This window comes from Nonomuraea sp. NPDC050556 (assembly GCF_044457355.1).
Lineage (GTDB): Bacteria > Actinomycetota > Actinomycetes > Streptosporangiales > Streptosporangiaceae > Nonomuraea.
The window spans coordinates 3,281,216-3,335,598 of record NZ_JBITGU010000001.1 but is presented as its reverse complement, the minus strand read 5'-3'; the positions used below and the strand labels follow the sequence as shown (position 1 = coordinate 3,335,598).

General features: G+C 71.2%; 55 protein-coding genes (2 of these 55 running past the window's edge). 28 read left to right on the top strand and 27 right to left on the bottom strand.

The genetic code is table 11. The features are described from left to right. The 4 genes in view from ACIBG8_RS15820 to ACIBG8_RS15805 are tightly spaced (at most 13 nt apart) and all read left to right on the top strand, a layout consistent with a single transcriptional unit that may run on beyond the window. Nucleotides 1–679, top strand: the 3' portion of a protein-coding gene (locus ACIBG8_RS15820) for an ABC transporter substrate-binding protein (protein WP_397343436.1). 575 nt of this gene lie to the left of the window's left edge; only the last 679 of its 1,254 coding nucleotides appear in the window; its start codon lies off the left edge, out of view; its stop codon occupies nucleotides 677–679. Further along, nucleotides 676–1,536, top strand: a complete 861-nt coding sequence (locus ACIBG8_RS15815; RefSeq protein WP_397343435.1) for a carbohydrate ABC transporter permease — start codon at nucleotides 676–678, stop codon at nucleotides 1,534–1,536. The genes ACIBG8_RS15820 and ACIBG8_RS15815 overlap by 4 nt, the downstream gene beginning before the upstream one ends. Further along, the gene (locus tag ACIBG8_RS15810) at nucleotides 1,533–2,345 is read left to right on the top strand and encodes a carbohydrate ABC transporter permease (protein ID WP_397343434.1); all 813 of its coding nucleotides are present in this window, start codon (nucleotides 1,533–1,535) and stop codon (nucleotides 2,343–2,345) included. The genes ACIBG8_RS15815 and ACIBG8_RS15810 overlap by 4 nt, the downstream gene beginning before the upstream one ends. Nucleotides 2,346–2,358: 13 nt before the next feature. Then, entirely contained in the window at nucleotides 2,359–2,886 is a 528-nt protein-coding gene (locus ACIBG8_RS15805; protein ID WP_397343433.1) for an RNA polymerase sigma factor, read from the top strand. Here ACIBG8_RS15805 and ACIBG8_RS15800 read toward each other — a convergent pair. Then, the gene (locus tag ACIBG8_RS15800) at nucleotides 2,840–4,333 is read right to left on the bottom strand and encodes an NAD(P)-binding domain-containing protein (protein ID WP_397343432.1); all 1,494 of its coding nucleotides are present in this window, start codon (nucleotides 4,331–4,333) and stop codon (nucleotides 2,840–2,842) included. The two genes, ACIBG8_RS15805 and ACIBG8_RS15800, sit on opposite strands and share 47 nt — an antisense overlap. 68 nt (nucleotides 4,334–4,401) lie before the next feature. Between ACIBG8_RS15800 and ACIBG8_RS15795 the strand changes: the two genes are divergently transcribed. Together ACIBG8_RS15795 and ACIBG8_RS15790 are read left to right on the top strand one after the other, a co-directional pair. After that, nucleotides 4,402–5,175, top strand: coding sequence for a cyclase family protein (locus ACIBG8_RS15795; RefSeq protein WP_397343431.1), 774 nt, complete (start codon nucleotides 4,402–4,404; stop codon nucleotides 5,173–5,175). Further along, on the top strand, nucleotides 5,172–7,073 hold the full coding sequence (locus tag ACIBG8_RS15790; protein ID WP_397343430.1) for a thiamine pyrophosphate-binding protein: 1,902 nt from the start codon (nucleotides 5,172–5,174) through the stop codon (nucleotides 7,071–7,073). Before ACIBG8_RS15795 ends, ACIBG8_RS15790 begins: the two co-directional genes overlap by 4 nt. Nucleotides 7,074–7,276: 203 nt before the next feature. On the opposite strand, the gene ACIBG8_RS15785 is transcribed toward ACIBG8_RS15790, so the two are convergent. The 3 genes from ACIBG8_RS15785 to dhaK are packed head-to-tail and all read right to left on the bottom strand — an operon-like array spanning nucleotide 7,277 to nucleotide 9,245. Then, on the bottom strand, nucleotides 7,277–7,651 hold the full coding sequence (locus tag ACIBG8_RS15785; RefSeq protein ID WP_397343429.1) for a PTS-dependent dihydroxyacetone kinase phosphotransferase subunit DhaM: 375 nt from the start codon (nucleotides 7,649–7,651) through the stop codon (nucleotides 7,277–7,279). Further along, nucleotides 7,648–8,265, bottom strand: coding sequence for a dihydroxyacetone kinase subunit DhaL (gene dhaL, locus ACIBG8_RS15780; RefSeq protein WP_397343428.1), 618 nt, complete (start codon nucleotides 8,263–8,265; stop codon nucleotides 7,648–7,650). Before dhaL ends, ACIBG8_RS15785 begins: the two co-directional genes overlap by 4 nt. Then, on the bottom strand, nucleotides 8,265–9,245 hold the full coding sequence (gene dhaK, locus ACIBG8_RS15775; RefSeq protein WP_397343427.1) for a dihydroxyacetone kinase subunit DhaK: 981 nt from the start codon (nucleotides 9,243–9,245) through the stop codon (nucleotides 8,265–8,267). The genes dhaL and dhaK overlap by 1 nt, the downstream gene beginning before the upstream one ends. A gap of 54 nt (nucleotides 9,246–9,299) precedes the next feature. On the opposite strand from dhaK, the gene ACIBG8_RS15770 reads away from it, so the two are divergent. Then, on the top strand, nucleotides 9,300–10,454 hold the full coding sequence (locus ACIBG8_RS15770) for a cytochrome P450 (protein WP_397343426.1): 1,155 nt from the start codon (nucleotides 9,300–9,302) through the stop codon (nucleotides 10,452–10,454). A gap of 18 nt (nucleotides 10,455–10,472) precedes the next feature. Continuing rightward, a complete protein-coding gene (locus ACIBG8_RS15765; RefSeq protein WP_397343425.1) occupies nucleotides 10,473–11,231 on the top strand; it encodes a lysophospholipid acyltransferase family protein in 759 nt (252 codons plus the stop codon). A gap of 175 nt (nucleotides 11,232–11,406) precedes the next feature. Here the strand turns inward: ACIBG8_RS15765 and ACIBG8_RS15760 are convergent, their stop codons facing one another. Further along, nucleotides 11,407–12,213, bottom strand: coding sequence for a serine/threonine-protein kinase (locus tag ACIBG8_RS15760; RefSeq protein ID WP_397343424.1), 807 nt, complete (start codon nucleotides 12,211–12,213; stop codon nucleotides 11,407–11,409). A 173-nt stretch (nucleotides 12,214–12,386) separates the two neighbouring features. On the opposite strand from ACIBG8_RS15760, the gene ACIBG8_RS15755 reads away from it, so the two are divergent. Further along, entirely contained in the window at nucleotides 12,387–12,974 is a 588-nt protein-coding gene (locus tag ACIBG8_RS15755) for a winged helix-turn-helix domain-containing protein (protein ID WP_397343423.1), read from the top strand. On the opposite strand, the gene ACIBG8_RS15750 is transcribed toward ACIBG8_RS15755, so the two are convergent. Together ACIBG8_RS15750 and ACIBG8_RS15745 are read right to left on the bottom strand one after the other, a co-directional pair. Further along, nucleotides 12,964–13,299, bottom strand: a complete 336-nt coding sequence (locus tag ACIBG8_RS15750) for a YybH family protein (RefSeq protein ID WP_397343422.1) — start codon at nucleotides 13,297–13,299, stop codon at nucleotides 12,964–12,966. The genes ACIBG8_RS15755 and ACIBG8_RS15750 overlap by 11 nt on opposite strands. A 9-nt stretch (nucleotides 13,300–13,308) precedes the next feature. Continuing rightward, a complete protein-coding gene (locus tag ACIBG8_RS15745; RefSeq protein WP_397343421.1) occupies nucleotides 13,309–14,040 on the bottom strand; it encodes a helix-turn-helix domain-containing protein in 732 nt (243 codons plus the stop codon). A gap of 42 nt (nucleotides 14,041–14,082) precedes the next feature. On the opposite strand from ACIBG8_RS15745, the gene ACIBG8_RS15740 reads away from it, so the two are divergent. After that, nucleotides 14,083–14,973, top strand: coding sequence for a siderophore-interacting protein (locus ACIBG8_RS15740; RefSeq protein ID WP_397343420.1), 891 nt, complete (start codon nucleotides 14,083–14,085; stop codon nucleotides 14,971–14,973). Here the strand turns inward: ACIBG8_RS15740 and ACIBG8_RS15735 are convergent. After that, complete coding sequence (locus tag ACIBG8_RS15735; protein ID WP_397343419.1) at nucleotides 14,937–15,839, bottom strand: TIGR01777 family oxidoreductase; 903 nt, start codon at nucleotides 15,837–15,839, stop codon at nucleotides 14,937–14,939. The two genes, ACIBG8_RS15740 and ACIBG8_RS15735, sit on opposite strands and share 37 nt — an antisense overlap. Before the next feature lie 137 nt (nucleotides 15,840–15,976). Here ACIBG8_RS15735 and kstD point away from each other — a divergent pair, with 137 nt between their 5' ends. Further along, nucleotides 15,977–17,710 carry a 3-oxosteroid 1-dehydrogenase gene (kstD, locus tag ACIBG8_RS15730; RefSeq protein ID WP_397343418.1) on the top strand — a complete coding sequence of 578 codons (1,734 nt, stop codon included), beginning with the start codon at nucleotides 15,977–15,979 and terminating at the stop codon, nucleotides 17,708–17,710. On the opposite strand, the gene ACIBG8_RS15725 is transcribed toward kstD, so the two are convergent. Both ACIBG8_RS15725 and ACIBG8_RS15720 read right to left on the bottom strand, forming a co-directional pair. Beyond that, on the bottom strand, nucleotides 17,711–20,605 hold the full coding sequence (locus ACIBG8_RS15725; protein ID WP_397343417.1) for an AAA family ATPase: 2,895 nt from the start codon (nucleotides 20,603–20,605) through the stop codon (nucleotides 17,711–17,713). A 17-nt stretch (nucleotides 20,606–20,622) separates the two neighbouring features. After that, nucleotides 20,623–24,609, bottom strand: coding sequence for a CHAT domain-containing protein (locus ACIBG8_RS15720; protein WP_397343416.1), 3,987 nt, complete (start codon nucleotides 24,607–24,609; stop codon nucleotides 20,623–20,625). A 125-nt stretch (nucleotides 24,610–24,734) separates the two neighbouring features. Between ACIBG8_RS15720 and ACIBG8_RS15715 the strand changes: the two genes are divergently transcribed. Next, nucleotides 24,735–25,100: a hypothetical protein gene (locus ACIBG8_RS15715; protein WP_397343415.1), complete on the top strand. Its 366-nt coding sequence runs from the start codon at nucleotides 24,735–24,737 to the stop codon at nucleotides 25,098–25,100. After that, nucleotides 25,097–25,978 carry a hypothetical protein gene (locus tag ACIBG8_RS15710; RefSeq protein WP_397343414.1) on the top strand — a complete coding sequence of 294 codons (882 nt, stop codon included), beginning with the start codon at nucleotides 25,097–25,099 and terminating at the stop codon, nucleotides 25,976–25,978. The genes ACIBG8_RS15715 and ACIBG8_RS15710 overlap by 4 nt, the downstream gene beginning before the upstream one ends. Nucleotides 25,979–26,036: 58 nt before the next feature. Here ACIBG8_RS15710 and pruA read toward each other — a convergent pair whose 3' ends face one another. Next, complete coding sequence (pruA, locus tag ACIBG8_RS15705; RefSeq protein ID WP_397343413.1) at nucleotides 26,037–27,662, bottom strand: L-glutamate gamma-semialdehyde dehydrogenase; 1,626 nt, start codon at nucleotides 27,660–27,662, stop codon at nucleotides 26,037–26,039. 2 nt (nucleotides 27,663–27,664) lie between these two features. Further along, nucleotides 27,665–28,582, bottom strand: coding sequence for a proline dehydrogenase family protein (locus ACIBG8_RS15700; protein ID WP_397343412.1), 918 nt, complete (start codon nucleotides 28,580–28,582; stop codon nucleotides 27,665–27,667). Nucleotides 28,583–28,658: 76 nt separating this feature from the next. Between ACIBG8_RS15700 and ACIBG8_RS15695 the strand changes: the two genes are divergently transcribed. After that, nucleotides 28,659–29,717, top strand: a complete 1,059-nt coding sequence (locus ACIBG8_RS15695) for a PucR family transcriptional regulator (protein ID WP_397343411.1) — start codon at nucleotides 28,659–28,661, stop codon at nucleotides 29,715–29,717. Between the two features lie 460 nt (nucleotides 29,718–30,177). Here the strand turns inward: ACIBG8_RS15695 and ACIBG8_RS15690 are convergent, their stop codons facing one another. After that, nucleotides 30,178–30,894, bottom strand: coding sequence for a glycoside hydrolase family 16 protein (locus tag ACIBG8_RS15690; protein ID WP_397343410.1), 717 nt, complete (start codon nucleotides 30,892–30,894; stop codon nucleotides 30,178–30,180). Between the two features lie 76 nt (nucleotides 30,895–30,970). Between ACIBG8_RS15690 and ACIBG8_RS15685 the strand changes: the two genes are divergently transcribed. Beyond that, entirely contained in the window at nucleotides 30,971–31,885 is a 915-nt protein-coding gene (locus ACIBG8_RS15685; RefSeq protein ID WP_397343409.1) for a hypothetical protein, read from the top strand. On the opposite strand, the gene ACIBG8_RS15680 is transcribed toward ACIBG8_RS15685, so the two are convergent. The 3 genes from ACIBG8_RS15680 to ACIBG8_RS15670 form a co-directional block, all read right to left on the bottom strand. Then, nucleotides 31,853–32,431, bottom strand: coding sequence for an FMN-binding negative transcriptional regulator (locus ACIBG8_RS15680; RefSeq protein ID WP_397343408.1), 579 nt, complete (start codon nucleotides 32,429–32,431; stop codon nucleotides 31,853–31,855). The genes ACIBG8_RS15685 and ACIBG8_RS15680 overlap by 33 nt on opposite strands. 10 nt (nucleotides 32,432–32,441) lie before the next feature. After that, nucleotides 32,442–33,548, bottom strand: coding sequence for a glycosyltransferase (locus ACIBG8_RS15675; RefSeq protein WP_397343407.1), 1,107 nt, complete (start codon nucleotides 33,546–33,548; stop codon nucleotides 32,442–32,444). 111 nt (nucleotides 33,549–33,659) lie between these two features. Continuing rightward, the gene (locus ACIBG8_RS15670) at nucleotides 33,660–35,507 is read right to left on the bottom strand and encodes a SpoIIE family protein phosphatase (RefSeq protein ID WP_397343406.1); all 1,848 of its coding nucleotides are present in this window, start codon (nucleotides 35,505–35,507) and stop codon (nucleotides 33,660–33,662) included. Between the two features lie 85 nt (nucleotides 35,508–35,592). On the opposite strand from ACIBG8_RS15670, the gene ACIBG8_RS15665 reads away from it, so the two are divergent. Beyond that, nucleotides 35,593–36,309 carry an ANTAR domain-containing protein gene (locus ACIBG8_RS15665; protein ID WP_397343405.1) on the top strand — a complete coding sequence of 239 codons (717 nt, stop codon included), beginning with the start codon at nucleotides 35,593–35,595 and terminating at the stop codon, nucleotides 36,307–36,309. Here the strand turns inward: ACIBG8_RS15665 and ACIBG8_RS15660 are convergent. Continuing rightward, nucleotides 36,302–36,664: an STAS domain-containing protein gene (locus ACIBG8_RS15660; protein ID WP_397343404.1), complete on the bottom strand. Its 363-nt coding sequence runs from the start codon at nucleotides 36,662–36,664 to the stop codon at nucleotides 36,302–36,304. The two genes, ACIBG8_RS15665 and ACIBG8_RS15660, sit on opposite strands and share 8 nt — an antisense overlap. A gap of 170 nt (nucleotides 36,665–36,834) precedes the next feature. On the opposite strand from ACIBG8_RS15660, the gene ACIBG8_RS15655 reads away from it, so the two are divergent. From ACIBG8_RS15655 to ACIBG8_RS15645, 3 genes are all read left to right on the top strand, one after another. After that, nucleotides 36,835–37,596, top strand: a complete 762-nt coding sequence (locus ACIBG8_RS15655) for a SigB/SigF/SigG family RNA polymerase sigma factor (protein ID WP_397343403.1) — start codon at nucleotides 36,835–36,837, stop codon at nucleotides 37,594–37,596. A 67-nt stretch (nucleotides 37,597–37,663) separates the two neighbouring features. Continuing rightward, nucleotides 37,664–38,062 carry an ATP-binding protein gene (locus tag ACIBG8_RS15650; protein WP_397343402.1) on the top strand — a complete coding sequence of 133 codons (399 nt, stop codon included), beginning with the start codon at nucleotides 37,664–37,666 and terminating at the stop codon, nucleotides 38,060–38,062. Between the two features lie 167 nt (nucleotides 38,063–38,229). After that, nucleotides 38,230–40,443: a hypothetical protein gene (locus tag ACIBG8_RS15645; protein ID WP_397343401.1), complete on the top strand. Its 2,214-nt coding sequence runs from the start codon at nucleotides 38,230–38,232 to the stop codon at nucleotides 40,441–40,443. A 56-nt stretch (nucleotides 40,444–40,499) separates the two neighbouring features. Here the strand turns inward: ACIBG8_RS15645 and ACIBG8_RS15640 are convergent, their stop codons facing one another. Then, on the bottom strand, nucleotides 40,500–41,561 hold the full coding sequence (locus ACIBG8_RS15640) for a hypothetical protein (RefSeq protein ID WP_397343400.1): 1,062 nt from the start codon (nucleotides 41,559–41,561) through the stop codon (nucleotides 40,500–40,502). 19 nt (nucleotides 41,562–41,580) lie between these two features. Here ACIBG8_RS15640 and ACIBG8_RS15635 point away from each other — a divergent pair, with 19 nt between their 5' ends. Continuing rightward, nucleotides 41,581–42,351: a DinB family protein gene (locus tag ACIBG8_RS15635; protein ID WP_397343399.1), complete on the top strand. Its 771-nt coding sequence runs from the start codon at nucleotides 41,581–41,583 to the stop codon at nucleotides 42,349–42,351. A 23-nt stretch (nucleotides 42,352–42,374) separates the two neighbouring features. Next, a complete protein-coding gene (locus ACIBG8_RS15630; RefSeq protein ID WP_397343398.1) occupies nucleotides 42,375–42,692 on the top strand; it encodes a PadR family transcriptional regulator in 318 nt (105 codons plus the stop codon). 106 nt (nucleotides 42,693–42,798) lie between these two features. On the opposite strand, the gene sigJ is transcribed toward ACIBG8_RS15630, so the two are convergent. Beyond that, nucleotides 42,799–43,671 carry an RNA polymerase sigma factor SigJ gene (gene sigJ / locus ACIBG8_RS15625; protein WP_397343397.1) on the bottom strand — a complete coding sequence of 291 codons (873 nt, stop codon included), beginning with the start codon at nucleotides 43,669–43,671 and terminating at the stop codon, nucleotides 42,799–42,801. 63 nt (nucleotides 43,672–43,734) lie between these two features. On the opposite strand from sigJ, the gene ACIBG8_RS15620 reads away from it, so the two are divergent. Continuing rightward, complete coding sequence (locus ACIBG8_RS15620) at nucleotides 43,735–44,280, top strand: YceI family protein (protein WP_397343396.1); 546 nt, start codon at nucleotides 43,735–43,737, stop codon at nucleotides 44,278–44,280. Between the two features lie 496 nt (nucleotides 44,281–44,776). Then, a complete protein-coding gene (locus ACIBG8_RS15615) occupies nucleotides 44,777–44,986 on the top strand; it encodes a hypothetical protein (RefSeq protein ID WP_397343395.1) in 210 nt (69 codons plus the stop codon). A gap of 42 nt (nucleotides 44,987–45,028) precedes the next feature. Here ACIBG8_RS15615 and ACIBG8_RS15610 read toward each other — a convergent pair whose 3' ends face one another. Continuing rightward, nucleotides 45,029–45,769 carry a GDSL-type esterase/lipase family protein gene (locus tag ACIBG8_RS15610; protein ID WP_397343394.1) on the bottom strand — a complete coding sequence of 247 codons (741 nt, stop codon included), beginning with the start codon at nucleotides 45,767–45,769 and terminating at the stop codon, nucleotides 45,029–45,031. Between the two features lie 50 nt (nucleotides 45,770–45,819). After that, entirely contained in the window at nucleotides 45,820–46,773 is a 954-nt protein-coding gene (locus tag ACIBG8_RS15605; protein ID WP_397343393.1) for a methyltransferase, read from the bottom strand. 76 nt (nucleotides 46,774–46,849) lie between these two features. On the opposite strand from ACIBG8_RS15605, the gene ppk2 reads away from it, so the two are divergent. From ppk2 to ACIBG8_RS15590, 3 genes are all read left to right on the top strand, one after another. Next, a complete protein-coding gene (gene ppk2 / locus ACIBG8_RS15600) occupies nucleotides 46,850–47,656 on the top strand; it encodes a polyphosphate kinase 2 (RefSeq protein WP_397343392.1) in 807 nt (268 codons plus the stop codon). A 110-nt stretch (nucleotides 47,657–47,766) separates the two neighbouring features. After that, on the top strand, nucleotides 47,767–48,201 hold the full coding sequence (locus tag ACIBG8_RS15595; protein ID WP_397343391.1) for a universal stress protein: 435 nt from the start codon (nucleotides 47,767–47,769) through the stop codon (nucleotides 48,199–48,201). Between the two features lie 11 nt (nucleotides 48,202–48,212). Continuing rightward, complete coding sequence (locus ACIBG8_RS15590) at nucleotides 48,213–48,908, top strand: response regulator (protein WP_397343390.1); 696 nt, start codon at nucleotides 48,213–48,215, stop codon at nucleotides 48,906–48,908. Here ACIBG8_RS15590 and ACIBG8_RS15585 read toward each other — a convergent pair. Further along, on the bottom strand, nucleotides 48,861–50,537 hold the full coding sequence (locus ACIBG8_RS15585) for a GAF domain-containing protein (protein WP_397343389.1): 1,677 nt from the start codon (nucleotides 50,535–50,537) through the stop codon (nucleotides 48,861–48,863). The two genes, ACIBG8_RS15590 and ACIBG8_RS15585, sit on opposite strands and share 48 nt — an antisense overlap. Nucleotides 50,538–50,639: 102 nt before the next feature. Continuing rightward, nucleotides 50,640–50,816, bottom strand: coding sequence for a hypothetical protein (locus tag ACIBG8_RS15580; RefSeq protein WP_397343388.1), 177 nt, complete (start codon nucleotides 50,814–50,816; stop codon nucleotides 50,640–50,642). 171 nt (nucleotides 50,817–50,987) lie between these two features. On the opposite strand from ACIBG8_RS15580, the gene ACIBG8_RS15575 reads away from it, so the two are divergent. Further along, the gene (locus ACIBG8_RS15575; RefSeq protein WP_397343387.1) at nucleotides 50,988–51,377 is read left to right on the top strand and encodes an ATP-binding protein; all 390 of its coding nucleotides are present in this window, start codon (nucleotides 50,988–50,990) and stop codon (nucleotides 51,375–51,377) included. Here the strand turns inward: ACIBG8_RS15575 and ACIBG8_RS15570 are convergent. Together ACIBG8_RS15570 and ACIBG8_RS15565 are read right to left on the bottom strand one after the other, a co-directional pair. After that, nucleotides 51,340–51,672 (bottom strand): pyridoxamine 5'-phosphate oxidase family protein, encoded by a 333-nt coding sequence (locus ACIBG8_RS15570; protein ID WP_397343386.1) that lies wholly within the window; start codon nucleotides 51,670–51,672, stop codon nucleotides 51,340–51,342. The two genes, ACIBG8_RS15575 and ACIBG8_RS15570, sit on opposite strands and share 38 nt — an antisense overlap. A 59-nt stretch (nucleotides 51,673–51,731) precedes the next feature. Beyond that, nucleotides 51,732–53,399, bottom strand: a complete 1,668-nt coding sequence (locus ACIBG8_RS15565; RefSeq protein WP_397343385.1) for a VanW family protein — start codon at nucleotides 53,397–53,399, stop codon at nucleotides 51,732–51,734. An 85-nt stretch (nucleotides 53,400–53,484) separates the two neighbouring features. Between ACIBG8_RS15565 and ACIBG8_RS15560 the strand changes: the two genes are divergently transcribed. Then, nucleotides 53,485–53,853 (top strand): BlaI/MecI/CopY family transcriptional regulator, encoded by a 369-nt coding sequence (locus ACIBG8_RS15560; protein WP_397343384.1) that lies wholly within the window; start codon nucleotides 53,485–53,487, stop codon nucleotides 53,851–53,853. A gap of 23 nt (nucleotides 53,854–53,876) precedes the next feature. Here ACIBG8_RS15560 and ACIBG8_RS15555 read toward each other — a convergent pair whose 3' ends face one another. Beyond that, entirely contained in the window at nucleotides 53,877–54,158 is a 282-nt protein-coding gene (locus ACIBG8_RS15555) for a metal-sensitive transcriptional regulator (protein ID WP_397343383.1), read from the bottom strand. Nucleotides 54,159–54,226: 68 nt separating this feature from the next. Then, nucleotides 54,227–54,383, bottom strand: partial view of an ABC transporter ATP-binding protein gene (locus ACIBG8_RS15550; protein ID WP_397343382.1) — the final stretch only. Its footprint extends 617 nt past the window's final position; 157 of the gene's 774 nt are visible here — the last part of the coding sequence; its start codon lies beyond the right edge, outside the window — the gene reads right to left on this strand; it ends in the stop codon at nucleotides 54,227–54,229.

Here is a 54,383-nt window from a genome sequence, read left to right as displayed (position 1 = left end):
CGAGGACACGGTGTGGCGCTTCTGGCCCATGCTGTGGCAGCAGGGCGGGAAGATCGTCAGCGACGACGGCAAGAAGTCGGCCTTCAACACCCCGCAGGCCGCCCAGGCCCTGGACCTGTGGGGTGCGATGGCGCGCCAGGACAAGTCCGTCTACCTCGACCAGAACGGCGAGAAGTTCCTGCCGCTGTTCCAGAGCGGCAAGATCGGCATGGTGATCGCCGGGCCGTGGGCGCTGCTCGACGTCATCGACCATAAGATCTCGTACGGCGTGCAGCTCCTGCCCGGCTACGACGGCAACCACGAGACCGTCGCCGGGCCGGACAACTGGGTGGTGTTCGACAACGGCGCCCGGCGGACCAAGGCGGCGACCGACTTCCTGACCTGGCTCACCCGGCCGGAGCAGGACGCCAGGTGGAGCGTCGCGCTGGGCAACCTGCCGCTGCGCGAGGCGACCACGGCGCTTCCGGCGTATACGCAGTTCACCAAGGACTTCCCTGACGTGGAGGTCTTCACGGCCAACCTCGACAACGCCAGACAGGCCAGGCCAGCCGTACGGGCCTATCCGGAGTTTTCGGAGAAGGTCGGCAATGCGATCACGCAGACCCTCGTCGGCGGCACCCCAGCGGCCGAGACCCTGGCCAAGGCCGCCACCGAGGCCGACGCCGTACTGACCCGATGACCCGCAGGAAGTGGTTGCCCGACCTGACCGGGTGGGGGTTCGTGCTGCCCGCCACCCTGGTCATCGTCGGCCTGTCGCTCTTCCCCGCCGTGTGGGCGCTGCTGCTGTCGCTCAGGGACGGCGACCTGATCAGCGGCGGCGACTTCGTCGGCCTGCGGAACTACCGGTCGATGCTCGACGACACCGACCTGCGCGCCGCCGCCTGGCACACCCTCGTCTACGCGGCCCTGTTCGTGCCCGGCTCCGTGCTGCTCGGCCTGGCGATGGCGATGGCGCTCAACCTGCGCATCAGGCTCATCGGGTTCTACCGCACCGCCATCTTCGTCCCCTACGTCGTCTCGGCCGCCGCCACCGGCATCCTGGCCAACTTCGTCTTCGACCCCGACTTCGGCATCGTCAACGCCGCGCTCAAGGCGGTCGGCCTGCCCGGCATGGGCTTCCTCACCGACCCCGACCAGGCGATGATCACGCTGGTTGTGGTGTCGCTGTGGGGCGGCGTCGGCCTGCCGGCCGTCGTCTACCTGGCCGCGCTCCAGGACATCCCGCGCGAACTGGTCGAGGCCGCGCGGGTGGACGGCGCGACGGGGCGGCACGTCTTCCGCCACGTGATCCTGCCGCAACTGCGCCCGGCGACGGTGTTCCTGCTCATCTGGCAGACCATCACCGCGCTGCAGCTGTTCGACCTCGTCTACACCACCACCAAGGGCCAGCCGCTCGACTCCACCACCGTGATCGTCTTCTACCTGTACCGGCAGGCGTTCCAGCTGTTCCACTCCGGGTACGGCGCGGCCGTCGCCTACGCCCTGTTCGCCGTCACCCTGGCCGTGTCGGCCCTGGCCCTGTGGAGGACGCGATGAAGCGCCGCTGGCTGGCCCACCTGGTCCTCATGCCGACGGCGCTGCTGTTCGCCGCGCCGCTGGTCTGGATGGTCCTGACCGCGTTCATGCCGGACGCGGAGATCAACCGCTACCCGCCGAGGCTCTGGCCGTCGCAGTTCTCGCTCGACGGCTTCCACCGCATCTTCACCGAGGACGCCTACCCGCGCTGGCTGCTCAACACCACCCTGGTCGCCGCGGCCGCCGTGGCGGGTCACGTGGTCCTCTGCGCGCTGGCCGGGTACGGCTTCGCCCGCATCCCGTTCCGCGGCAGGGGAGTGGCGTTCACCGCGGTGATGGCGACCATCATGATCCCCACCCAGGTGCTGATGATCCCCACGTTCCTGCTGTTCAGGAACCTCGGGCTGATCGACACGCTCGGCGCGGCCATCGTGCCGTGGCTGGCCTCGGCGTTCGGCGTGTTCCTCATGCGGCAGTTCTTCCTGTCGCTGCCGAAGGAGCTGGAGGAGGCGGCGGTGATCGACGGCTGCACCAGGCTCGGCGTGCTGTTCCGCGTCGTGCTGCCGCTGGCCAGGCCCGCACTGGCGACGCTGGTGGTGTTCACGCTGCTGGGCGCGTGGAACGACCTCATCTGGCCGCTGATCGCGATCAGCACCGAGGAGAACTACACGCTGCAGATGGGCCTGGCCACCTTCGCCGGGGCCAGGCACACCGAGTGGTCGGCGCTCATGGCGGGCAACGTGGTGGCGGTGCTGCCGCTCGTGCTGGCGTTCGTCCTGGCGCAACGTCATTTCGTGGCCACGATGAGTTTCAGCGGGCTCAAAGGATGAAACCCTGTGTTGTGTGGGCCCCACCGACGACTCGCTCATCGACGGCATGGCTTCCGGCGACGCCGACGCGACGGCGGCGTTCGTGCGGCGTTTCCACGACCGGGTCTTCGGGCTCGCGCTGAGCGTGGTGGGCGACGCCGGTCTGGCCGAGGAGGTGGCCCAGGACGCGTTCGTCCGCGCGTGGCGGCACGCGGCCGCGTTCGACGCCGCGCGGGGCCGCGCGTCGACCTGGCTGCTGACGATCGCCCGCAACCTGGCCGTCGACGCGGTACGGCGGCGCCGCGACCACCCGGTCGAGCCGTCCATGCTGCCCGCCCTGCTCGCCGCCGAGCACCCGGGGCACGAACCCGCGTCGGCCGGGCTGCTGCACGCCTCGCTGAGCGCCTTACCCGCCGCCCAGAGCAGGCCGGTGGTGCTGGCGGCCTGCTTCGGGCTGACGGCCAGGGAGATCGCCGCGCGCGAGGGCATCCCCCTGGGGACCGCGAAGACGCGGATCAGGCGGGGTCAGGCCCGCCTGCGCCAGGCGCTGGAGCGGGGCTGAAGAAGGCGCGCAGCGGCTGGTCGTCGGTCCACTCGTTGAACAGGTCCTCGGGCAGGTGGAGGGTGGCGACGGTCTTCCCGCCCCGGCGGTGCCGTACGACGGGGTGGAGGTAGCGGTCCTCGTGGGACGGGTCGTCCTCCCACGCCCGCCCGGCCGGCACGTCGAACGGGTCGATCGCGTCGTGACCCGCGCCGTAGTCGAGCGTGATCAGGTAGCAGTCGTCGAACGGCACGTAGTCGACGGGCATCTCCTCGTAGTAGCGCCCGTCCGGGGTGATCACGTCACACAGGAACCCGAACTGCTGGAACAGCGCCGACGTCCCGTTCAACCGGTCGAGTACGGCTCGCGCCCACCCGTCGGGCGCGAGCTGCCTGCACGGCCACTCGACCCCGTGGAAACGCTGGTCGAACATGCGGGTCATGGCCCTGATGCCGTAGCGGAAGCCGTGGATGAACGCGCTGGTGTGCTTCTTGAAGTCGCGCGACTGGGTGAGCGTCCCGGTGAAGAACAGCCCGGGGACGTTGACGGACTCCCACTCGGGGGTGAGCAGCGGCAGCCGCCCGTTGATCGTCATCTCCGGGCGGCAGTCGCCGGCGAAGAACGAGGTGTCCATGCGGAACCCGGTGCACGTGATGACCCGGTCGTAGGTGAGCCTGACGACCTTGTCCCTGCGGGCGTAGGCGAAGGTGACGGCGAAGCCGCTGCCCTCGCGCTCGATGCTCAGCACGTCGCCGTCCAGCACCATGTTCTGCGTCTTGAGCTGGTAGGTGTCGAGGAAGTTGTTGTTGACGGCGCGCAGGTGGCCGATGAAGTGGGTACGCCAGGCGAACCTGATAGACCGCGGCCCGGCCACGTGGATGATCGCGGCCCGCTCGACGAGGTTGTCGGCGGTCTCGAAGGCCGAGTTGCCCTTGCCGATGATGAGCACCCGCTGGTCGGTGAAGTCGTCGGGGTCGGTGGAGACGTCCCAGTAGCGCTCGGTGAGCTCGATGCCGGGGATGTCGGGGATGTTCATCGCGCCGAACCCGGTCGCGACGACGACCTTCGACGCCTCGAAGACCTCGCCGGACTCGCAGGTGATCTCGAAGCCTCGCGCCAGGTTCGTGACGCGGCAGCCGTACCGGATGTCGAGGCTCTTGCCGAAGTCGGTCAGGTAGCGCACGTAGTCGTCGGCGTGCGGGAAGTACCTGTCGGTGTAGCGGGTGAAGCGGAGCTCCGGGTCGTCGCTGAGCAGCGAGTTCCAGTCGACGCGCAGGGGGCGCTCGTCGTCGTCCCACCCGGTGTGCGGCTTGTTGATGGAGATCATCTGGCGGTGTCTGGGGAACGTCCTGTAGAAGGTTCCCGGGGTCTGTCCTGCCTCGAGCACCACGTGGTCCCTGCCCGCGCGCTGGAGGAAGTGGGCCAGCTGCAGTCCGGCGGGGCCGGCGCCGATCACGACGTAGTCCATGCCAGGTAATACGGGTTCCGGAGGCCGCCGGGATTCCTCAGCGACCTCCTGCGTAGGAGGATGCGAACATGTCGGTACTACGCAATCTCGTGGACAGCGTGCGCAACGGCACGATCGAAGTCATCGACCTGACGGCGCCGCTCTCGTCGTCGACGCCGATCCTCCAGCTACCTCCGCCGTTCGGCAACACCATCCCCTTCCGGCTGGAGGAGATCAGCCGCTACGACGACCGCGGGCCCGCCTGGTACTGGAACGACATCCACACCGGCGAGCACACCGGCACCCACTTCGACGCGCCCGTCCACTGGGTGACCGCCCGCGACGGGCAGGACGTCTCCCAGGTGCCCGTCGGCAACCTCCTCGCCCCGGCGGTCGTGCTCGACTTCGCCGCAGAGGCGGGCAAGGACCCGGACTTCCTGCTGCAGATCGACCACGTGCGCGCCTGGGAGCGGGACAACGGGCCGCTGCCCGACGGCGGGTGGCTGCTCTACCGCACCGGCTGGGACGCGCGCTCCGACGACGCGGGACGTTTTCTCAACGCCGACGACACCGGGCCGCACACGCCGGGCATCTCCGTCGAGTGCGCCCAGTGGCTGGCGTCCTCGACGCCGATCCTCGGGGTCGGCGTGGAGACGGTCGGCACGGACGCGGGGGCCGCGCACTCCTTCGACCCGCCGTTCCCGTGCCACTCGTTCCTGCTGGGGGCGGGCAAGTACGGCCTGACCCAGCTGCGCAACCTCGACCGGCTGCCGGTGACCGGCGCGGTCGTACTCGCACCGCCGCTGCCGATCGTGGGCGGGTCGGGAAGCCCGGTGCGGGTGCTCGCCCTGGTCGAAAGGTGAACGTCGCGGCCGCCGTCGGCCGCGCGCTGGCGCTGGCCGGGGTGGACACGGTCTTCGGCGTCGTCGGGAGCGGCAACTACCAGGTGACCAACGCCCTCGTCGCCTCGGGGGCGCGGTACGTGGCCGCCAGGCACGAGGGCGGGGCCGCCACGATGGCGGACGCCTACGCCAGGATGAGCGGGACCGTCGGCGTGCTCTCGGTGCACCAGGGGCCTGGGCTGACGAACGCGATGACGGGCCTCACGGAGGCGGCCAAGAGCAGGACGCCGCTGGTGGTGCTGGCGGCGGAGGCTTCACAACCGCACTCGAACTTCTTCGTCGACCAGGCGGGGCTGGCGGTGGCGGTGGGCGCGGTGGCGCTGCGGGTCAGCGTGGAGAACGCCGTGCAGGAGGCGTTGACGGCGTTCCGGGTGGCTTGGGAGCAGCGGCGCACAGTGCTGCTCAACCTGCCACTGGACGTCCAGGCGGCGGACGCGGGGGACGTGGAGGGTCGGCTGGAGATCCTGGCCGCGATGGCCCGCGATCGCATGCCCAGCACGCACGCTGGTGGGATTGCCCTATCTGCCGGAACGGCTTCGCCGGTCGTCGGGGGCGCGTCACCGCTCGGTGGGGGCGCTTCGCCGGTCGGCGTGCCTTCGGTGCTGGCGGAGGCGCTTTCGCGGGCGCGGCGGCCGGTGTTCGTCGCCGGGCGGGGGGCTCGGGGGGCGCGGCGGGAGCTGGAGGCGCTGGCCGACGCGACCGGGGCGTTGCTGGCGACCTCGGCCGTCGCCAAGGGGTTGTTCCGTGGCAGTCCGTGGGATCTCGACATCAGCGGCGGGTTCGCCACACCGTTGGCCGTGGAGCTCATCCAGGGCGCCGACCTCGTCGTGGGGTGGGGGTGCGCACTCAACATGTGGACCACCCGCCACGGCACCCTGCTCACCCCCGGCACGAAGATCGCCCAGGTCGACGTCGATCCGGACGCCATCGGCAGGCACGTGCCGGTGGACCTCGGCGTCCAGGGCGACGTGGCGAGCGTGGCCCAGGCCGTCCTCTCCCTGGTGAAACCACCCAACACAGACCAGGCCATGCTCTCCCTGGTGAAACCACCCGACACCGGCAAGGACCACCCGCGCGAAGAGCGTTCCCACCCGCCCGAGGAGCGGCACCACGCGCCGGAGGAGCGGCACCGCACACCCGAGGAGGGTTCTCGCGCGCTAGAGGGGCGCTCTGGTACGGCTGGAGAGCGTTCTCGCGCGGATGAGGAGCGGTATCGCACGGATGAGATGCGCGGTCGGATCGCGGGGGAGCGGCGGTGGCGCGACGTGCCGTACACGGACGAGACCGGCGACGGCCGCATCGACCCCAGGACGCTCACCATCGGCCTGGACGACCTCCTCCCCGCCGAACGGGTCATCGCCACCGACTCCGGAAACTTCATGGGATATCCAGCCATGTTCCTCGACGTCCCCGACGAGAACGGCTTCTGCTTCACCCAGGCGTTCCAGTCCATAGGCCTGGGCCTGGCCAGCGCGATCGGCGCCGCCCTCGCCCACCCCGGCCGCCTTCCCGTGGCCGCCCTGGGCGACGGCGGCGCGCTGATGGGCATCTCGGAACTGGAGACGGTGGTCCGCCTGCGCCTGCCCATGGTCATCGTGATCTACGACGACGAGGGGTATGGCGCCGAGGTCCACCACTTCACCGACGGCCCGCGCGACACGATCACCTTCCCACCCACCGACTTCGCCGCGATCGCCAGAGGGTACGGCTGCGCCGCCGTCACGGTGACCGCCGCTGAGGACCTCGTCGAGGTCGCCAACTGGCTCAAGGGCCCACGAGACCGCCCTTTGCTGGTCCACGCAAAGGTGACAAAGGACCACGGCTCCTGGTGGCTGGAAGAGGCCTTCAAGGGCCACTGACAACCCCACGTCTATACGTGGGGTGAGGGCGCGAAGGGGATGTGAGGGCGTGAGGGGGGCGTGAGGACGTGAGGGGTCGGCGGCTGTGAGGGGGGTTGTGGGGGTGTGAGGGCGTGACGGGGCTGTGGGGGTGTGAGGGCGCGAACGGGTGGTGGGGGTGACGGGGTGGTGGGGGTGACGGGGTTGTGGGGGTGGAGGGCGGGCTAGGTCTTGCGGAAGGTGCGGGCCTCCTCTGCCGCCGCAAGCACGTCGCCCAGTGATGCGCCCGCAGCCGCCGTCACCGCCGCCGCAATGGCCCCCTCCACGAAAGGCACGTCCGCCAGCACCACCGTGTCCGACTCCAGCAGTCGTGCCGTCAGCACCGAGCTCCCCAGGTCCGGGATCAACACCACCCCGTCACCCACGTCCACCGACGCGATCGCAGCCGCGATGAGGTCCACGCTGGTCCCGAGCCCGCCGTCCTCCATACCGCCCGCCGCCGCCACAGGAGCGGAAGACCCCGCGATGCCACGAGCCAGCGCCGCCGCCTCCGCCGCCAGCCCCGCGCTGTGCGAGACCAGCACCACCCCGACGCTCATCCGAGCCCGAGCCCGAGCAACGCCGACAGGATCAGCGCGGAAGACGTCGCCCCAGGATCCTGATGGCCGACGCTACGCGGACCCAGGTAGCTGGCCCGCCCCTTACGGGCCTGCAAGGGGACGGTGGCCCGCGCGCCCTCCTCCGCCGCGCGGACCGTCCGAGCCAGCGCCTCGTCCTGCTTGACCCCCTCCTGTACGGCCAGCGTCAGCGCCTGCGCCGCCGGAACCAGCGCGTCGATCATGGTCTTGTCCCCCACGGAGGCCTTGCCGAGCCGCGACACCGCGTCCACCCCCGCCTGCAGCGCCGAGGCGAAGGAGGCGAGCGACACCTCGGACGCCTCTCCCAGCGCCTTCCCCATGGCACGGAACGCCGAGCCGTACAACGGCCCCGAAGCCCCGCCGACGCGCCTGATCAGCGTGTTGCCCACGTGTGTGAGCACGTCCCCAGGCGGCCCGGACGGCAGCTCCTCGACCGCGGCCGAGAAGCCCCGCTCCAGGTTGGTGCCGTGGTCGGCGTCGCCGATCGCCGCGTCGAGCGTGGTCAGCCGCTCCCGCTCCACCGCGACGAGCCGCGCCGCCTCGGTGATCCAGGCGGCGAAGAACGCGCCGTCCATCAGCGTCCCCACCGCAGGCCGGGCGTCTCGACCGGGGCGTCCCACAGCCGGGTCAGCTCGTCGTCCAGCCGGCACACGGTGACCGAGAAGCCCTGCATGTCGAGGCTCGTCACGTAGTTGCCGACCAGCGACCGCGACACCCTGGCGCCCTTGCCCCGCACGAACGCGGCCACCTCGGCGAACACCACGTACAGCTCCATGAGCGGCGTGCCGCCCATGCCGTTCACCATGACGAGGAGGTCCCCGGCCAGCGGCAGGTCGCCGTGCACGGCCTCCATCGCCACCTGGGCCAGCTCGCGCGCCGACGTGAACGGCACGCGGGTGCGTCCCGGCTCGCCGTGGATGCCGATGCCCAGCTCCACCTCGGTGTCCGGCAGGTCGAACGTCGGCTTGCCTGCGGCGGGCGTGGTGCACGAGGTGAGCGCGATGCCGAACGAGCGGCTGCGGGTGTCGACCTCCTGCGCGACGGCCGCCACCCTGGCCAGCGGCGCGCCCTCCTCGGCCAGCGCCCCGGCGATCTTCTCCACGAACAGGGTGGCGCCGGTGCCGCGCCTGCCCGCCGTGTAGAGGGAGTCCTGGACGGCCACGTCGTCGTCGATGAGCACGTTGGCCACCTCGACGCCCTCGCACAGGTCGGCGGCCATCTCGAAGTTGAGCACGTCGCCCGTGTAGTTCTTGACGATGTGCAGCACCCCGGCGCCGCCGTCCACGGCGCTGGTCGCCTCGACGATCTGGTCGGGGACGGGCGAGGTGAAGACCTCGCCGGGGCAGGCCGCGTCCAGCATGCCGTACCCGACGAAACCGGCGTGCAGCGGCTCGTGGCCGGAACCACCGCCGGAGACCAGCCCGACCTTGCCCGCGCGCGGCCCGGACGCCCGGTAGACGACCCGATCGCGCACCACCAGAGAGGGGTGTGCGGCCGCCATCCCCCGCAAGGCATCCTCGACCACCGAAGCGGGGTCGTTGATGAGCATCTTCATGAGGACAAGATCTGCCCCTTTCCGGCAAAGGGCAACCGTCCTAGCGTCGGAAGGATGGACCTCGTCTACAGCCCGTACGACCGGGGGACCAACGCGGACCCCTTCGCCCTCTATGCCCGCCTGCGCCGCGAGGCGCCCCTCTACCACCACCCCGAGCTGGACTTCTGGGCACTGAGCAGGCACGCCGACGTCGCCGCCGCGCTGCCGGACAGCAGGCGGTTCTCCAGCGACCACGGTCCGGTGATGGACGACGGCGTGTGGGGGCCCGCCGCGCACACGCAGCTCTCGTTCGTGGCCATGGACCCGCCCGCCCACACCCGCATGCGCGCGGTCGTCTCGCGCGGCTTCACCCCGCGCAGGATCGCCGCCCTCGAAGTGCGCGTCAGGCAGATCGTCACCGCCCACCTGGACGAGGCGCTGCAGATGGGGACGTTCGACTTCGCCGCCGACTTCTCCGCCCGCGTGCCGCTCGACGTGATCTCCGAGCTGATGGGCGTCCCGACCGCCGACCGGGCCAGGGTCAGGCGCGAGGCGGGCGCCATGTCCGGCGGCACACCTGACGACGTGGGCATCCAGCGGCTGCTGTCGCTGCGCGACTACTACCTGTCGGTGATCGCCGAGCGCCGGGCCGAGCCGCGCGACGACCTGCTGTCGGTGCTCGTCGGCGACGACGGGTTGAGCGACGACGAGATCATCGCGTTCGTGTTCCTGCTCATGGGCGCGGGCTCGGAGACCACCACCCATCTGCTCAACGCCGCGTGGTACCGGGCCTGGCAGCACCCCGGCCAGCGCGCCCACGCCTTCGGCGGGGCGGTCGCCGAGTGGGCCGAGGAGTCGCTGCGCTACGACGCGCCCGCCCAGGGTACGGCTCGCCGCCTCACCGAACCCCTCGATCTGTACGGCGAGCAGGTGCCTGAAGGGGCGAAGATGTGGCTGCTGATCGGCTCGGCCAACCGCGACGAGACCGTCTTCCCCGACCCTGACGCCTACGACCTGCGGCGCGACACCTCCAGGGCGATCGGGTTCGGCGCTGGGCGCCACTACTGCCTCGGCGGGCCGCTGGCCAGGCTGGAGGCGCGGGTGGCGATGGAGGAGCTGGTGGTGCGCGTCGACCCCGGCTACGACGTGGACGAGCGGGGGATCAGGCGGACCAACCACAGCGTCGTGCGGGGGATGGTCGCGCTCCCGACTACCGTCAGACCCAGGTGAATAAGCTACCGTTCGGGCATGGCTGAGATCGTGTACCCGCCGGTGATCGCCACCGCGCGAACCCTCTTTCGTGTGATGGACTACCGCTTCCACATGGAAGGCACCGAGCACATCCCGCGCACCGGCGGGGCCGTACTGGTGAGCAATCACATCAGCTATCTCGACTTCATCTTCGCCGGGTTCGCGGCGCTGCCGTCCAAGCGGTACGTGCGGTTCATGGCCAAGGACGACGTGTTCAAGCACCGGATCTCCGGGCCGCTGATGCGCGGGATGCACCACATCCCGGTGGACCGGGGGGCGGGCGCGGGGTCGTACGCCACGGCGCTGCGGATGCTGAAGGGCGGCGAGGTCGTGGGCGTGTTCGCCGAGGCGACGATCAGCCGGTCGTTCACCGTCAAGGACATCAAGAACGGCGCCATCCGGATGGCGCAGGCGACGAAGGTGCCGATGATCCCGGTCGCGCTGTGGGGGAGCCAGCGGATCTGGACGAAGGGGCGGAAGAAGCAGCTCGGGTTGCGGCACGTGCCGATCACGATCCTGGTGGGGGAGCCGATGTATCCCAAGCGGGGGGATGACATGGCGGCCACCACGGAGGAGCTGCACGCGCGGATGTCGGAGCTGGTGGATCGGGCGCAGCGGACGTATCCGGAGATCCCGCCGGGCGTGTGGTGGCAGCCTTCGCACCTCGGCGGCACGGCTCCGACCCCGGAGGAGGCGGCGGCCCTGGACGCGGCTGAGGCGGAGCAGAGGGCTTTGAAGAAGGACGATCCCTCCTGACGGGCTGAGCACCATCATCGGGCGCGCCACCCCAACGGCGCGCCTTCTTCAGAAGCTCTGTTTGTCAGAGGTGCCCGCCCTCCGACGGCCTGGCCACCTTCATCCCCCGCATGTCTTGAAGGACGCCCGCCCTCCCCAGGGCCGCACATGATTGCCCACGGGGGTTGTCAGAGGGCTACATCGCCGCCTGGTAGTTGGAGCTGCGCAGGCCCGCCAGCAAAACAGCCGTCTGGTCGGGGAACAGCCGATGCCTGGGGTCAGGCAGCAACAACCCCTCGATGATCGGCCGCAACGCCCCCGCCCGCCGCGGCGGCGGGTACCCGCCCTCCTGCGTCATCGCCAGGACGGTCACCGCGTCCTTCCCAGGGAACGGCGGCTGCCCCTCGACCGCGCTGTAAAGCGTCGCGCCAAACGACCACATGTCCGCCTGCTTCGTCGCAGGCCCGCCGTGCAACCGCTCGGGCGCCATGAAAGCAGGCGTCCCGCGCAACCCCCGGGAGCTGGTCGACCGCATGTCACCCTCAGCGGTCGCGATGCCGAAGTCGGTCAGCACCACCCGATCCCCGGTGAGCACCACGTTCGCGGGCTTCACGTCACGATGCAGCACACCGGAGGCGTGCGCGTTCATCAGCGCCGCCAGCAGGTGCTGCCCGATGGCCGCCACCGACTGCGCGGGCAACGTGCCCACCTGGGTGAGCAACTGGTGCAGGGAGAGCCCGTCCAGGTACTCCATGACGATCCAGAGCCTGCCGCCCTCCTCGATGAGGTCGTGCACGGTGACGATGCTCGGGTGGGTCAGCCCCGCGGCCATCCTGGCCTCCTTGAGCACCCTGCGCCGCACAGCGGCAGCCTCGCCGGTGAGCGTCAGCTCCTTCAGCGCCACCTCGCGGTGGAGGAGCTGGTCAAACGCCCGCCAGACGACTCCCATCCCCCCACGACCGGCCTCCTCGTTCAGGAGGTACCGTCCGCCGATCTCCCGCATGCCATCCCCTCGTCGCTCGGGGACAATCATGTCACCCCAGCGGAGGCCAGGAGGAAACTTAGCGTGTCTGTATATATCAGGATGCGTATCGCCGCTGGTCATGGGCCGGGATTTCATCTGAATCCACCTCGGCTACACTCGTGCAAAGATTCCTTTGCACGAGGTGAGGCCCTATGGACAGCAAGAAACTGGCCACGCGGAAGCTTGACGCGCGGGCGCTGAAGGCCTTCGCCCACCCCGTCCGCCTCCGGCTCTACGAGCTCCTGGAGCAGTACGGCGCTGCCACGGCCACCCAGCTCGCCGCCAGGGTCGACGAGAGCAGCGGCGTCACCAGCTATCACCTCCGCCAGCTCGCCAAGCACGGGATCATCGAGGACGTGCCGGAGCGGGGAAGGGGCAAGGAACGCTGGTGGCGCGCCGCCGGGTTCTCCGCCGACCTGGACGAGGCGCGCCGCGACCCGGCGACGGCGGGCGCGGCCGAGGTGATGATCACCAAGATGGTGCAGCAGCGTTACGACGAGATGGCCGCGTGGGTGGCGCAGCGCGACCTACCGCGCGAGTGGATCGAGGCCTCCATGACCTCGCGCTGGAGCATGCGGCTGACCAGGGAGGAGCTCGGCGAGCTCAACGAGCAGGTGATGACCGTGGTGAACGCCTTCAGTGACCGGTTCAGGTCCCGCCACACCGCCGAGGAACAGGAGCCGGGCACCACCCGCGTGGTCGTCTACTTCGACAGCCTCCCGATGGACGTCACCCCATAGGGCGCGGCTCGTCGATCACGTAGCGCCAGCTCCCGTCGCCCTGCCGCCTGGCGACCTCGACGGACGTGCCCGTGCCCGTCTCGCCGCCGGCGGTGAAGCGCCAGCCGGTCACCAGCAGGGCCAGGTCGCCCGCCTCGGTGATCCGCCTGACCTCCGTCTCGAAGACGGGGGTCCTGGCGAGCAGCTCGCCGAGGCGCGCGCGGATCGCCTCCTCGCCGTGGGCGCCGCTGAAGGCCGCGCCGGGCTCGTAGAGAGCGGTGAGCCCGTCGAGGTCGCCCGCGTTGAAGAGGGCCGTGTAGCGGTCGTTGAGTTCGTACGGAGTCATCCGGCAAGGCTAGGAAGCGGCGGACGGCCCGTCTTGTAAGGATTGAACGCACCCGCACGGCAGCGCCTCGCGCAGGTACCTGCCGGGCGTGGAGCCGGTGAACTCCCGCAGGTCGCGGGCGAAGTGCGCCTCGTCGAAATACCCGGCGGCGACGGCGGCTTGCCAGGTGTCCTCACGCATCCGGCGCAGGGCTACGCGCAGCCTCAGCAGTCTGGCCAGCGTCTTGGGCGGGCGGCCTAGCTGCCGGTGGAACATCCTGGTCAGGTGCTGGTGGCTCCACCCGACCTCCTCGGCCAGCAGGCGCACCGGGACCCGCCCGCCGCTCGCCGCCAGCCGCCGCCAGGCCCGCACCACTTCAGGGGCGGGCGGCCGCCCGCTGGCGAGGCGTTCGCGCAGGAACGCCTCCATCGCGGTGAAGTCACCTGCCTCGCGCAGCCGTTCCGCCAGGTCGCGCCCCGCCGTACCGAGCACGTCCTCCAGCGCCAGGACCGGCCGGTCCGGCGCGACGCCCAGCACGCGGTAGGCGTCAGGCGGCGACAGCGTCAGCGTCGCCCAGGCCCGCGGACCCGGCGCGGCGGGAGCCGCGCTGCGATAGGTCCGCCCGGCCGCGGTCACGAACCCGGCGACGGGTCCGGACAGGTTGACCACCAGCGACACGGAGGGCTCGGCGGGCACCAGGAGCGGGCCGGGCACGTCGTGCGCCTCGGTCACGCCGAACCTGCGCACCCCGCCCGAGTTCATGTAGGTTAGCCTTACCTAACCCACGGATTCGGGAGCTTTGTCATGGTTGAACCCTTTCGTGTCTTCGACGTGCGGGTCCGGGGGCTGCGCTCGCTGAGCCCCTCGTTCCTGCGCGTCACCTTCACGGGCGAGGACCTCCACCTCTTCGCCGACAACGGGTTCGACCAGCGGATCAAGCTCATCATGCCGATCCCGGGCCACGGTCTCAGCCAGTTTCCCACCGGCGAGGACTGGTTCCAGCGCTGGCGCGCGCTGCCCGCCGAGCGCAGCAACCCGATGCGCACCTACACCGTCCGCGCCGTGCGCCACGAGGCGCGGGAGGTGGACGTCGACTTCGTCCTGCACGGCGACGGCGGCCCCGCCGCCCGCTGGGCCAACACCGTACGGCCGGGCGAGTCCGCGATGCTGTTCGGCCCTGACGCCAGGTTCGAGGCGGTGCACGGCGGCCTGGAGTTCAAGCCGCCGTCCGACGCGGGAGCCGTGCTCCTGGCCGGTGACGAGACCGCCGTCCCGGCGATCGTGTCGATCCTGGAGCGGCTGCCCGAGGACACCGAGGGCGAGGCGCTGCTGGAGGTCCCGCACACCGCCGACCTGCTGGCGATCGAGTCGCCGAGCCGCGTCAAGGTCACCTGGCTGCCCAGGGACGGCGCGCCGCACGGCTCGCTCCTGGAGGAGGCGGTGAGGGGCGCGGCGGCGCGGCTGCTGCCCCCGCTGCCGGTGCCGGGCGAGTTCGAGGACATCGACGTGGACGTCGAGGAGCTGTGGGAGGTGCCGCTGGAGGCGCCGTTCGGCCCGCTCTACGCGTGGCTGGCCGGGGAGGCGTCGGTGATCAGGACGCTCAGGCGGCACCTGGTGGCCGAGCGCGGCATGGACCGGCGCTCGGTGGCCTTCATGGGCTACTGGCGCCTGGGCAGGGCCGAGCACAACGCCTGAGCCAGGGAGGGGTGGGCGAAGGTGAACCCCGCCCGCTCCAGCCGTTCCGGCACGCAGCGCCGCCCGATCAGGGCGAGCTCCGCGTCGGTGCGCAGCACGCACGCCCCCAGCCTGGCCAGCGCCACGGGTGTGGGCGGCGCAGGCGGCCTGCGCAGCGCCGAGCGCAGCGTGGCCATGAGCTCGCTGTTGCGTACCGGATGCGGGCTGGTCGCGTGCACCACGCCGGACAGCTCGGGGTCGTCCAGGCTGCGGCGCACGATGGCCAGCAGGTCGTCGATGTGCAGCCAGCTCACCCACTGACGCCCAGAACCGACCCGCCCGCCGAGCCCCCACCGCACCAGCGAGGTGAGCCGGTTCAGCGCGGGCGTCCCTGGATCGAGGACGACCCCCGTACGGAGCACCACCTGGCGTCCCGCCGGAGCCCCGGCGGCCGCCTCCTCCCAGGGCCGCGCCACCCCGGCCATCTGCGCGGGCCCGTCCGCGACGGGATGCGCCTCGGTGATGACCGCGTCGCCCCCGTCGCCGTAGATGGCCAGGGTGCTCATCTGCACCCAGACGTCCGGCCGGTGTACGGCTGCCGCCTCGGCGAGCGCCCTGGTCGGCTCGACCCGCGACCGGGTGAGCAGCTCGATGTTGGCCGCGGTCGGCCGCCGGTCGACCAGCTCCCCTGCCAGGTTGACCAGCGCGGCCCCGCCGAGCTCGGCGGCCCACGGCCCCTGGTGCGCGCCGTCCCACTCGACCTGTCGCCAGGGCAGGCCGTCGCGCGGGGTCCGCGTCAGCACCACGACCTCGTCACCGCGCGCGGCCAGGTCGGCGGCGATCCGCCTGCCGAGCGCCCCCGACCCTCCGGCCAGCACCACTTTCACGACATCTCCCCCTCTTTGAGCGATCGCTCAAGTTAAGCATACGCTCAAGTGATTGACAGCCTTACCAACCAAACGCATGCTTGCTGTGCGATAGATCACCAGGCCCGGCGCGAGGCCTCCGAGAAGGGGATTCCGCCATGCCTGAACATCACCCCCTCAGCCGACGAACCGTCCTGCGCGGTGCCGCGGGCGCCGGTGTCCTGCTCGGCCTGGGCAGCACAGCGGCCCACGCGGACACCACTGACGCCCCCGAGTACGACGTCGTGGTCGTCGGCGCGGGAGCGGCGGGGATGACCGCCGCGCTGACCGCCGCCAAACGCGGCCTGAGCACGCTCGTCGTCGAGAAGGCCGCGACGTTCGGCGGCTCGGCCGCCAGGTCGGGCGCGGGCATCTGGGTGCCGAACAACGAGACCCTCCTGGCGGCGGGGGTACCGGACACCCCGGCCAAGGCCGCCGCCTACCTCGCGGCCGTCGTCGGCCCGAGCGGCGTCCCGGCGGCCAAGCAGGCCGCCTTCCTCGCCAACGGCCCCGCGATGATGTCCTTCGTCACGCGCAACAGCCCGCTGCGCTTCCGCTGGATGGAGGGCTACTCCGACTACTACCCCGAGCTCCCCGGCGGCCTGCCCGGCGGGCGCTCCGTCGAGCCCGACCTGTTCGACGGCAACCTCCTGGGCGCCGAGCTGGCCCATCTCAACCCCGCCTACATCCCCGTCCCCGACGGCGAGGTCATCTTCAGCGCCGACTACAAGTGGCTCAACCTCGCCCTGGTCAACGCCAGGGGCGCGGCGGTCGCGCTGGAGGGAGCGGCCCGCTGGGTGGCGGCCAAGGCCGGCGGCGTCGAGCCGCTCACCATGGGTCAGGCGCTGGCCGGGGCCCTGCGCGCCGGGCTCATGCAGGCCGGGGTGCCCGTCTGGCTGAACACGCCGCTGGTCGACCTGAGGGTCGACGGCGGCCGCGTCACCGGCGTCCTGGTGACGAAGGACGGCGTGGCCACCCTGGTCAAGGCCAGGCGCGGCGTCGTGATGGCCTCGGGCGGCTTCGAGCACAACGCGGCGATGCGCAAGCAGTACCAGGAGGAGCCGATCGGCAGCGACTGGACGGTCGGCGCGGACAGCAACACCGGCGACGGGCACCGGGCCGGTCTGCAGGCCGGCGCCGCCGTCGCGTTCATGGACGACGCCTGGTGGGGACCCGCCATCCCGCTGCCGGACGAGCCGTACTTCTGCCTGGCCGAGCGCACCCTGCCCGGCAGCCTCATCGTCAACCAGGCGGGTAAGCGCTTCGTCAACGAGGCGGCGCCGTACAGCGACGTCGTCCACATCATGTACGAGCGGGACGCCATCCCCGCCTGGATGGTGATCGACCAGAACTACCGCAACCGCTACCTGTTCAAGGACATCGCCCCGACCCTCGACTTCCCCGGCTCCTGGTACGCCTCGGGCGCGGTCGTGAAGTCGTGGTCGTGGAACGGCCTGGCAGCCAAGATGGGCGTGCCCGCGAGCGCCTTCTCCAGCACGATGCTGCGCTTCAACGGCTTCGCCTTCAGCGGCAAGGACCTCGACTTCCACCGCGGCGACAGCGCCTACGACCACTACTTCACCGACCCGGCCGTCGGGCCGAACTCCTGCCTGGCCCCGCTCCTCCTGCCGCCGTTCTACGCCTTCAGGATCGTCCCCGGCGACCTGGGCACCAAGGGCGGCATGGTGACCGACCCCCAGGCCCGCGTCCTGACACCCGCGGGCGCGGTCATCCCCGGCCTGTACGCCGCGGGCAACGCGTCCTCACCGGTGATGGGCCGCAGCTACGCCGGGGCGGGCTCGACGCTGGGTCCCGCGATGACCTTCGGCTACATCGCGGCCAACCACCTCTGACTACTCCAGATCCTGGAGCAGGGCGTTCTCCAGGTGCACCGGGATGTCGGCGAGCGGCCAGCCTTCCTGCGCCGCCCGCCGCGCCAGCTCCTCGTGCAGCTCGGGGCGCACCGGGATGACCTGGCGCCGCGACTCCAGGATGGGGTGGTATTTGCGCCGCAGCTCGTGGTCGTGGCGCCGGATGAACTCCAGCAGCCCCTCGTGGTCGTGCGCCAGGTCGGTGAGCGTCAGCACGGTGCGGTCCCTCAGCCAGGCGGGCAGCGGGTAGTGCGTCCTGGCCTCCTCGACCAGCCGGTCGGGGTCGGGCCGGTCGCCGTTCAGGTTCGGCGGCAGGAAGCTCCCGGCCAGCACGACCATGAGCCGGTCGGTGGGCAGGCCGGGCAGCGGACGCCCCTCGACCAGCGGCCGGACGACGCTCGTCAGCGCGCGCGCCGCCGCGTGCTCCTGGCGGCGGGACAGCAGCAGGTCGAGGTGGTCGACCAGGATCACGGCGCGGTGGATCGTGGCGGGCCTGCCGTCCGAACGGGCGACGAGCTCCTCGACGAGCTCGGCCAGCCACCAGGGAGTCCCGCCGTCGTCGCCGGGCCCGCTCGCCAGGGCCGTCGCGTCCAGCACCGCCCAGGGCACGTCCCAGACCTCGGCCAGCGCCTTGACCAGGGCGGTGCGCTGGCCCGTGTACGGATCCATCAGCAGGACGCACTGGCGGTCCTTCCTGCCGCCGGCCGAGCCGTAGTGCCTGCTGCTCGCCACCGCCAGGGTCTCCCGCGCGCGGGCGGCGCCCGGCAGCAGCTCGGCCAGCTTCCGCACCACCTGGTGCGGGGTCAGCGCCCGCCCGCCGGCCGCGGGGGAGACCAGTGCGGCGGTGTCGAGGCCCCTGCCGACCAGGTCCGCGTCGACGATCAGCGCGGGCTCGCCCGGCTCCTGGCGCGCGTACATCGTTCCCGCCAGGGCGTTCTCCATGACGCCGCGCAGCCCGCGGGCGCCGACCCCGCGCAGCAGGGCCTCGTTCGCGATCCGCTCGACGCCGTCCTGGGTGAAGACCGTGCCCTTCCTGCCCTGGAGGGCCAGGAGCTGGCCGTACTCGTGGGTCAGGCCGTTGTGCTCGTTCTGCAGGATGCGGACGAGCTCCGCCTGGTCGAGCGGGAGCGTCGCGGTGATCACCGGGAACCGGCCGACGAGCTCGGGCAGGAACCCGTACTCGATGACGTCCTCAGGCAGGATGTGGTCCATGAGCGCGCCCCGATCCTCCAGCGCGCCCTCGGGCAGGCTGAGCCGCCGCGCCACGTGCTCGGCCAGCCCGTTGAAGGCGCCGAGGCACACGAACAGCACGTTCTTGGTGTCGAACTGGTAGAAGTCGAGGTTGCCCGACAGCTGCGCCTCGCCCTTGGGCACGTCCACCACCGAGCCCTCGACCAGCTTGAGCAGCTCCTGCTGCACCGACCCGCTGGTCGCCCTGCTGCGCTCGCCGTGTCCCAGCGCCAGCTTGTCGAACTCGTCGACGCACACGATGCCGTACTCGGCCCTGCGCAGGTTGAAGGAGCTGGCGATGAGCAGCCGGTAGAGCATCTTCTCGACGGTGACCCCGCCGTACCCGGTGCCGCTCAGCACGGTGGCGTTGGTGATGACGAACGGCACGTCGAGGAAGCGGGCGATCGTCTCCACCAGCATCGTCTTGCCCGTGCCGGTCGGGCCGAGCATCATCACGTTCGCCTTGCGTATGGCCACGGGCGGCGCCTCGAACCTGTTGGCCATCATCAGCCGCAGGTAGTGGTTGCTGACCGCGACGGCCAGCCGCTCCTTGGCCACGCGCTGCCCCTCGATCCTGGTGTCGAGGTGCCGGACGATGTCCGACGGGTCGCGCAGGTCCACCCGCGGCAGGATCCGCGTCTTGGCCTCGATGAAGTCGTCCAGGGTCAGCGGTGCGGCCGAGGACCTGGCAGCCGCCGCGGTCACCGCCCAGTGCACGAGCTGCCTGAGCTCCGCGCCGGTGAATCCGGCGACGCCCGCCGCGATCGCCTGGAGGTCCACGCCTGGCGCGAGGGAGTGGTCGGTCACCAGCAGGCGCAGGATGTCGGCCCGCTGGGCCTCGTCCGGCAGGTCGAGGTCGAGGCGCAGGCCGAAGCGCGTGGGTGCGAACAGCGCCGGGTCGATCACCCGGGGACGGCTGGTGGCCGCGACGACGTACACCCGGCCGTTCACGCCGAGGTCGTCCATGCCGCTCATCAGCTCCACCATCGTGCGGTGGGCCTCGGACTCGCCGCCGACGCCGGTGCCTGGCCCGCTGCTGCGCTCGGCGGCGATCAGGTCGATCTGGTCGATGAAGATGACGACGGGCTTGTTGCTGCTGGCGCTCCTGCTCGCCTCCAGGAAGGCCTGCCGCATGCGGCTGGAGCCCATGCCGATGAGGAGCTCGTGGAACTCGGCTCCCGAGTAGGTGAACAGCGCGACCTCGGCCTCGCCCGCGATCGCGCGGGCCAGCGCCGTCTTGCCGCACCCCGAGGGGCCGGTGATCAGGACCGCGCGCGGCACGTCACCGCCCAGCCCGCCGTACGGCTTGCGCAGCCACGCGACGACCGGCTCCAGCTTCTCCTTGGCCTCGTCGAGCCCGCCGAGCGCGGCGAAGCGGTCGGCCGGCTTCTCCGACGGGCGGCCGAGCGACTGGACCTGCTTCGGCTGGTTGGCGGCGAGCTGGCCCAGCGCCTTGGCCAGCATCCTGATCGCCAGCCCGACGAAGAACAGCGGGAGGCTCACCGCGAGGACCATCGCCCACGGCACGCCCGCGAGCCAGTCGACCGCGTTCTTGGCCCACGTGCCCAGGTTGCGCCATTCACCGCTGAATATCAGGTACCACACGACGGCGAGGGCGGGCACCGCCAACGGCTTCAGGTACTTCACAGGCTTCTCCCCGCGGCTCAGGGTCCGGTATGAGTGAAAAGCGCCCAGAGGAGCGGGGCGTACGGCTTGCGTTCTCGCAGGGCGAGCACCGCTTCGTGCAGCGCGACGGCGGTTTCCGCCGGGTCCAGGCCGCCCTCGCCGTCCCCCAGCCGCGCGTAGACCCGGGCGGCCACGTCGGGGGCCGTGCTGTCCTCCAGCTGCCACTGGGCGCCGATCACGTGCCGGTACCCGGCCAGGTGCACGGCGGACGACAGCGTGATCGCCTCGTCCGACAGGAGCTCGTCGCCGCGCGAGGTGTCGCACCCGGACAGGAAGGCGAGCTGGGCGTGGTCGGACAGGTCGAGGGCGGCCAGGTCGCGGACGGACAGCGGGCCGTCCTGGAGGGCCAGCCACGCGTGGAACGGGCTGGCCGTGTCCTGCGCGCCGTGGCAGGCGAAATGCGCCCACGGGCTGGCCTTCAGCACGGTGGTCACGGCCTCGCGGGTGGCGCTCGGGCCGGTCAGCAGGCGGGCGCCGGGGAAGTGCGCGCGGAAGATCGTCTCCTCCTCCGCCGCTCCAGGCAGGTCGGCCGCGCCCGGCGTGACGGGCATGGACACGATGAGGGGCCGCCCGCCCGGCCGTGCGACGGGCGGCGGGAGCGACCTGACGTGGGCCAGCGCCCGCACGGTCGGCGTGTAGGAGGACACGACCCGGTCCATGACCGTCCGCCGCGCGCGGTGGTCGCCCGAGGCGTGCAGGGGGAGGAAGACCGCCAGGCCTGTGGGGCACCACCAGACCCGGCGGGCGTCGGGGATCCGGTCGAGCACCGGTTCCGTGATGGTGTCCCAGATCCAGCGGAGGGTCTCCTGGACGGTCTCCCTTGCTGTGAGCTGCGCTTCGAAGTCGTGGACGTTCCCGGCGAGCGCGTCGATCGCCCCGGTGAAGCCCGCCACCCGCTCCCCGACCACGTCGGCGGACACGTGGGGCAGCGGGACGACGGTGACGTCGCCCGCCTCGACGATGAGGGCGTCGCAGCGGTATCCGCTGACGTTGAGGACGACGACCGGCCCGTCTGAGGCCGCCTCCGCCAGCCGCTCGAAGCCCAGAGACCGGTGGAAGTCCGCGAACTCCGGGTGCCGCCTGATCTCGGCGAGCAGATCGGCATGCCGCCGCGCGGCCGCATGCCGCCGGTCCATCACGTCCGACGGCGCACCCTCGCCGGACGGCCCACTTCCACCGGACGGCCCGCCTCCACCGGACGGCCCGCCTCCTTCGGGTCGCGCGCTCCCACCGGGCCGCGGCTCTGCGGCGGGTCGCGGGTTCTGGTCGGGTTGGGGGTTCTGGTCGGGTCGCAGGTCCAGCTCGGCGTAGACCTCGGCCAGCTGGGCGGCGAGCTCCGGCAGCTCACGCGCCAGCCGGTCCTGGCCCGTCCTGGCGTCGAGCGCCTGCGCCAGGAGCACCCCGCGCCCCTGCTCCAGCAGCTCGACGGCGCGCCGCGGCGCGCCCGTCTCCAGCGCGCAGGCCGCCGCGTCGCTCGCCGCGCCCTGGAACTCCGCCAGCAGCCGCTCCTGGTCGCCGGGGTTCAGCCCCCGCCACGCCATCGCCTCCAGCAGCGTGACCATGACGCAGAAGCCCTCCACCGCCAGCGCGAAGTCGCCCAGTCCTGCCGCCAGCCGCCCCCAGAACCGCGCGGCCCCCGCCCGCGACCCGGCGGGAGCCGCCTCGATCGCCGCCGTCTCGCGCAGCGCCGCGATCGCCTCGGCGCGGAGCCGCGGCGCCTCGTCAGGCTCGTCGTCGGCCCAGCGGTCGAGGATGACGGCGAGCTGGTTGAGCACGCTGGCCCTGCGCGGCTGGCCGGGCGGCGTCAGCTCCAGCGTCTCGCGCAGGAGGCGGACGACCTCCGGATAGGGCGCCGGCTCGCCGGAGGCCCGCGCGCGCAGCGACAGGGCGACGCCCAGCGCGGACAGCCACAGCGGGTACTCGGTGTGGGTGACCGGACCGGCGGCGATCGCGCCCTGCAGCATCTCGACGGCCTCGTCCAGATCGTCGACCACGTGGGCGGGCCGGGGACCGTCACGCACCTCGAGGACGAGCCGCGCCAGCGACTCCGTGTCCTCGGGCAGGAGCGCCTCGCCGCCGGCGAGGAGCTGGATGAGCTGGGTGACCTTCCGTTCCCGCTCGTCCACCAGGGCGGCCTCGGACTGCGAGATCAGCGCCAGCCCGAGGCTGGCCATCATGCCCGCGCGGCCCACGTGCGAGGGATCGAGCCTGGCCAGGCCCGCCCTGAGCAACTCCACCGCGCTGTCCGCGGAGGAGGCGCGGTCGTGGACCATGAGCGCGTTCGCCAGGTTCCTCGTCGCCAGCCCGCCGTCCGGCGTCTCCTTCGGCACCGAGGCGACGGACTCGCGCAGGATCAGCCGCGCCTCCTCCAGCGCGCGGGTGTCGTCGTACTGGACGTAACGCTGGAAGAGCGCGCTGCCCAGGTTGGACAGGTAGCCGCCGCGCAGGGCGTGCTCGCGCGGGGTCAGGTTCGCGCACTTGCGCAGCGCCTCGATCCCGGCGTCGAGGTCCTTCTCCTGCCCCGTGGTCTCGAACCGCGCGACCAGGGAGCCGCCGAGGTTGGCGAGGTAGAGGGCGGCGTCGTAGTGGTAGTCGGAGGTCGAGCGCACCGCCTCGGTGTGCGCCTCGACGGCCCCGTCGAGGTCGGCCAGGCGGCCGCTGCGCTCGAAGGAGTAGTGCAGGGCCGTGCCCAGGCAGGTGTAGGCCATGCCCCGGTTCTGGTGGTCGGGCGGCGTCTCGGCCACGCCCTGCCGGCACAGCCGCAGGCACTCGGTCAGGTGCTCGGCGCGCCCGGTGATCTGGTAGGCGATCGAGTAGGTGTTGGCGAGGTTCGCCAGGAAGAGACCGCGGTCGCGGTCGCCCTCGGGTAACCGGTCCACGCCCGCCTGGAGCAGCTCCTGGACCGTCCTGAGCTCGGCGGCCGAGCCCGTCGCCTGCATCCTGCGCCCCATCGCGGTGCCCAGCGCGGACAGGAGCTCGGCCTGCGCGGGGTGGTCGGTGGGCAGCTGGGCCAGTGTCTGCCGCATGGCCGCGATGACCTCGTCGAGGAGCCCGAGCCTGCGGGTCATCATCGCCATCATCGAGGCGTAGTAGCTGATCGCGATCAGGTGGTCGGCGCGGAGGGCGTGGTCGTCGGGCAGCAGGGTCAGCTGCTCCTTGACGTGGGCGATGACGCGGTCGGGCGTGAAGACCTGGTCCGACATGCCGATGCCGTGGTCGAGCTGCCAGCCGAGCCCCGCCCTGATGCTGCGCCGGTCGGTCTCGGTCGCGGTGGGGAAGCGCTGGCGCACGACCTCCAGCAGCTCGCGCAGGCGCCGGTCGCGGTCGGGCAGGTCCCAGCGCCCCAGGAGCAGCATGGCCAGCTTGACGACCCGCGACAGGTAGTAGGTGTGGTCGGGGCTCGTCTCGCGCACCAGCCGGGTCAGGATCGTGTGCTGCTCGTCCTGGCTCCGCTTGGCCTGGTCCGGGTCGAGCTCGTCCCGCCTTTCGAGCGCCAGCACGAGGTTGACCATCGCGCTGTCGCGGTACTCGGGATGCAGCCCGGGGCTGTCGCACGCCTCGCGCAGCAGGACGACGGCCTCGTCCAGCACCGCCCGGTTCGCCGCCGCCATCGTGCGGTCCGGCCGGTGCAGGTTGTAGTCGTTCAGGAGCGCCGTGGCACGGCTCAGCTTGGCCGAGGCGTCGCCGTCCGTCCCCTGAGCCAGATGTACGGCGGAGCGGTGCACGGCCAGGGACTCCGCGATGTCCGCGACCTGCCCGACGTCGTCGAACCTCATCGACAGCCCGTCGCCCAGCGCGGACATCCACTCCACCCGCTCTGGATGGTTCTCCGGCACCAGCTCCAGCGCGCCGCGCAACGCCTCCAGGGCGTCGTCGAGCTGCTGTCGATCGTGTGTGGCCGGGTACTCCCTGATGGTCCACGCCGCACGGCGGGCCGTGCGGACCGCGCGGCTGCGTCGAAGCACCCGTCCCCTCCCGCGAGGCCGATTCTGGTTGTATTAGAACACCTTCCGGCCCGGTGATCCGAGGATGTGCGTGTTTCTACCCACCTACCTGGACGGCGTTCGGCGGCGAATGGTAAACACCAGCCATGGCAGACCTCCCGGACGATCGCCACGCGCTGGCGGCCCTCTGCGGGAACCTTCCCCGCCTCGCCCGCATGGCCGAGGCGGAGGGGTGGACGGCGGAGCTCGACGAGGCCCACCGCGCGCTCCGCGAGGGGGACCGCCGCCCGAAGGAGGTCATCGACGACCTGAGCGGGCTGCTCGGCCTGGACGTGCTGGCGCGCGGCAGGCCCGTGATCCCCGATCTCCCGTCCGCGGGACGCCTTCCGCCGCCGCCGGGCGGATACCGCTGCCCGGCGGACCGCTGCCCGCGCGAGGCCAGGTCCGAGCCGGGCGGGGCGGTTCCCACCTGCGAGGTCTACGCGGTCCCGCTGAAATACTCGCCGCGGTGAGCGGGTTCCTCGCCGGTCTCGGGCAGAAGCTCGCCGAGCGGTGGCTGGCCGTGCTCGTCCTGCCCGGCGCGCTCTTCGAGGCTGTGACCTGGCTCGCCGCCGTGCTCGGGCCGCTGCGCCCCTGGGACGCCGGGTTCCTCGTGGCGCGGGCGGCCGCCCAGACCAAGGCGCTGGACGGCGCGCCGGTCGCGCAGGCGCTGCTGCTGGTCGGTCTCCTGCTCGGCGCGACGGCTGCCGGGCTGGTCGCGACCGCGCTCGCCGGGCCCGTCCTGCGGTGCTGGTTCACGACCAGGCCCAGGTGGCTGGTGGAGCGGCGCAGGGACCGCTGGGACGACGCGCACCAGGCTTACCTGGCCGCCGCTGCGCGGAAGGGCGAGAGCGCGCAGGACTTCGCGCGGCGCAGGGGCGAGCTCGCCGCCCGGCGCAACGCCATCGCCCTGGCCAGGCCGTACCGGCCGACCTGGATGGGCGACCAGATGGACGCGGCCGTCACGCGGGTCCACAACCGCTACGGCCTCGACCTCGACGCGGCGTGGCCGCGGTTGTGGCTGGTCGTGCCCGACCACGTCAGGACGACGATCGGCGACGCGCGCACCAACCTGGCCGACGCGGCCGCCACGGCTGGGTGGGGGCTGATGTACCTGGCCGTGTCGGCGGTCACGCTCTGGTGGCCCGCCGCCCTGATCGGCGCGGCGACCGTGGCGGTCGGCTGGCGGAGGGGGAGGACCGCGACGGCCGCCCTGGCCCAGGTGTGCGAGTCCACCGTGGACCTCTACGGCGCGGAACTGGCCAAGGCCGTGAACGTCCCGCTGGCCGACGGGCAGCTGAACCAGACGGTCGGCTTCACCATCACCGAACTGTTCCGCAAGGGCGCGTGAACATGCCCGCGCCCCCGGTTCGGCAGGGAACCGGGGGCGCGGGCCGTATGGGGAAAAATCAGCCCATGTGTGGGTAGCGGTGGTCGACCGGGGGCACGAAGGTTTCCTTGATCGTGCGGGCGTTCACCCACCGGATCAGGTTGAAGATCGAGCCCGCCTTGTCGTTCGTGCCCGAGGCGCGCGCGCCGCCGAACGGCTGCTGGCCCACCACGGCCCCCGTCGGCTTGTCGTTGACGTAGAAGTTGCCCGCCGCGAAACGGAGCTTCTCGGACGCCGACGCGATCGCGTACCGGTCCTGCGCGATGATCGACCCGGTCAGCGCGTACGGCGAGACCGACTCCATCTGCGTCAGCACCGAGTCGAACGACGAGTCGTCATACACGTGGACGCCCAGGATCGGACCGAAGTACTCCTTGACGAAGATCTCGTCGGTCGGGTCGCCGGACACCAGGATGGTCGGCTTCACGAAATATCCGACCGAATCGTCGTAGGACCCCGTGACGACCTCGATCGAGGAGGTCGCCCGCGCCCGGTCGATGGCCGCCTTGTGCTTGGCGAACGCCCGGTCGTCGATGACCGCGCCCATGAACGTCGACAGGTCGGCCGCCACGTCCCCGACCGTCAGCGACTCGGCGACCCCGACCAGGTCGTCCTTGATCTGCGACCAGATCGACCGCGGGATGTAGGCGCGCGAGGCGGCGGAGCACTTCTGCCCCTGGTACTCGAACGCGCCGCGGACCAGCGCCGTGGTGAGCACCGCCGGGTCGGCCGACGGGTGGGCGAGCACGAAGTCCTTGCCGCCGGTCTCGCCGACCAGCCGCGGGTAGGCGTGGTAGCCCTGGATGTTGGCGCCCACCGTGGACCACAGGTGCTGGAACGTCGCCGTGGAGCCGGTGAAGTGGATCCCGGCCAGCGCCGGGTGGGTCATGGCGACGGAGGAGACGGCCGAGCCGTTGCCGGTGACCATGTTGATGACGCCCGGCGGCAGCCCGGCCTCCTCCAGCAGCCGCATGGTGAAGTGCGCGGCGAACTGCTGCGTCGGCGACGGCTTCCACACCACGACGTTGCCCATCAGGGCAGCCGAGGTCGGCAGGTTGCCGGCGATGGCGGTGAAGTTGAACGGGGTGATCGCGAGCACGAACCCCTCGAGGGGGCGGTACTCCAGCCGGTTCCACACCCCGGGCGAGGAGACCGGCTGCTGGCTGTACAGCTCACGGGCGTAGGCCACGTTGAACCGCAGGAAGTCGATCAGCTCGCAGGCCGCGTCGATCTCCGCCTGCTGCGCCGACTTCGACTGCCCGAGCACGGTCGCCGCGTTCAGCGTCGCCCGCCACGGACCGGCCAGCAGGTCGGCCGCCTTGAGGAAGATCGCCGCCCGCTCGTCGAACGACAGCGCCCGCCAGGCGGGCGCCGCGCGCAGCGCCGCGTCGATGGCATCCTGCACGTCCTGGGGAGTAGCGTCGTTGGTACGCCCCAGGACGGAGGCCTTGTTGTGCGGCTGCACGACGTCGATCGCCGCGCCGCCGCCGAGCCGGGAGACCCCGTCGATCGTCATGGGCAGCTCGATGGAGTTGCCCGCGAGCTCCTTGATCCGGTTCTCCAGCGAGGTGCGCTCCGCACTGCCCGGCGCGTAGCCGTACACCGGCTCGTTGGCCGGAACCGGGACGTTGCTGATGGCATCCATGATCACTTACCCCCAAGGGCACGAAGGAAGAAGGCGACGTTGGCCGGGCGCTCGGCGAGGCGGCGCATGAAGTAGCCGTACCAGTCGTCGCCGTAGGGCACGTAGACGCGGACCGGGTGGCCGGCCCCCGCGAGGGCCTCCTGCTTGTCGGTCCTGATGCCGTAGAGCATCTGGTATTCGTAGTCGCCGATCGAGCGGGCGAAGCGGTCGGCGAGCAGCTCGGTGATCGAGATCAGCCGGTCGTCGTGCGTCGCCACCATGGGGTATCCCTTCCCCGCCATGAGGATGCGCAGGCATCGCACGTAGGCCTTGTCGACCTCGCTCTTGTCCTGGTGCGCGACGGAGGCGGGCTCCCGGTAGGCGCCCTTGACCAGCCGTACCCTGGACCCCTCCGCCGACAGGTCGCGCAGGTCGGCCTCGCTGCGGAACAGGTAGGCCTGGATCGCGACGCCGGTCGACGGGAAGTCCTCGCGGAGCTTGCGCAGGATGCCCAGCGTGGAGTCGACCGTGGTGTGGTCCTCCATGTCGAGCGTGACGGTCGAGCCGCTGAGAGCGGCGGCCGAGCAGATCTCGCGGGCGTGCTCCAGGGCGAGCGAGTCGCCGAGCTCCTGCCCCACGGCCGACAGCTTCACCGACACCTCGGCGCGCCCGCCGAGCCCGAGCGGCCGCAGCGACTCCAGCAGCGTGACGTACGCCTTGGCCGTCGCGGCTGCCGCGCCCGCGTCGCGCGTCTCCTCGCCCAGGTGGTCGATGGTGACGGTCAGACCGGCGTCGCACAGGCGCTCGGTGGCGTCGCAGGCTTCCTGGACGCTCTCACCGGCCACGAAGCGGTCGACCACCTTGCGGGTGAGCGGGAATCCGGACACCGTACGCCGCACCAGGGCGCTCCGGGATCCGGCAAGCAGAAGTTGACCGAGCATGCTACAAGCGTAAAACGCCAGTTCAGAACGTCTCCATCGACCTCTGTAACGCGGGTTGTGGCAGGCTGTCATACAAATGCACAACACAGCGGATCTACAGGAGACCGTCGACGAGATCGCCCGTGTGCTCGGGGCTTCCGCGACGCTGGAGGACCGGTCGTTCCGCCTGCTCGCGTACGGCGCGCAGCACGGCGACATCGACACCGTCCGCCAGGAGTCCATCCTGCGCAGAGGCGCCTCCCAGGAGGTGCGTGACTACTTCGAGGGCTTCGGCATCGTGACGGCGGAGGGCCCGGTCAGGATTCCGGCCGCGCCGCAGCTCAAGGCGCGCGTCTGCTGGCCGCTGCGGCACCGCGAGGTCACCTACGGCTACCTGTGGCTGCTCGACTCGGGCAGCCTGACCGACGCCGCGCTGGGCCGCGTCGCGCCGCTGGTGGCCAGGGCGGCCGCCATGCTCGCCCAGGAGGCGCGCACCCGCCAGGACCTCGGCCGCGGCCTGCGCGCCCTCCTCTCGTCCGACCCGGAGGAGCGCTCCGGGGCGTCGGTGGAGGTGCTGGGGCCGGTGGCGGCGATAGCCGTACGGGAGTCGCCTGAGCGGGTGGCGGCGCTCTGGACGCTGCCGCGCGGGGTGTTCGCGCTGGCGGGCTCGCCGGTCGCGCTGCTGACCCCGGCGCATCTGGCGGCCGAGGTGGCCAGGTCCCTGCAGTCGGTGTACGGCACGGCAGCCGGGCTCGGGGGGCCGCGCGAGGATCCGGCTGAGGCGTGGCAGAGCTGGCGGGAGGCGAAGCACGCGCTGCGCATCGCCGAGCATTTTCCGCGTTTCGCGCCGGTGGCGCGGTGGTCGGAGCTGGGGGTGCACCGGTTGCTGGCGCGGCTGGGGCAGGCGGACCTGCGCGAGCTGGCCGCCGAGGCGGAGGGGCTCGACGGTGAGCTCGGTCACACGCTGGAGGCGTATCTCGACCTTGGGGGGCATGTGCAGAAGAGCGCGGCGGAGCTGGGTGTGCACCGGCAGACGCTCTACTACCGGCTGGCGAAGGCGGAGCGGTTGCTGGGGCGCGACCTGAGCGACGGCGACGACCGCCTCGCCGTACACCTCGCCCTCAAAGCCGCCCGCCTCCTCCCCCCAGGCCTATAAAACCCAACCCCTCAAGAAGGACCCGACCCCTCAAGAGGGACCCGCCCCCTCAAGAAGGACCCGCCCCCTCAAGAAGGACCCGCCCCCTCAAGAAGGACCCGCCCCCTCAAGAAGGACCCCGGCCCCCAGCGGGCCCTGGCCCAAGAGGGACGAGTGCCCTGAGGGGCGAGTGCCCGCGAAAGGCGGGTGCCCGTGAAAGGCGGGTGCCCGTGAAAGGCGGGTGCCCGTGAGGGGTGGATGGGCGCCCAATAGGGGCGGGCCCCCGTGAGGGGCGGGCCCCCGTGAGGGGCGGGTCCCCGTGAGGGGCGGGTCCCCGTGAGGGGCGGGTCCCCGTGAGGGGCGGGTCCCTGTGAGGCGCGGGTCCCTGTGAGGCGCGGGTCCCTGTGAGGGGTGGGCCCCTAAAAGGAGCCCAGCCACTCAAGGACCTCAAGTCCTCCAGAAACCCAAGGTGGTCAGAGGGCTAGGACCGGGGTGCCTTGTAGATCTTCACCCAGTCCACATACATCGAGACCGTGTCCGGCGTAGAGCTGTTGCGACAAGGCGACCACTGGTTGCAGACCACGTCGTTCTGCAGCGCCAGCCCCATCCGCCGCCCCTCAGGCACGTAAGCCCCGCTGTAGTCCCACACCTTCCGCCCGTCCAGCCAGAACGTCAGCCGCCCGGGCAGCCAGTCCACCGCGACCGTGTGCCACTGCGTGAAGTCGGCCCGGAGCTGCTTCTGCGCCTGCTCCTGCCCCCCGTGCACGAAGATCCCCCCACCCTGCCGCTTGGGGTCGATGATCTCGGCGAAGTCGATCTCGGAGTACTCGCCCCGGTCGTAAGGCATCAGCAGCACCACAGGCGTGTACCCGGCCCCGGTCTCCGCCTTGAACCTGACCTCCCACCTGCCGTACTCCTGCGCCGCCCGCGTAGACAGCCCGCCGGACAGGTCCTTGCCACCGTAGAAGCCGCCCTTGAGGCGCAGCACCCCACCGGAGACGCTCGTCGCCTTGCCGGTGCGGGGGTTCGTCTGAGCGCCGGGGGAGTTGTAGACCATCCACTTCGAGCTGCTCAGCCGGTCGAAGTTCTCCACGAACGTGGGGGTGCCCCAGGCGGACGTCGTCGCGTGCGCGCTCTGGGGGAGGGCGGCGGCCGTCAGGAGGACCACCGCCGCCAAGATCGAACTGCGAGATGACATGGGCCCCATAGAAGCAGAGATTTCACTTCTGTCACAGTGTTATGGCGATTTAGCATCCAGGTGGGAGCATGCCCGCATGGACGATCGTGTGCTCACCGCACTGCGCAGGCTCGTGGACACCGGCGTGCTCAGGCAGGACCAGCTCGACCCGGTCGCCACGGCCGTGTCCGAAGCCCTCGGCACCCCGCTCAAGGTGCGGTGGAACGAGATCGTGGCCTACGTCGGCGGCGCGCTCGTGCTGGCCGCCGCGACCACGTTCATGGGCCTGTCCTGGAGCAGCATGAGCCAGCCCGTCAAGGCCGTGACCCTGGGCGCCATCACCGTGGTCCTGCTCGCCGTCGCCGCAGTGCTCGGCCGCGGCGGGTCGCCGGTGCTGGCCCGCGTCGCCGCCGTCCTGGCCGCCCTCGGCTCCGGTACGGCGGCGCTGACCGCCGGCGTGCTCGCCACCTCCCACGAGGTGCTCGTCGGCGGCGCGGCCGGGCTCGTGGTGGCGGTCGCCGCCTACGTCCTGCTGCCCACCGCCATCGGGCTGCTGGCCGCGGGCGTGCTGTCCGCTGTCATGGCGGGCGGCCTCGCCGAGCTGTTCGACCAGGTGAACGTGCTGCCCTGGATGGTCGCCTACCTCGCGCTCGGGCTGGTCTTCGCCGTCCTCGCGCTCACCGGCGCGCTGCGCGCCCAGCGGGTGCTCGGCCTCGGGATGGGCGCGGCCTCCGCGCTGTTCGGCGCGCAGTGGCCGATCTTCGGCGACCTCCAGGTGTGGGGGTACGTCACCACCGCCGTGGTCGCGCTCGCCTGCCTGGCGCTCTACCGGTGGGAGCACACCTGGGTGCTGATCGTCGCCGGGGTGCTCGGGCTGACGCTGGCCCTGCCGGAGGCGGTGTGGCACTGGACCGGCGGCGCGGTGGGCGCCGCCGTCATCCTGCTGGTCGCCGGGCTCGTCCTGCTGGCGGCGGGCGGGCTAGGAGTCCTGCTGCACCGCTCCGTGAAGTGAGGCCAGCTTCGCCGCCACCCGCGCCCGGTGCTCGGCGTCCTTGTGGCCGTCGTACTTGAACTTGCCCCTGATCTCCTCGATCGCCAGCCGCAGCCCCCTGATGCCCGACATCAGCCGCGGCATCCGCGCCGGGTCGCCCAGCTCGGGGTCCAGCTCGGCGAGCTGGTGGCGCAGGATGTCCAGCTTGCCGTCCGCCTCGGTGACGATCTCGGCGGAGCAGACGAGCTGGACCGAGGAGTAGTAGGTGGTCGGCACCCCCAGCGACGGGTCGGTGCCCGGCTCGGCGCGCCAGGCGCCGGGGATGTAGGACCAGGGCCCGGCGACCGAGAGGACCACCTTGGGGTTCTCCTCGATCGCCGCCCAGATCGGGTTCGGCCTGGCCAGGTGGAGCAGGACCGTCGTGTCGTCCAGGAGCAGGAACTGTGTCGGCACCACGACCGGGACGTCCCTGCCGCGCCCGGCGGCGATCAGGTGGCCGAACTGGTTGTCGCGCACATAGGCCAGCGAGGCAGCTTCCGTGCCCGCGTCCCAGGGGTGTATGAGCATGCACTGCACCCTATAGGAATGCAGCATCCTCGTAGACCCTGGCCAGCTCGCCGCTGATGCGCTCCCACGTGTACCGGGAGCGTACGCGGTCGGCCCCGGCGAAGCCGACGGCCGTGCGCCGCGTCGGGTCGGCCAGCAGCTCGCGGGCCAGCCGCGCGGTCAGCGCCGGGCGGTCCGGCGGCACGAGCAGCCCGGTGACGCCGTCGACGACCGAGTCGAGGTGCGCGCCCACGGCCGAGGCGATCACCGGCACGCCGCAGGCCATCGCCTCCAGCGCCACCATCCCGGTGCTGGTGCTGCGCGGCAGGCTGAGGACGAGGTCCGCGCCGCGCATGAGCTTGGGCACCGAGCCGTGCGGCACCTGGCCGAGCATGGTGACCCGGTCGGCCACCCCGGCCTGCTGCGCCAGCATGCGCAACCTGCGCACCTCGCGGTCGTCGTCGAGGGAGCCGGGCTCGGGGCCACCGGCCAGGACGAGTTCGACGCCGGGCAGCCCGGCCAGCGCGCGGACCACGGTGGCCGCGCCGGACCCCGGGGTCAGCGGGCCGACGTGCAGCAGCCGCTGCCCCGCCGTACGCGCGGTGACCGGACCCTGTCGGCGGAACCTGTCCACGTCCACGCCGTACGGCACGACCGAGATGTGGTCGCGCGGGACGCCGAGCCTGATCAGCGCGGCCTCCTCGTGCTCGGACCCGGCGATGACGCCGTCCGCCCTGCGCCCCAGCGCCCGCTCCAGCTTCAGGTGCTCGGAGCCGCCGGGGTGGAAGGTCTGCATGACCGGCACGCCCAGCCCGCCAGCCCCGGCGATGGCGGCCAGGCCGCCGGTCCAGGAGTGGGCGTGGATGACGTCCGGCCGGTCCTGGCTCCAGCGCCGCATGAGCTGCGCGCCGACGTCGGACAGGTAGGGGGCGACGTCGTCGGCCGGCAGGTTGCGCGCCGGCCCGGCGTCGATCTGCTCCAGCGTGACCCCGCCGGCCACGCGTGACTTCGGCTTGCCGTCCGTGCGGTCGCGCCGCGTGTAGACGGTGACCCTGTGGGTACGGCCCAGCTCGCGGGCAGCGGCGAGAATATGGATACGACGGCTCTCCGCGACGGAAGCGACGATCGCGATGTTCATGGGGGCACACCTCGTGAAGACAGGTTCATCCACTGTGGTGTGCCTGCGTCTTAGGCACGTGTATCTGAAAACGACCATACCCGGATTCGGACCGCGCGCAAACCCCCGGCGTCAGACGGAACGCAGAGCGAGCACCACGACCTCGTCCCAGACCTGCCCCTCGGAGAAGGCGTGCCGGTCGTCCTCGACCGCCTTGACCACGGCCGCGGGCGGCTGCCCTGCGCACTTGCCCAGCACGTCGGCCAGCCGGTCCTCGCCGTACGTCTCGCCCGTCCTGTTGCGCGAGGAGATCAGCCCCTCCGAGTAGAAGACCAGCGTCTGCTCCGGGGCCAGCGTGACCTCCTCGACCCGCGTCTCGGCCTCGGCCGAGATGCCCAGCGGCACCCCGCCGCCTGAGGCGAAGCGCACGCCGCCGTCGCGCTGCACCACGGCCGCGGGATGGTGGCCGGCCGACGACAGCCTGATGGTGTCGCCCTGGACGAACCCGGTGACGGCCATCACGAACATGCCGGTGCCCTGCGCCACGAGCGCCTGGTTGACCTTGCGCATCACCTGGTCGGGATCGTTCTCCCAGGTGCTGAGCACGCGCAGGCCGCCGCGCACCATCGCGGTGACCGAGGCGGCCTCCTCGCCCTTGCCCGCCGCGCCGCCCAGCGCGAACCCCCACCCGCAGGACACGGGGAAGACGTCGTAGAACTCGGCGCCCACCGACGAACCTGGATGGTAGATGGCCGCCGCCTCGAACCCGGGCACGTCGGGCAGGCGCCGCGGCGCGACGCTCTGGGTCAGCGCCTCGGTCGCCTGCGTGCGGCTCTGGAAGCTGTGCAGAGCCTGCAGCGCCAGCCCGAGCTGCGCCCCGACCTCCTGGATCAGGCCGAGGTCGGCCAGGGTGAACGGCGGCCTGTCGTGCAGCCGCACCAGCGTCAGCACCCCCGAGCCGCCGATCGGCACGCTCAGCAGCGACCCGGCGCCCATCGAGGCGAGCAGCGGCCCCTCGTCGGACAGGCCGAGCAGCAGGTCGTCCTCGACCATCTCGTGCACCACCCCGGTGGCCTGCGAGAGCACCTGGGCCACCACGGGGGCGGCCATGGGCTCCGCCTGCTCCAGCAGCCGCACGACCGCGCCGAACGGCTGCTCGCGCGGCGGCAGCACGATCGAGCGGCGCACGCTTCCCTCGTGCGTCACATCGGCGACCACCCAGTCGGCCCAGTCGGCGGCCAGCAGCCGCGCCGCCCTGGGCAGCGCGAGCGGCTTCTGCAGGCTGTCCGGGTCGAGCAGCAGCGCGGCCATCCTGGCGAGCAGGTCCTGCCGCCTGGCGGCCAGCATGAGCAGCGCGCCGTCCGACTGGCCCTGGTGCGGCGTGGCCGGGTTGGGCGGCTGCACCTCCAGCGGCAGCGCGACGGCCGCGACCATCTGCTGGGGCTCGCCGGGCATCGACAGCCTGGTCAGCGCGAGCTGGATCACGTGCGTCCTGCCCTGGTGGGAGAGCCTCGTCTCGAAGGCCGCCGTGTGCCCGGTCTGCAGCACGGACGTCAGGTGCGAGCGGAACGCCGCCCGGCGCGAGAGGTCGACCAACAGCGGAAAGGGGCGGCCCACGAGGTAGCCGTCCGGGCTGCCGAGAAGCTTGCCCGTCTCGCCGTTGATCCGCCTGACCACGCCGCCGCCGTCCATCACGATCACGGGGACGGGGAAGGCCCTGAACACCTGGCGCAGCAGCTTGAGCTCGCGCTGCGTGCCACTGCCGCCGCCCTTCCTGCCCTGCCGCCCGGTCCCGTTGCGCAGCGCGGTGCGCGCCGACAGCAAGAGCTCCGTCGCGGTGTCGAGCTCGGCGAGCGCCGCCTCCAGCGTCGGGCCCTGCTCGTCGGGGTAGGCGGAGCGGGCTCCGCGCAGGGAGGTGATCCGCTCGGCCAGCTCGTCTACGGCGTGTTCCAGAGCGGTCAGGTCCATGGCTTCGGTCAAGTGATGTCCTCTTCTGGGGGCATAGTCGTTCTTTGAACGCTACGCCACGCAGGAATAACGTAGCCATATCGGGAAGAAGGCTGTTGTGAGGGAATCGACGCCGCTGATCACTCCCGTGCTGGCCAGGGACCTCGCCGCGCTGGCCAGGCTCGGTGACGGCACCTCGGCGGAGAGCGTCCTGCGCGACCTGACCACCACCCTGGCGGGAGGCGTGCCCGGCTGCTCTGGCGGCTCGGCCGAGCAGTGGCGCGACGACCGCGTGCTGGTGTCCGGATCGCACAGCGAGCTCATCATGCTCGTCGAGGGGGAGCGGGAGCTCGGGCAGGGCCCGTCCATCGAGGCCAGGCGGAGCGGGCGCCGCGTCACGGTCACCGACGTGCTGCGCGACCGCAGGTGGCCGAGGTACGGCGGGCTGGCCACCAGGTGGGGGGTGCGCTCGGTGCTGGTGCTGCCGATCCAGATCGCTCCGGTGCTGCTCGTGGTGGGGCTGTACTCCGTACGCCCGGAGGCCTTCTCGTCCCAGGGGGTGGAGCCGCTGGTCGGCATGCTCACCCAGCAGGTCAGGGTGGCGATGGCCAACCTGTGGGACTTCGAGGAGGCGCGCACCGACGCGGCCCAGCTGCAGGAGGCGCTGGCCGGGCGGTCCGTGATCGACCAGGCCAAGGGCATCATCATGAAGACCAGCGGATGCTCGGCCGAGGCCGCCTTCGAGGAGCTGCGCAGGATCTCGCAGCACCACCAGGTGAAGGTGGCCGACCTGGCCAGGCTCCTGGTCGAGGAGCACCAGAACGAGGCTAGGTGAGCGCGGCGAGCGCCTCGTCGAGGGTGTCGTAGAGCGGCAGCCGCTGGGCCAGCCCGGTGATCCACATCACCTTCGACTTCGAGTACTGCACGCCGACCAGCGCGAAGCGGGAGCCCGACGAGGTGGCCTCCTGCCACTGGTGCACGATCAGGCCGAGCGCCCTGGAGTCCATGAAGGTGACTCCGGCCAGATCGAGGATCAGGTCGGGGCCGACGCCGGCCAGATGGTCGGCGAACTGCTTGCGCGTCGTGGCGTCGAGGATGCCCTCCACCCGCACGACGGTGAGCCCGTCGGCGTCGCTCGAGAACAGGGCCAAAGCGGCCATCGAGCCTTCGTCGTTCTCCGGCACGGTCACAGGGGAAACCTTACTGTCACCGGAGATAGGTGGAATACCTTGGCGAGAACGGGGGATACTCCTCTTGGAGTCCAGCAGAGGGCTTCAGCCTCGCTTGCAGTACGAGGCGCGCCTCTGCCTGGGCTTTTTCCATGCGCGGCGCGCCTGTGAACCACATAGGAGCCGCAGCCATGCTCGTCAAGGAAATGACAGCGGAAGACCTTCTCGCCGAGCTGAACGACCAGGACACCCCGGACGAGTCCAAGGAACGCCTGCGCGAGCGGATCGTGGAGATGCACCGGCCGCTCGCCATGGAGATCGCCCGCCGCTACCGCTATCGCGGCGAGCCCATGGAGGACCTCCTCCAGGCCGCCTACGTCGGTCTCATGAAGGCCGTCAACGGCTTCGACGCCTCCCTCGGCCACGCCTTCAGGGGCTACGCGGTCGTCACGATGACCGGCGAGGTCAAGCGGCACTTCCGCGACCGCACCTGGGCCATCCGGGTGCCCCGCGTCTACCAGGAGCGCAGGTCCGAGCTGAACCGGCTCGTCGCCGACCTCAGCCAGGTGCTCGGCCGCTCGCCCACGGTGGCCGAGCTCGCCGAGAAGATGCGGATCACCGAGGAGGACGTGCTGCTCACCCTCGACGCCTCGGCCGCCTACAGCACGCTCTCGCTCGACGCGCCCCTCGGCACCGCCGACGACGCCGCCTCGCTGGGCGACGTGCTCCCCGAGGACGACGACACGTTGACGACGCTGGTCGACAGCCAGGCCGTCAAGCCGCTCATCGACGCGCTCCCGCAGCGCGAGAAGCACATCCTGCTCCTGCGCTTCTTCGGCAACATGACCCAGGCGGAGATCGCCCAGGAGTTCGGCATCTCCCAGATGCACGTGTCGAGGATCCTCCGTAAAGTACTCGACCAGCTACGCGGCGAGTTGGTCGGCGATTCCTGAGTACGGTTGCCGAAACGGGGCAGGCGGCACAGTGCGGATTTCCCAGCAGGCGGGAGGCGAGTTCCCGGTGAACGACGAGCGACGTCGGGTCAAAGAGCTCGTCTTCCGCCTGTCCGACCTGCCGTCGGTGCGCGACTTCACGGCCGCCCAGGCGGTCAGGGCGGGGATGACCGGGGACTCGGTCGACGACCTGGTCCTCGCCGTCAACGAGATCGCCACCAACGCCGTCACCCACGGGACGGCCAAGGCCCACCTGCGGGTGTGGGTGGAGGGGGGCGACCTCGTCTTCGAGATCCACGACGAGGGCTCCGGCTGGCTGCCCGCCCAGCCGGAGTTCACCGCGCCGGGGCCGCGGTCCACCAGCGGGATGGGCGTGTGGCTGGCGCGCAGGCTCGCCGCCGACATCGCCTTCGCGGCCGATCGGGGCGGCACCACGGTGACGATGCGCTTCCCCGGGAGACTCTGAGAGTCAATCGTTGCCGTAAGTGACCGATTCTCACAGTTTGTGATTGATCGGGCTCGGTTATTGGACTGGGGTAACCATTAGCGTCTGTTCCGGCTGGCGTGGATACGTGTTGAAAATCTGCGCAAGCCGTACAGGCGTTCTTCAATACGCCATTCCGGGGGAAAAATATGGAGTACGGACTCCACCATTCACCCAGCCGCGCCAAACGGTCACGACTCGCGGCCGCCACGGCGGTCATGGCTGGGCTGACGTTCGCGGCGACGATCACGCCAGCGCACGCAGAAGAGCTCGAGACCGAGACCTTCACCGGCACCACGGCCCCGACGAGCGAGTGGCTGGTCTCCAGCCTCGGTTCGAGCGCCGACCACCCGTGCCTGACCGCGGCGCCGAGCAACCAGGCGGGCTCCATCGACGCCTGCGTCGGCGGCCCGACCGACACGCCCGGCGACGGCGTCTTCCGCTTCACGAGCAACGCCCAGCTGAACGGCAACGCCGGTGCGATCATGCTCAACCACGAGCTGGACGCCAGCAAGGGACTCACCTTCGAGTTCGACATGTACCAGTACGACCCGAAGCCGTACAACGAGCCGATCCTCGGCGCGCGCGGCGGCGACGGCATCTCGTTCTACATCGTCGACGGCAAGGCGCCCGCCTCGGTGGGGCAGTACGGCGGCTGGCTGGGCTACAAGGGGCTGAAGGGCGCCTTCGTCGGCGTCGGCTTCGACTCCTACGGCAACTTCTCCAACCCGAAGATCTTCGACGCCGGCACCGGCGGCCCGGTGGGCTGCGACGTCACCAAGTCGGGTGACAACGGGTGCGTGAAGCCCAACAGCGTCGTGGTCAGAGGCGCGGAGGCGACGAAGTACTCCTACGTCTCGGGCATCACGTTGCCCAAGACGCAGATGCTCCTGGACCCGGTGGCCAAGGAGCACAACGCGGCCAGGCAGCACGCCGTGATCGACATCTCCACCAAGGGCATCATGAACGTCGGCATCCGCTTCAAGGCGGGCGCCGACCTGGTCAACGTCGTCAAGGACCTCGACCTGCGCAACGTCCTGCCCAACCAGCCGCAGCTCCCGCCGACCATCAAGGTCGGCTGGGCGGCGGGCACCGGAGCCGCGACCGCCAAGCTGGCGATCAGCGGATTCCAGGCCAGGACGCTCGACGCCGACGCCAAGCTCACGCTGACCAACGACGGTCCGTGGAAGGGCGGCGAAACCGGCTCCTACACCGCCACCGTGTCGAACAGCCCCGACTACGGCTACATCGACAACCCGCTGAAGATGACGGTCGACATCCCCGCGGGTGTCACGCCGACCGCGGCGGCGGGCGACGGATGGACCTGCGCGATCGACGGGCAGAAGGTCACCTGTGACCGGCCCGCCGGCTCGATCCCGCCGGGCGGCAGCGCGCCGCCCGTCAAGATCGACGTCGCGATCGCCAAGGACACTTCGGGTACGGTCACCGCCAAGGGCGTCCTCGACCAGGTCACCGACGTCGTCGGCGGCATCGAGGTCAACACCGGCGACAACGTCGCCACCAGCCCGGCCGACGTCACGGCCGCTCCGGCGCCCGCGCCCGGCCCCGACCTGTCGACCACCGTCGGCGGCACCAAGACCCTGGAGCCGGGCAACTCCGGCGCCATCGTCATGACCACGGTGAACGCGCCGGCCGCTGGTCCGACCGACAGCGAGGTCGTCGCCGTCTACACCGTGCCGGACCCGCTGCAGATCACCGGAGCCTCCGGCGACGGCTGGACCTGCACGATCGACGGCCAGAAGGTCACCTGCAAGCGTCCCGGCACCGGTGAGGACGCGCTGCCCGGCGGCGAGTCGTACCCGCCGGTCACCATCGGGGTGAAGGTTCCCGACGGTCAGGGCAGCGGCCCGGTCAGCGTCACCACCGACGTGGAGACGGCCGGCGACACCAACCCGGCCAACAACAAGGGCACGGGCGAGATCCAGCTGCCCGTCGTCGACCCCGCGCCGACCGGCGAGCTCGACGTCAAGATCACCTCGAAGCCGGCGCCGTACGTGCCGGGCAAGCCGTACACCTACGAGGTGACGGTCACCAACACGGGACCGGTCGACGTCCAGGGCGCCACGGTCGGGGCCGACTGGCCCACGCCGTGGGACACCGTCAAGTGGACCTGCACCAGCGCCGGGGGCAAGTGCCCCGCGGCCAGCGGGATGGGTGACCTCGACGAGGTCATCTCGCTCGCAGCGGGCGGCAAGATGACCTTCAAGGTCACCTGCATCATGCCCGAGGGGGTGTCCGACACCTTCACCGCCTCGGCGACCGTGCAGGCGGACGGCACCAACTGCGCCAAGACCTGCTCGTCCTCGGACGAGAACAGCCCGGCGCCCGCGCGTAAGCAGTAGTCAGCAGCGGTAACCGCCCTCCGGCCCTGTACTGGACCTACCAGGCCGGAGGGCGGTCACCCGACGATCGTCAGGTGGTTCTCCCAGTGCACGGGGAGCCGCTTCAGCGACAGCGACGGCTCGCCGGGACGCCACACGGCGATCATGGTGGCGAAGTCGGCGTCCGTCGGATACTCCTCCGTGGTCTGGGCGAACCCGCCGGCCAGGATCAGCCGCCCGTCCTGCGACCAGCGCATCGTCCACCGCCTGACGTCGACGGGCAGGGGCATCGACGGCAGCCTGGTCCACTCCAGGGTCCGCGTGTCCAGCACCCAGAGGTCGAGCCGGTCATCCATGTCTCCCTCGACGAACGGGACGGCGAGGTACCTGCCGTCCGCGCCGGCCTTCCCGTCCTTCGCCTCGCGCTCCGACGGCCGGTCCACCTGCCGCTTCTTCCCGGTGCCCGGGTCGACCAGGGTGAGCTTCCTGTCCTTGCCCTCCACCAGCAGCTCCTGGCGGTTCGACGTCACGATGCGCGGGTACCTGCCGACCTTGCGCAGGCTGTCGTGGGCCAGGAGGAGCGACTCGTCCCTCCACATGGCCTGCAGGCCGAACGGAGTGTCGGTGGAGGGGAGCGCGCCGCAGTAGGTCCAGCGGGGGCGGACCAGCACCTTTCCCGTCTCCGTCACCTTCCGCACCGTGCACGAGCCGCCGTACGCCGGCTGGTCGGTGATCCAGAACCCCGAGTCGTCGTAGGCGGGGAACGCGAACCATCCCCTGTCCACCTTCCGCGCGGCCGTGCCCTGGAGCAGGTACACCCGGCCCTGGTTCAGCCCCGGGCCGCCCACCTCGACGAAGGTGTGCCTGCCCGACGAGGTGGTCGCGTAGGTGATGCTGCTCGGGTCGGGCTGCGGCAGCCCTGACACCAGCGTGGAGGCGCCCGTGTCGACGTCCAGCATCGAGGGGGCGCTGTTCTCGTCCACGAGCAGGCGGATCCCGCTGCCCGCCGCGAGCGGCAGCCCCGCGACGGGTCCAGAAGGCTGCGCGCTCGGCTTCTCCTGGGGCGTGCCGCTCTGTTGTACGGCGCAGCCCACCAGGCACGCCAGGACGAGCGCGGGAACCTTCCTGACCAAGCCCATGGGCCCTATCGTGGCGCGCATGACCGAGTTCCGCGAACAGGACCTCTCCGGCGCCCGCTTCGAGCAGGTGAGTCTCAGGGACGCCACCTTCCGCTCCGTCGACCTCAGCGGCGCTCAGATACGCGGCGCGCTCCTCAACGGGACCAGGCTGCGCGGCGTCGAGCTGGTCGACGTCCAGATCAGCGGCGAGCTGCGGAACGTCGTCGTCAACGGCGTCGACGTCGGGCCGCTGGTCGAGGCGGAGCTGGACCGGCGCATGCCCGAGCGGGCGAAGATGCGGCCCGACGACGCCGACGGGTTCCGCGAGGCGTGGGCGATCCTGGAGCGGTTGTGGGCGGGCACCGTCGCGCGCGCCAGGTCGCTGCCGGAGGAGGCGCTGCATCGGCGGGTCGACGACGAGTGGTCGTTCGTGGAGACCCTGCGCCACCTCAACTTCGCGAGCGCCGCGTGGGTGGAGCGCATGATCCTCGGCGACCTGTCCCCGTGGCACCCGCTCGACCTGCCGTGGGACGAGGCGCCCGGCTGGGACGGCATCCCGTGGGACCGCGAGGCGCGCCCGTCGCTGGACGAGGTGCTCAAGGTCCGCGCCGACCGGCAGGCGGCCGTGGGCGGGGTCATGGCCGCGCTCACCGGGGAGCGGCTCGGCTCCGTGGTGGTCCGTACCGAGCCTGGATGGCCGCGGGTGGAGAGCTTCCCGCTCAAGGAGTGCCTGCGCATCGTCCTCAACGAGGAGTGGGAGCACCGGCTGTACGCCGAACGCGACCTGACGCTCCTGATTGCCTCTTCCTGAGGCTCGACGTAGCGTCACTACCTATGAGGGCAGAAGCGCTCAAGGGGCACCTGGACGGCCTGCTGCTCGCGGCGCTGGAGGGCGGGCCGCGGCACGGGTACGCCGTGAAGGAGGCGCTGCGCGAGTCCACCGGCGGGCGGATCGACCTGCCGACGGGGACCGTTTATCCGGCGTTGCACCGGTTGGAGCGGGCCGGGCTGATCGCGGGGAGCTGGTCGGTGGTGGGGGGACGGCGGCGCCGTTCCTACGAGCTCACCGGCGACGGGCGCACGGCTCTGCGGGGGGAGCGGGAGAGCTGGCAGGAGTTCGCGAGCGCGGTGACCGCGGCCATGGGGTCCTGACAACACCCGACAGAAAGACCCTTCGGAGAGGAGACCCTCCCTCTTTCTTGTGAGGGAGAGATTTGGGTGGAGGTCGCATTTCTGCCGGGTGTTCCAAGCGGGGCGGTCAGGTGTCGAGGGGGGACAGGTCCACGTGGGCGAGGCGGTCGGGGTCGGCGAGGACGTCGATGCGCACGATCCTGCCGCGGGCGACGGTGAACCCGATGACCGCGATCAGCTCCCCGCCGATCGTCGCCACCACCCCGGCTGAGCCGTTCACCACCGCCGGGCGGAGCACCGCGGCGGGTTGGTGGAGCTTCAATGCCCGCGCGACCACGTCGGACGCGCCGTGCGCCACCACCGAGAGGTCGGCGCGCCCGACCCCGCCGTCGGCCCGCAGCACCACGTCCGGGTCCAGGGCCGCGACGAGCGCGTCGAGGTCGCCGCGCCGCGCCGCCGCGTAGAAGGCGTCCACCACCTCCCGCTGCCGCGCGAGATCGGGCTCGTGGTCGTCCACCCCCGCCCCGCGCACCCGCCGCCTGGCCCGGCTGGCGAGCTGCCTCGCCGCCGCCGACGACTTCCCCACCATGGGCGCGATCTCGTCGAAGGGCAGGTCGAACATGTCGTGCAGGACGAACGCCAGCCGCTCTGCCGGGGTCAGCGTTTCGAGCACCACGAGCAGCGCGAGCCCGACCGCGTCGGCGAGCAGCGCCTCGTCCTCCGGGGTCGTCCCGCCGATGACGGGGTCGGGCACGTGCACGCCCACCGGGTCCTCGGGGCGCGCCCGGTGCGAGCGCAGGACGTTCAGGCACACCCGGGCGACGATGGTGGTCAGCCAGGCGCCGAGGTCGTCGACGCTCTCCGCGTCCGCCCTGCTGGCGCGCATCCAGGCTTCCTGGACGGCGTCGTCCGCCTCGGCCGTCGAACCGAGCATCCGGTAGGCCACGGCCCGCATGCGGGTCCGGTGCTTCTCGAACCCCTCGGCCAGGGATTCCGTCATCTGTCACATTCCTCAGTCGCGGGGTGTCTCCCTATATGACCCCTCAAATGCAACGGATGTGACATGAGCGATCTTCACCTGGGAACCGGGCTCGGCGAGCTGACCGGAGACTACGTGCTCGACCCCGCCGGCACGCGGATCGGCTTCGTCGGGCGGCACACGATGGCCAGCAGGGTGCGCGGGCGGTTCGACGCCTTCGAGGGCAGCGCGCACCTGGACGGCGACGACCCGTCGAGGTCCGGCGTGCGGCTCACGATCGAGGCCGGGAGCATTCGGACCGGCAATCGTCGCCGTGACGACCAGCTCGCCGCGAGCTTCCTGGACGCGGACGCCCACCCGGCCATCACCTTCGTCTCGACCCGGGTCGAGCCCTCGGGGGGAACCACCTACCGGGTCACGGGCGACCTGACCGTCCGCGGCACGACCCGGCCGGTCACCGTGACCTTCGCCCTGACCGGCACCGGGGCCGCCGTGCGCTTCACGGGCAGCGCCGTGATCAACCGCATGGACTGGGGCGCCAACTGGAACGCAGCCACCGCGGTCCTGGTGAGCAAGGAGATCACCCTGGACCTCGACGTCTCCGCGACCCGCCGCGCCCGGAGCTCCTGACACACGGAAGGTCAAAATCGGGGCATGCCAGGTCGAGTGGTGGGGGGTATGTCGTCAAATGCCGGGAATCCGGCGTTGAGCGGCGAAAGGGCGGGGTTGCCTTCGTGTGAGCTGACTGTGCATGTGAGCACGAAGCTGAACCGCAGCCATCTCGTGCACGGGCGGCAGGCGCTGATCCTGCCGTGCCTGGGCCGCACCGAGAAGGACGAGCAGCGCGGGGGCCTGCAGCGGACGTCGGTGGAGGACTCGATGAGCATGGTCCACCTGTCTGCCGGGATGAAGCGGCCGGCGTCACCGCACCTGCTGTCGGAGCCGGCCATCATCGCCGGGCTGGCCAAGGCGGCGCTGCCGGGCAGTCCGACCCGGTGGGAGTGGTACGTGGAGGACTACGACCGCATCCGCGACACGATGGCCAGGGTGCTGGACGGGTTGGAGGACTTCAACCGGCGGGTGCGGATGCCGATGGGGTTCCGGATCAAGCAGCACGCTCATCTTCATGAACGCCGAGGACATGCGGGAGCGGGGGATCGCGGAGTTCGACCCCGTCGACATCACCAGCACCGCCAGCGACGGCAGCACCCGCTCCCTGCACGGCTACCTCGCGGTCACCCACGACCTGCCCAGGGGCTGCGCCGCGGGCTACATGCCGGAGATGAACGTGTTGTGCTCGATCACCGACTACAGCACCAGAGCGACCAGCCCCTGATGAAACACCTTCTGGTGACCGTACGACCTAGGTGATCAGGGATCATGGCACTGTTCGCGGCTGCTTGGCCTGGGCGGGGACCTCGGCGACCCTCGGGAAGGGCCGCGGGTACGGCGCGCCGATGCCGAACTGCCCCGACAGCGTGTCGGCGAAGGCGGCCGCGATGCGCAGCTCACCCTGCGCGTTGGGGTGCGTGCCGTCCCACGTGTGCGCCGTGGAGACGAACTCCGCCGAGGTGGGCGCGATGACCACCGGCGACTCCGGCGTCCACCCGGTCTCCGCCACCAGGATCAGCCGCCGGTTGAACTCGGCCACCTTGGCGTTGAACGCCGGTTCGTCGCGGGCCTTCTGGGTGTCGAGGACGGTCCCCAGCGCCACCCGCACCCGGGGGTTGCCGCGCCGCGCCGCAGCCAGGAAGTCGCGGACGTTCTGCTCGCCCTGCTCCGGGCTGATGTCGTGCCAGAACAGGTCGTTGATCCCCAGCAGCACCAGCAGGTAGTCCGGCCGGTGCGCCGCCACCTTGGCCTCGATCTCCTCCTTCTCGACGAGGTACGGCCGTCCCCACTGCGCGTCGTGGTCGGTGTCGAACTCGGGGTCGGCGTAGGCGGTGTGCCCGTCGCCGCACTCCTCCGTGGTGATGTCGTCGACGTCGTTCTTGGGCCCGACCAGGTCGAGGTCCACGCCGTGGTCACGCAGGTGCCGCCACAGGCGGTAGCGCCACGTCCAGTCGCCGCTGCTTCCATGACTGATCGAGTCGCCCACAACCATGATGTTGACTGCCACGGCTTCTCCCCGGATGTCACGATGAGTAGTCTCATGACATCGTACGGTGACTATCCGGGGTTCGTGCAGGTGAGAATGATGTGGCCCAGCGCGGTTTCGCGCACGTCGGCGAGGTCCAGCCCGGCCCGGGAGGCGAGGGCGGCGTAGTCGTCCCCGGTCCGCTCGCGTCCGCCGCTGAGCACGAGCATGCGCAGGCTCATCTCGGCGAGCATGGCGCCGGGACGGCCGGGCGTCTCGATCACGACGATCCGTCCCTCGGTCCCGGCCGCTTCCGCGCAGCGGCGCAGGATCCGCACGGCCTCGTCGTCGCTCCAGTCGTGCAGCACGCGCCTGAGCACGTACACGTCCGCGCCGCCCGGCAGCGGATCGAAGAAGCTATGGCCGGCGAAGGAGCACCGCTCGTCCTGGAGGTGGGCCCTGCCGCGCTCCACGGTGTCCGGGAGGTCCACGAGTGTGGCCCGCAGGTCAGGGTGGGCCTCCAGCAGTACGGCGAGCAGCGCGCCGGTGCCGCCGCCCACGTCGACCACGTGCCGCACCCCCGACCAGTCGTACCCGCCCGCGGCGTCGGCGAGGTAGTCGGCGCCGGTCGCCATGAGCGCGTCGAACGACGCGCTCATCCGCGGGTGCTCGGCGAGGTAGGGCCAGATCGGGGCGCCGAAGACCGTCTCCCACGCCGGTTGCCCGGTGCGGACCGTGTGCAGCAGCCCGGTGAACGACAGGTCCATCTGCCCGCCGAAGCCGTCGAGGTCGAGCCGCGCCCGCATCCCCGACGGGTGGTCGGCCGCCAGCAGCGCGGCGGGCCCGTTGACGGCGAAGGAGCCGGGCTCCGGCTCAGCGAAGATCCCCTTGCAGGCCAGGTGGCGCAGCATCCGCCCCAGCGCGTCGGAGTCCGTGCCGGTACGGCGGGCCAGCTCGTCGACGGGTAGCACGTCGTCGCCCAGCAGATCGGCCAGCCCCAGCGTGGCGGCGACCCGCACCGCCATCGGGGTGACCAGATCCGTCACGGGCGCCAGGACGTCCCAAGCCGCTTCCCACTCAGATGGTTGACCGGCCATGACGGGCAAGCTACCACTTGGACGCATGAGTAAGGAGCGTCTGCCGCGCAAGCCGTACGAGAAAGAGCTCTTCCGCCTCCAGGGAGAGCTGGTCAAGCTGCAGGAGTGGGTGCGGGCCGAGGGGCGCCGCGTGGTCGTGATCTTCGAGGGGCGCGACGCGGCGGGCAAGGGCGGCACCATCAAACGGGTCGCCGAGTACCTCAACCCGCGCGTGACCAGGACCGTCGCGCTGCCCGCTCCGACCGAGCGCGAGCGGTCGCAGTGGTATTTCCAGCGCTACGTCGACCACCTGCCCGCCGCGGGGGAGATCGTGCTGTTCGACCGCAGTTGGTACAACCGGGCCGGGGTCGAGCGGGTGATGGGGTTCTGCACGCAGGAGGAGTACACCCGGTTCCTCCACCAGTGCCCGATCTTCGAGCGGCTCCTGGTGGAGGACGGGATCATGCTCCGCAAATACTGGTTCTCGGTCACCGACGAGGAGCAGGAGCGCCGGTTCAGGTCACGGCTGGAGGACCCGATGCGGCGGTGGAAGCTGTCGCCCATGGACCTGGAGTCGATCGTGCGCTGGGAGGACTACTCGCGGGCCAAGGACGAGATGCTGGTGCACACCGACATCCCGGAGGCGCCCTGGTACGACGTGGAGAGCGAGGACAAGCGGCGGGCGAGGATCAACATGATCTCCCACCTCCTGTCCACGATCCCCTACGAGAAGGTGCGCCCGGCCAAACTGGAGATCCCGGAACGCCCCGCCTCCACCGGCTACCGCCGCCCACCCCGCAGGCTGGAGATCGATGTCCCCGACGCGGCGGCCGCGCTCTTTATGGGGAAATAGGGGTGATCGGGACCTTGGGCCTTCCCAGCAGGGCCATTGAGCCCTGGGAACGGCCGCGACGGTTGCGCAAGGGTGAGGGTTGGCCACCTCCATCCCGAAAGGTCCCGATCATGAGCCACCCGCGTGTCATTGTTGGCTTGGACGGCTCCCGCAACTCCCTGGCGGCGTTGCGCCGTGCCGCCAAGGAGGCCTCGGCCCGGGAGGCGGTGCTCGACGTGCTGTACGTGATCGACGAGGCCGTCGCCGCCGACCCCCGCTCCAGCCGTGCCGCCAGAACCCTGGCCGCCAACCTCGCAGACGGAACGGCACGGGAGTTTCCCGGCCTCAAGGTGGAGACTGTCGTCGTGGCCGGTTCGGCGGCCATGGAACTGTGCCGTCACGCCACCCCCACCGACCTGCTGGTGATGGGCGCGAGACAGGAGGACGGACCCCTGCGCGGCGCGACGGTGACCTCGGTCCTGCGCATGGCTCCCTGCCGCGTCCTGCTGTGCTCCGACTTCGACGACAACCACCGTCTCGCCTGGACCGTGGCGGTACGCTTATAGGAAGGAGCCCGATGATCACGGTCTTCCTCGTCGACGACCACGAGATCGTCAGAAGGGGCGTCGCCGCCCTCCTGGAGGCCGAGAGCGACCTGGAGGTGGTCGGCGAGGCCGGTACGGCGGAGCAGGCCCTGGCCCGCATCCCCGCCGCCCTGCCCCGGGTGGCCGTGCTGGACGTGCGCCTGCCCGACGGTGACGGCGTCCACCTCTGCAGGGACATCCGCTCGCAGGCGCCGGAGATCGCCTGCCTCATGCTGACCTCCTACCAGGACGAGGACGCCCTGTTCGACGCCATCATGGCGGGCGCCGCCGGTTACGTACTCAAGCAGATCCGCGGCCAGGACCTGGTCGGCGCCATCAGGACCGTCGCCGCCGGACAGTCGCTCCTCGACCCGCAGATGACCTCGGCCATGCTGAAGCGGCTGCGCGCCCAGGACGCCGCCGGCGATCCGCTCGCCGCGCTGACGACCCAGGAGCGCAGCATCCTGGAGCTGATCGGGGAGGGCCTGACGAACCGCCAGATCGGCGCGCGGCTCCACCTGGCAGAGAAGACCGTGAAGAACTACGTCTCCGTGGTGCTCGCCAAGCTGGACCTCAACCGCAGGACGCAGGCCGCCTCGCTCGCCACCAGGCTGAAGTCGGAGTCGCGCCGGCCGTACCGGTCAGAGGGGGACCCGCCACTCCAGCCACGTGCCCCCACCGTCGCGTGAGCGCACCTCGAACGAGCCCCCCAGCCTGGCCGCGCGTTCCGCCAGGTTGCGCAGGCCGCTGCGGCGCCCCTCGGCGCTGATCCCGACCCCGTCGTCCTCCACGCGGAGCAGGACGGCGTCGCCGATGGTGATGAGCACCCGCACGGCCGAGGCGTGCGCGTGCCTGGCCACGTTCGACAGGGCCTCGCGCAGGACGGCCAGCAGGTGCTCGCCGACCTCCTCCGGCATCGCCGAGTCGACGAAGCCCTCCATGCTCAGCCCCGGGGCGAAGCCGAGGTGGAACCGCGCGTTCCTGAGCACCTCGACCACCCGCGCCCGCCACGTCTCCCCGGCCTCCTGGCGGAGTTGCAGGTCGAAGATGGTGGAGCGGATCTGCTGGATCGTCTCGTCCAGCTCGTTCACCGCCGTCTGCACCCGCGAGGCCACCTCGGGGTCGACGCTCAGCCGCGCCGCGCCCACCAGCCGCATGGCCACCGCGAACAGCCGCTGGATGACCAGGTCGTGCAGGTCCTTGGCGATGCGGTCGCGGTCCTCCAGGAGGATGAGCCGTTCTGTGTCGCCGCGCGCCTCGGCGAGTTCGAGGGCGAGCGCGGCCTGGGCGGCGAACTGCTGGGCCATGCCCATGTCCGCCTCGGTGAACGGCAGGCGGCCCGGCCGCCGCGCGCACCCAAGCACGCCCCGCACCTGGCCTGGGGCGCCGAACGGCACCTGGACCCCAGGGCCCATCGGCACCCGCGAGACCACGACGGGCGCGCCCGTCGCGCCGATGTCGTCGATCAGCTCAGCCGCGCCGGTGCGGAACACCTGGCCGATGATCGACTGGCCGATCGGGATGTCGATCCCGTCGAGGATCTCGGCGCCCGGCCCGTCGGTGATCTCGACGCGCAGCATCCCTTCCGCCGGCGAGGGGAGCACCATGGCCGAGGTGTCGGCGTCGACGATCTGCCTGGCCAGCCGTACGATCAGCCGGAACACCTCGTCGCGGTGCGCCCCCGACAGCAGCGCGGTCATCACCTCGGCCGAGGCCGCCAGCCAGCCCTCCCGCTGCTGGGTCGTGGCCAGCAGCCGCGCGTTCTCGACCGCGACGCCGGCCGCAGCCGCGAGGGCCGCGACGAGCGCCTCGTCGTCCTCGTCGAAGCCGTCCCCGCCCTCCTTCTCGGTGAGGTAGAGGACGCAGTACGGCACGCCGAGCGCGCGGATCGGCACGCCGAGGAAGCTCCCCATGACGGGATGCCCGTCGGGGAACCCGGTGAAGGCGGGATGCGCGGTGATGTCCGGCACCCTCAGCGGTCCCGGCTCGTCGAGCAGGAGCCCGAGCAGCCCGGCGCCGCTGGGCGGGCGCGGCATCGCGGCGATCTGCTCGGCGGGCATCCCCGACGGCTGGAACTGCCTGAACCGCCCGTCCTGCCCGACGATGCCGAGCGCGCCGTAGCGCGCGCCCGCCAGGCTGCGCGCGGCTTCGACGACGCGTTGCAGGACGGTCTCCAGGGTGAGGTCGCTGCCGAGCGAGACCACCGCGTCGAGCAGCAACTGCGTCCTGCGCCGGCTGGAGACGATCCCTTCGAGCCGGAGTTGCAGGTCGGCCAGCAGGTCGTCGAGCCGCATCGGCCGCGCGGAACCCTCAGCCATCGTCTTCACCGAGGGCGGTGCGCGCCCGGTCGAGCTTGGCGCGCGTCGCGTCCAGCGTGGCCTGCAGCGACAGGGCGGCCGGCCGTACGGTGACGGTCCATCTCACCGCTGCCGCCCCTCGCGGGCCTCCGCGCTCTCGCGCAGCGCCTTCACCTCGGCGCGGAGGAGTTCGAGATCCTGGTGCAGGGAGCTGGGAGAGACGTCCGGGTCACCGGCGCGCTTGTGCCACAGCCGTAAGACGAAATAGGTGACCAATGGGACGCATATCCCAACAGTCACATATGCGACATCCATGCCTACGCTCCGTATCTCTCCAAGGAAGATACCCCGCTGTGCGGGCGCCATCCAGTGGGGCGCAAGGTGTCTGTTCACGGTTCGGGACCTAAGTCCCCCGAGATCGACGACTTTGCGCACTACTCAGGCCGGGGGCGTGCTGCCACCGTAAGAAAAATGAACACTCGGTCCTTCGGCCCGCAGGAAGTGGTGACCGTGCGGGAGACCGTACGAGCCGAGGCGGTGGAGGCGGGACTGAGTGGTCACCGGCTGGACGAGTTCGTGCTGGCCGTCCACGAGGTGATCACCAACGCTGTCCAGCATGGGGGCGGACAGGGAAAGGTAAGCCTCTGGCGGGACGGCTCGATGTTGTGGTGCGAGGTGGCGGATCGAGGGCCGGGAATTCCCGTGGACCGGTGGAGGGTGCTCGATCCGCCGCCGTTCGCCCAGCCGGGCGGGCGCGGCATCTGGCTGGCGCGGCGGCTCAGCGACTCGATCCACATGCGGAACGGGCCGCGCGGGACGACCGTCAAGCTCGCCGTCCTTCTACGCGATCGGCGGAAATGACGATCTCCGCCGCCTCGACCCTGGCGCGTCCCACCACCGTCACGAACCAGCCGCTGCCCGTCTGCGGGTCGAGCTCGTCGACCTCGAACGCGACGATCATGCCGTCCAGCGACACCGGTGGTGACCAGGCGGCCCTGCGCACGACCACGGCGCCGGTGTCGAACGCGAAGGTCAACGGACGCACGGCGGGGAGCGCCTGTTCTGTGAAGACAAGCCTGCCGATACGGGTGGTGGTGAGCAGGGCCAGGCATTCGCTCACGGAAAGCACCCGCTGACCAGCCGGGTCAGCGCTCATAGGCTCACTCTGGCAGCACCGACCCCAGGCCGGTAAGGGACCAAGGTCCTCTCTTACGCCTAGCCAGGTGCGTCGCACGTCAGGCGGGGCTCCGGGGCGTAGACGGTGTGGAACTTCTGCTCGCGCACGACCTCGCCATCCTTCTTGAAGGTACGCCACACGTCGATGGAGAAGCCCTCGACCCCGCCCATCGGGATGCAGTCCGGCCCGGACTCCGACAGGGTCGGGAAGTCGCGCACGTCGTAGCGTTCCGAGCTGCGCGAGCTGATGTCGAACCGCTTGGTGCTCCAGAACTGCACCGTGATCGAGGTGCCGGTGTAGGAGGTCTTGATCAGCACGCCGTACGGGGAGTCGTTGCGCCAGCGGAAGTCGGGCTGCGGGTAGGAGACGGTCGACTCGCGGCCCGCCGGGTAGCGGGAGATGTAGTACTGGTGCGGCGTGTGCTGCACGTCCTGGAAGCCGCCGAAGAAGACGGCGTTGAACATCGTGGTGGCGAACTGGGAGACGCCGCCGCCGACGTCGTTGACGAACCGGTTGTTGAGGATCATCGGCGCCTCGACGAAGCCGCGCGCCTTGTCGCGCTTGCCGACGACGCCGTTGAGCGAGAACGTCTCGCCCGGTTTGACCAGGTAGCCGTCGACGAGGTCGGCGATGGTGTGGATGTTGGTGACGCGCGGCGCGCAGCAGGGGTGTTGCGTGGTGAAGGCGCCGACCTTCTCCTTGATGCCCAGCTTCTCCGCCTGCTCGGTGGTCAGGCGCGGGGTGGTCTGGCCCATCGGGGCCTCGATCGTCCGCTCCGCGCCACCGGCCAGGGCTGCGGCGACGGCCTGGCTCAGCGCGCCCGGGTCGATGCCCTCTCCGGCGCGCGACGGCACCAGCTTCGGCCGCCCGCCGACGATCTCGAAGGAGGCGTCCCTGGGCCGCCTGTCCTGGTCGACGAGCTTGGATTCCAGGTCGAGCGCCACCTTGGCGGCGTCGAACTCGGGCCGCAGCCCACCGGCCGCCTCGTCCGGGACGAAGCGCAGCCGGGCCGCGAGGTCGGCCGCCGACAGCGTGGCCTGCCGCGCCTCGTTCGTCAGGGTCAGCGGGCCCGCGACAGCCGTACGGGCGACCCCGTCGGCGACCTGCCTGACCTCCTGCGCGGACACCAGCGGAGGGACGGAACGGACGGGAAGGGTGAGGGCCGTCGTGGTCAGGAAGGCCTGACGTAAGGCTCGCGCCGCCGCGCCCTGGTCCAGGGTGCGGCCCGCCTTGGGGAGGACGGCGCGCGGCTCGACCCCGCGATACTCGACGGCCCCTTCCTTGGGCTGCCGGTCGAGGGCATGGGCCAGATCGGCGACGCCCGCGGCCAGCCGTCCCTCGTCGACCTTGACCAGCGGCTGGATCTCCCGCCGCCCGAACAGGGACCTGACGACCCCCACGGGGGTCAGGGACTGCCTGCTCGCCAGCTCCACCGTCCCTGCCGCGTCGAGGGACAGGCCCAGGTCGCCGGGCGCCACCCTGACGGTCGTGCCAGCCGCCTTGGCGACCAGTGGCTTCGCCGCGCGGGCCGCCAGGTCGCGCTTCAGCCTGGCTTCCGCGGCGCCGGGCGACATGCCGCCGATGTCGACCCCGGCCACGGAGGTGCCCGGGGGCACCTCACCGGCCAGCGCGACGGCGGGCACGCCGTACGCGAGGACGGGGACGATCACCGCGATCGCCAGGACGAGTTGGCGCCGCCTGGTCATGTCGGAAGGATCACGGACGCGGCTGGTTCCTGCAAGAGTCACTCCATTTCTACTACCTTCGATAGTAGGCGATAGGATGGGTGCCATGGCGCGTGGGTTGGGTGAACTCGAGTCGACGATCATGGATCGCATCTGGTCCTACCGCAAGCCCCTCTCGGTCAGGGAGGTGCTCGAGGACCTGCGCCGCGAGCGGAGCATCGCCTACACGACGGTGATGACCGTCATGGACAACCTGCACACCAAGGGCCTGCTCAGGCGCGAGGCGGTCGGCAGGGCCTACGTGTACGAAGCGGTGTCGTCGAAGGAGGCCTACACGGCCGACCTCATGCGCGACTCCCTGGCCAGGAGCGGCAACCAGGCCGCGACGCTGGTCCACTTCCTGGAACGGCTGACGCCGGAGGAGGCCAGCGCGCTGGAGTCGGCGCTCCAGGTATTCCCGCCGAAGGGCAAGTAAGCCCAGGGGCTGCAGGAGGTCCTTCAGGAACGGACGAGCCTGGCGATGGCGTCGGTCGCCTCCTTGATCTTGGCCTGGGCCTCGGGGCCGCCCTTGACCGTGGCCTCGGCGACGCAGTGCGCCAGGTGCTCCTCGAGAAGTGACAGGGCGAACGACTGCAGCGCGCTCGTGGCCGCGGACACCTGCGTCAGGATGTCGATGCAGTACTTGTCGTCCTCTACCATGCGCTGCAGGCCTCTGGCCTGTCCCTCCACCCGGCGCAACCGCCGGAGGTGGTCCTGCTTGGTGCCGCTGTATCCGACCATCGGCGCACTCCTCTCCCGTGCTCTCGTACCGAGCCTAACACCCTACCCTCCAGGGGTATTCCGAACGGCTAGGCGGGGACGACGATGGGGGTGCCCGCGACCGGGCACGGGACGATCACGCAGGACAGGCCGAAGACCTTCCCCACCAGCTCGGCGGTGATCACCTCCTGCGGCGTGCCCTCCGCGACGATCGCGCCGTCGGCCATCGCGATGATGTGGTCGCAG

Bases quoted from the DNA above. Each gene is read 5' to 3' on its own strand.
- ACIBG8_RS15815 (WP_397343435.1), top strand. From the start codon at position 676: ATGACCCGCAGGAAGTGGTTGCCCGACCTGACCGGGTGGGGGTTCGTG.
- ACIBG8_RS15810 (WP_397343434.1), top strand. From the start codon at position 1,533: ATGAAGCGCCGCTGGCTGGCCCACCTGGTCCTCATGCCGACGGCGCTG.
- ACIBG8_RS15800 (WP_397343432.1), bottom strand. From the start codon at position 4,333: ATGGACTACGTCGTGATCGGCGCCGGCCCCGCCGGACTGCAGCTGGCC.
- ACIBG8_RS15795 (WP_397343431.1), top strand. From the start codon at position 4,402: ATGTCGGTACTACGCAATCTCGTGGACAGCGTGCGCAACGGCACGATC.
- ACIBG8_RS15785 (WP_397343429.1), bottom strand. From the start codon at position 7,651: ATGAGCGTCGGGGTGGTGCTGGTCTCGCACAGCGCGGGGCTGGCGGCG.
- dhaL (WP_397343428.1), bottom strand. From the start codon at position 8,265: ATGGACGGCGCGTTCTTCGCCGCCTGGATCACCGAGGCGGCGCGGCTC.
- dhaK (WP_397343427.1), bottom strand. From the start codon at position 9,245: ATGAAGATGCTCATCAACGACCCCGCTTCGGTGGTCGAGGATGCCTTG.
- ACIBG8_RS15770 (WP_397343426.1), top strand. From the start codon at position 9,300: ATGGACCTCGTCTACAGCCCGTACGACCGGGGGACCAACGCGGACCCC.
- ACIBG8_RS15765 (WP_397343425.1), top strand. From the start codon at position 10,473: ATGGCTGAGATCGTGTACCCGCCGGTGATCGCCACCGCGCGAACCCTC.
- ACIBG8_RS15760 (WP_397343424.1), bottom strand. From the start codon at position 12,213: ATGCGGGAGATCGGCGGACGGTACCTCCTGAACGAGGAGGCCGGTCGT.
- ACIBG8_RS15755 (WP_397343423.1), top strand. From the start codon at position 12,387: ATGGACAGCAAGAAACTGGCCACGCGGAAGCTTGACGCGCGGGCGCTG.
- ACIBG8_RS15750 (WP_397343422.1), bottom strand. From the start codon at position 13,299: ATGACTCCGTACGAACTCAACGACCGCTACACGGCCCTCTTCAACGCG.
- ACIBG8_RS15745 (WP_397343421.1), bottom strand. From the start codon at position 14,040: ATGAACTCGGGCGGGGTGCGCAGGTTCGGCGTGACCGAGGCGCACGAC.
- ACIBG8_RS15740 (WP_397343420.1), top strand. From the start codon at position 14,083: ATGGTTGAACCCTTTCGTGTCTTCGACGTGCGGGTCCGGGGGCTGCGC.
- kstD (WP_397343418.1), top strand. From the start codon at position 15,977: ATGCCTGAACATCACCCCCTCAGCCGACGAACCGTCCTGCGCGGTGCC.
- ACIBG8_RS15715 (WP_397343415.1), top strand. From the start codon at position 24,735: ATGGCAGACCTCCCGGACGATCGCCACGCGCTGGCGGCCCTCTGCGGG.
- pruA (WP_397343413.1), bottom strand. From the start codon at position 27,662: ATGGATGCCATCAGCAACGTCCCGGTTCCGGCCAACGAGCCGGTGTAC.
- ACIBG8_RS15700 (WP_397343412.1), bottom strand. From the start codon at position 28,582: ATGCTCGGTCAACTTCTGCTTGCCGGATCCCGGAGCGCCCTGGTGCGG.
- ACIBG8_RS15695 (WP_397343411.1), top strand. From the start codon at position 28,659: ATGCACAACACAGCGGATCTACAGGAGACCGTCGACGAGATCGCCCGT.
- ACIBG8_RS15690 (WP_397343410.1), bottom strand. From the start codon at position 30,894: ATGTCATCTCGCAGTTCGATCTTGGCGGCGGTGGTCCTCCTGACGGCC.
- ACIBG8_RS15685 (WP_397343409.1), top strand. From the start codon at position 30,971: ATGGACGATCGTGTGCTCACCGCACTGCGCAGGCTCGTGGACACCGGC.
- ACIBG8_RS15680 (WP_397343408.1), bottom strand. From the start codon at position 32,431: ATGCTCATACACCCCTGGGACGCGGGCACGGAAGCTGCCTCGCTGGCC.
- ACIBG8_RS15675 (WP_397343407.1), bottom strand. From the start codon at position 33,548: ATGAACATCGCGATCGTCGCTTCCGTCGCGGAGAGCCGTCGTATCCAT.
- ACIBG8_RS15655 (WP_397343403.1), top strand. From the start codon at position 36,835: ATGCTCGTCAAGGAAATGACAGCGGAAGACCTTCTCGCCGAGCTGAAC.
- ACIBG8_RS15645 (WP_397343401.1), top strand. From the start codon at position 38,230: ATGGAGTACGGACTCCACCATTCACCCAGCCGCGCCAAACGGTCACGA.
- ACIBG8_RS15640 (WP_397343400.1), bottom strand. From the start codon at position 41,561: ATGGGCTTGGTCAGGAAGGTTCCCGCGCTCGTCCTGGCGTGCCTGGTG.
- ACIBG8_RS15635 (WP_397343399.1), top strand. From the start codon at position 41,581: ATGACCGAGTTCCGCGAACAGGACCTCTCCGGCGCCCGCTTCGAGCAG.
- ACIBG8_RS15630 (WP_397343398.1), top strand. From the start codon at position 42,375: ATGAGGGCAGAAGCGCTCAAGGGGCACCTGGACGGCCTGCTGCTCGCG.
- sigJ (WP_397343397.1), bottom strand. From the start codon at position 43,671: ATGACGGAATCCCTGGCCGAGGGGTTCGAGAAGCACCGGACCCGCATG.
- ACIBG8_RS15620 (WP_397343396.1), top strand. From the start codon at position 43,735: ATGAGCGATCTTCACCTGGGAACCGGGCTCGGCGAGCTGACCGGAGAC.
- ACIBG8_RS15615 (WP_397343395.1), top strand. From the start codon at position 44,777: ATGAACGCCGAGGACATGCGGGAGCGGGGGATCGCGGAGTTCGACCCC.
- ppk2 (WP_397343392.1), top strand. From the start codon at position 46,850: ATGAGTAAGGAGCGTCTGCCGCGCAAGCCGTACGAGAAAGAGCTCTTC.
- ACIBG8_RS15595 (WP_397343391.1), top strand. From the start codon at position 47,767: ATGAGCCACCCGCGTGTCATTGTTGGCTTGGACGGCTCCCGCAACTCC.
- ACIBG8_RS15590 (WP_397343390.1), top strand. From the start codon at position 48,213: ATGATCACGGTCTTCCTCGTCGACGACCACGAGATCGTCAGAAGGGGC.
- ACIBG8_RS15585 (WP_397343389.1), bottom strand. From the start codon at position 50,537: ATGGCTGAGGGTTCCGCGCGGCCGATGCGGCTCGACGACCTGCTGGCC.
- ACIBG8_RS15575 (WP_397343387.1), top strand. From the start codon at position 50,988: ATGAACACTCGGTCCTTCGGCCCGCAGGAAGTGGTGACCGTGCGGGAG.
- ACIBG8_RS15570 (WP_397343386.1), bottom strand. From the start codon at position 51,672: ATGAGCGCTGACCCGGCTGGTCAGCGGGTGCTTTCCGTGAGCGAATGC.
- ACIBG8_RS15565 (WP_397343385.1), bottom strand. From the start codon at position 53,399: ATGACCAGGCGGCGCCAACTCGTCCTGGCGATCGCGGTGATCGTCCCC.
- ACIBG8_RS15560 (WP_397343384.1), top strand. From the start codon at position 53,485: ATGGCGCGTGGGTTGGGTGAACTCGAGTCGACGATCATGGATCGCATC.
- ACIBG8_RS15555 (WP_397343383.1), bottom strand. From the start codon at position 54,158: ATGGTCGGATACAGCGGCACCAAGCAGGACCACCTCCGGCGGTTGCGC.